At 56.3% G+C, this 57,671-nt stretch carries 41 protein-coding genes and 1 pseudogene (1 of these 42 only partly in view); 14 read left to right on the top strand and 28 right to left on the bottom strand.

The genetic code is table 11. The features are described from left to right. The 3 genes and pseudogenes from GS429_RS07515 to GS429_RS07505 all read left to right on the top strand — a co-directional run. On the top strand, positions 1-948 hold the final stretch of the coding sequence (locus tag GS429_RS07515; protein ID WP_160064187.1) for a right-handed parallel beta-helix repeat-containing protein. Its footprint begins 6,138 nt before the window's first position; the window shows 948 of its 7,086 coding nt (coding positions 6,139-7,086); its start codon lies beyond the left edge, outside the window; its stop codon occupies positions 946-948. Positions 949-1,177: 229 nt separating this feature from the next. Further along, positions 1,178-1,427: pseudogene (locus GS429_RS07510) on the top strand (redoxin domain-containing protein). Between the two features lie 257 nt (positions 1,428-1,684). Then, complete coding sequence (locus GS429_RS07505; protein ID WP_160064185.1) at positions 1,685-1,894, top strand: DUF7979 domain-containing protein; 210 nt, start codon at positions 1,685-1,687, stop codon at positions 1,892-1,894. Positions 1,895-2,096: 202 nt separating this feature from the next. Here the strand turns inward: GS429_RS07505 and GS429_RS07500 are convergent, their stop codons facing one another. From GS429_RS07500 to GS429_RS07475, 7 genes are all read right to left on the bottom strand, one after another. Continuing rightward, positions 2,097-4,109 carry an ATP-binding protein gene (locus tag GS429_RS07500; protein ID WP_160064183.1) on the bottom strand — a complete coding sequence of 671 codons (2,013 nt, stop codon included), beginning with the start codon at positions 4,107-4,109 and terminating at the stop codon, positions 2,097-2,099. A gap of 160 nt (positions 4,110-4,269) precedes the next feature. Then, entirely contained in the window at positions 4,270-4,539 is a 270-nt protein-coding gene (locus GS429_RS07495; protein ID WP_235920763.1) for a DUF2249 domain-containing protein, read from the bottom strand. Then, a complete protein-coding gene (locus tag GS429_RS22655) occupies positions 4,536-4,691 on the bottom strand; it encodes a DUF7560 family zinc ribbon protein (protein WP_425438194.1) in 156 nt (51 codons plus the stop codon). The genes GS429_RS07495 and GS429_RS22655 overlap by 4 nt, the downstream gene beginning before the upstream one ends. A gap of 245 nt (positions 4,692-4,936) precedes the next feature. Continuing rightward, positions 4,937-5,866, bottom strand: coding sequence for a TorD/DmsD family molecular chaperone (locus GS429_RS07490; RefSeq protein ID WP_160064179.1), 930 nt, complete (start codon positions 5,864-5,866; stop codon positions 4,937-4,939). 2 nt (positions 5,867-5,868) lie between these two features. Beyond that, positions 5,869-7,077, bottom strand: coding sequence for a 4Fe-4S dicluster domain-containing protein (locus tag GS429_RS07485; RefSeq protein ID WP_160064177.1), 1,209 nt, complete (start codon positions 7,075-7,077; stop codon positions 5,869-5,871). Between the two features lie 2 nt (positions 7,078-7,079). Further along, a complete protein-coding gene (locus GS429_RS07480) occupies positions 7,080-10,670 on the bottom strand; it encodes a molybdopterin-dependent oxidoreductase (protein WP_160064175.1) in 3,591 nt (1,196 codons plus the stop codon). Between the two features lie 150 nt (positions 10,671-10,820). Further along, positions 10,821-12,032, bottom strand: a complete 1,212-nt coding sequence (locus GS429_RS07475) for an Mrp/NBP35 family ATP-binding protein (protein ID WP_160064173.1) — start codon at positions 12,030-12,032, stop codon at positions 10,821-10,823. A 270-nt stretch (positions 12,033-12,302) separates the two neighbouring features. On the opposite strand from GS429_RS07475, the gene GS429_RS07470 reads away from it, so the two are divergent. Beyond that, on the top strand, positions 12,303-12,971 hold the full coding sequence (locus GS429_RS07470; RefSeq protein WP_160064171.1) for a helix-turn-helix domain-containing protein: 669 nt from the start codon (positions 12,303-12,305) through the stop codon (positions 12,969-12,971). 102 nt (positions 12,972-13,073) lie between these two features. On the opposite strand, the gene GS429_RS07465 is transcribed toward GS429_RS07470, so the two are convergent. Beyond that, positions 13,074-15,959, bottom strand: coding sequence for a UvrD-helicase domain-containing protein (locus GS429_RS07465; protein WP_160064169.1), 2,886 nt, complete (start codon positions 15,957-15,959; stop codon positions 13,074-13,076). Next, positions 15,956-18,631, bottom strand: a complete 2,676-nt coding sequence (locus GS429_RS07460; protein WP_328821287.1) for a PD-(D/E)XK nuclease family protein — start codon at positions 18,629-18,631, stop codon at positions 15,956-15,958. The genes GS429_RS07465 and GS429_RS07460 overlap by 4 nt, the downstream gene beginning before the upstream one ends. 962 nt (positions 18,632-19,593) lie before the next feature. On the opposite strand from GS429_RS07460, the gene GS429_RS07455 reads away from it, so the two are divergent. Then, on the top strand, positions 19,594-20,394 hold the full coding sequence (locus GS429_RS07455; protein WP_160064167.1) for an IclR family transcriptional regulator: 801 nt from the start codon (positions 19,594-19,596) through the stop codon (positions 20,392-20,394). A 129-nt stretch (positions 20,395-20,523) separates the two neighbouring features. On the opposite strand, the gene GS429_RS07450 is transcribed toward GS429_RS07455, so the two are convergent. Next, a complete protein-coding gene (locus tag GS429_RS07450; protein WP_160064165.1) occupies positions 20,524-20,805 on the bottom strand; it encodes a DUF8072 family protein in 282 nt (93 codons plus the stop codon). A 519-nt stretch (positions 20,806-21,324) separates the two neighbouring features. On the opposite strand from GS429_RS07450, the gene GS429_RS07445 reads away from it, so the two are divergent. Continuing rightward, a complete protein-coding gene (locus tag GS429_RS07445; RefSeq protein ID WP_160064163.1) occupies positions 21,325-21,504 on the top strand; it encodes a DUF5786 family protein in 180 nt (59 codons plus the stop codon). 61 nt (positions 21,505-21,565) lie between these two features. After that, the gene (locus GS429_RS22375) at positions 21,566-21,700 is read left to right on the top strand and encodes a hypothetical protein (RefSeq protein WP_268892275.1); all 135 of its coding nucleotides are present in this window, start codon (positions 21,566-21,568) and stop codon (positions 21,698-21,700) included. 872 nt (positions 21,701-22,572) lie between these two features. Here GS429_RS22375 and GS429_RS07440 read toward each other — a convergent pair. After that, positions 22,573-23,979, bottom strand: coding sequence for an NAD(P)-binding protein (locus tag GS429_RS07440; protein ID WP_160064161.1), 1,407 nt, complete (start codon positions 23,977-23,979; stop codon positions 22,573-22,575). A 635-nt stretch (positions 23,980-24,614) separates the two neighbouring features. Between GS429_RS07440 and GS429_RS22650 the strand changes: the two genes are divergently transcribed. Beyond that, a complete protein-coding gene (locus tag GS429_RS22650) occupies positions 24,615-24,788 on the top strand; it encodes a hypothetical protein (protein ID WP_425438193.1) in 174 nt (57 codons plus the stop codon). 242 nt (positions 24,789-25,030) lie between these two features. Here the strand turns inward: GS429_RS22650 and GS429_RS07435 are convergent, their stop codons facing one another. The 15 genes from GS429_RS07435 to GS429_RS07375 form a co-directional block, all read right to left on the bottom strand. Beyond that, positions 25,031-25,510, bottom strand: a complete 480-nt coding sequence (locus tag GS429_RS07435) for a type II toxin-antitoxin system VapC family toxin (RefSeq protein ID WP_160064159.1) — start codon at positions 25,508-25,510, stop codon at positions 25,031-25,033. A gap of 11 nt (positions 25,511-25,521) precedes the next feature. Further along, positions 25,522-25,791 (bottom strand): AbrB/MazE/SpoVT family DNA-binding domain-containing protein, encoded by a 270-nt coding sequence (locus GS429_RS07430; RefSeq protein WP_004216296.1) that lies wholly within the window; start codon positions 25,789-25,791, stop codon positions 25,522-25,524. Between the two features lie 245 nt (positions 25,792-26,036). Further along, positions 26,037-26,732: an alpha/beta fold hydrolase gene (locus tag GS429_RS07425; protein ID WP_235920762.1), complete on the bottom strand. Its 696-nt coding sequence runs from the start codon at positions 26,730-26,732 to the stop codon at positions 26,037-26,039. Next, positions 26,716-27,285: a DNA starvation/stationary phase protection protein DpsA gene (gene dpsA / locus GS429_RS07420; RefSeq protein ID WP_160064157.1), complete on the bottom strand. Its 570-nt coding sequence runs from the start codon at positions 27,283-27,285 to the stop codon at positions 26,716-26,718. Before dpsA (GS429_RS07420) ends, GS429_RS07425 begins: the two co-directional genes overlap by 17 nt. A gap of 2 nt (positions 27,286-27,287) precedes the next feature. Then, positions 27,288-27,863 (bottom strand): DNA starvation/stationary phase protection protein DpsA, encoded by a 576-nt coding sequence (dpsA, locus tag GS429_RS07415; RefSeq protein WP_160064155.1) that lies wholly within the window; start codon positions 27,861-27,863, stop codon positions 27,288-27,290. Positions 27,864-27,979: 116 nt separating this feature from the next. Then, the gene (locus tag GS429_RS21780) at positions 27,980-28,132 is read right to left on the bottom strand and encodes a hypothetical protein (RefSeq protein WP_201293978.1); all 153 of its coding nucleotides are present in this window, start codon (positions 28,130-28,132) and stop codon (positions 27,980-27,982) included. Positions 28,133-28,268: 136 nt separating this feature from the next. Beyond that, entirely contained in the window at positions 28,269-29,042 is a 774-nt protein-coding gene (locus GS429_RS07410; protein ID WP_160064153.1) for a methyltransferase domain-containing protein, read from the bottom strand. Between the two features lie 13 nt (positions 29,043-29,055). After that, positions 29,056-29,661: an OsmC family protein gene (locus GS429_RS07405; RefSeq protein ID WP_160064151.1), complete on the bottom strand. Its 606-nt coding sequence runs from the start codon at positions 29,659-29,661 to the stop codon at positions 29,056-29,058. Positions 29,662-29,819: 158 nt separating this feature from the next. Continuing rightward, positions 29,820-30,629, bottom strand: a complete 810-nt coding sequence (locus GS429_RS07400; RefSeq protein WP_160064285.1) for a transcriptional regulator FilR1 domain-containing protein — start codon at positions 30,627-30,629, stop codon at positions 29,820-29,822. 182 nt (positions 30,630-30,811) lie between these two features. Then, the gene (locus GS429_RS07395) at positions 30,812-32,965 is read right to left on the bottom strand and encodes a type B DNA-directed DNA polymerase (protein WP_160064149.1); all 2,154 of its coding nucleotides are present in this window, start codon (positions 32,963-32,965) and stop codon (positions 30,812-30,814) included. Positions 32,966-32,967: 2 nt separating this feature from the next. Next, complete coding sequence (locus GS429_RS07390) at positions 32,968-33,273, bottom strand: DUF8156 family protein (RefSeq protein ID WP_160064147.1); 306 nt, start codon at positions 33,271-33,273, stop codon at positions 32,968-32,970. A 2-nt stretch (positions 33,274-33,275) separates the two neighbouring features. Further along, positions 33,276-34,223: a hypothetical protein gene (locus GS429_RS22645; RefSeq protein WP_425438192.1), complete on the bottom strand. Its 948-nt coding sequence runs from the start codon at positions 34,221-34,223 to the stop codon at positions 33,276-33,278. Positions 34,224-34,505: 282 nt separating this feature from the next. Then, a complete protein-coding gene (locus GS429_RS07385; RefSeq protein WP_160064145.1) occupies positions 34,506-35,345 on the bottom strand; it encodes an alpha/beta fold hydrolase in 840 nt (279 codons plus the stop codon). A 111-nt stretch (positions 35,346-35,456) separates the two neighbouring features. Beyond that, on the bottom strand, positions 35,457-36,284 hold the full coding sequence (locus GS429_RS07380) for a helix-turn-helix transcriptional regulator (RefSeq protein ID WP_160064143.1): 828 nt from the start codon (positions 36,282-36,284) through the stop codon (positions 35,457-35,459). A gap of 322 nt (positions 36,285-36,606) precedes the next feature. Continuing rightward, positions 36,607-37,635 carry a Cdc6/Cdc18 family protein gene (locus GS429_RS07375; protein ID WP_160064141.1) on the bottom strand — a complete coding sequence of 343 codons (1,029 nt, stop codon included), beginning with the start codon at positions 37,633-37,635 and terminating at the stop codon, positions 36,607-36,609. A 612-nt stretch (positions 37,636-38,247) separates the two neighbouring features. Here GS429_RS07375 and GS429_RS07370 point away from each other — a divergent pair. From GS429_RS07370 to GS429_RS07355, 4 genes are all read left to right on the top strand, one after another. After that, on the top strand, positions 38,248-39,903 hold the full coding sequence (locus GS429_RS07370) for a DUF4143 domain-containing protein (protein ID WP_160064139.1): 1,656 nt from the start codon (positions 38,248-38,250) through the stop codon (positions 39,901-39,903). 257 nt (positions 39,904-40,160) lie between these two features. Beyond that, entirely contained in the window at positions 40,161-41,828 is a 1,668-nt protein-coding gene (locus GS429_RS07365) for an ATP-binding protein (protein WP_160064137.1), read from the top strand. Positions 41,829-41,894: 66 nt separating this feature from the next. Beyond that, entirely contained in the window at positions 41,895-44,243 is a 2,349-nt protein-coding gene (locus tag GS429_RS07360; RefSeq protein WP_160064135.1) for an AAA family ATPase, read from the top strand. A 427-nt stretch (positions 44,244-44,670) separates the two neighbouring features. Beyond that, the gene (locus GS429_RS07355; RefSeq protein WP_160064133.1) at positions 44,671-47,790 is read left to right on the top strand and encodes a tetratricopeptide repeat protein; all 3,120 of its coding nucleotides are present in this window, start codon (positions 44,671-44,673) and stop codon (positions 47,788-47,790) included. A gap of 53 nt (positions 47,791-47,843) precedes the next feature. Here GS429_RS07355 and GS429_RS07350 read toward each other — a convergent pair whose 3' ends face one another. Both GS429_RS07350 and GS429_RS07345 read right to left on the bottom strand, forming a co-directional pair. Continuing rightward, positions 47,844-48,518: an FkbM family methyltransferase gene (locus GS429_RS07350; protein WP_160064131.1), complete on the bottom strand. Its 675-nt coding sequence runs from the start codon at positions 48,516-48,518 to the stop codon at positions 47,844-47,846. 33 nt (positions 48,519-48,551) lie between these two features. Continuing rightward, positions 48,552-49,898, bottom strand: a complete 1,347-nt coding sequence (locus GS429_RS07345; protein ID WP_160064129.1) for an ABC transporter substrate-binding protein — start codon at positions 49,896-49,898, stop codon at positions 48,552-48,554. A 298-nt stretch (positions 49,899-50,196) separates the two neighbouring features. On the opposite strand from GS429_RS07345, the gene GS429_RS07340 reads away from it, so the two are divergent. Both GS429_RS07340 and GS429_RS07335 read left to right on the top strand, forming a co-directional pair. Next, entirely contained in the window at positions 50,197-50,940 is a 744-nt protein-coding gene (locus GS429_RS07340) for a PGF-CTERM sorting domain-containing protein (protein WP_160064127.1), read from the top strand. 166 nt (positions 50,941-51,106) lie between these two features. Beyond that, positions 51,107-57,448 carry a COG1361 family protein gene (locus tag GS429_RS07335; protein ID WP_160064125.1) on the top strand — a complete coding sequence of 2,114 codons (6,342 nt, stop codon included), beginning with the start codon at positions 51,107-51,109 and terminating at the stop codon, positions 57,446-57,448. Positions 57,449-57,671 lie beyond the last annotated feature (223 nt).

Raw genomic sequence — 57,671 nt, 5'->3', positions numbered from 1 at the left:
GACGTCGACGGGGTGCACGAGGACCTCTCCGACGAGGAACTGTTCCTCGCCGTCTCCGAGAGTACGGTCAATGCGAACCTCGACGACGGCGCCGTCGGCGTGGGATTCCTCCAGACCGAACTCCCCGGACTGCTCGAGGCCCACCTCGAGGGCGCGGAGATCAAACTCACAGTTTCGGGGGCGGACCTCCCCGACGGCGTCGGTACGGACGACCTCGCACTTCACCACTACGACGGTGGCGGTGAGTGGACCCCCGTCGAGGACGCCGAGATCACTCAGGTGGGGAACGACATCTCCGTCGTTTCGGCCGTTCCGGGCTTCTCCACGTACGGCGTTCTGGTGACCGACACGGAACCGCCAGAACTCGGCTCGGTTACGCCTGCGGACGGCGAAACGGTTTCGACGGCGTCCGAAACAATCGAGGTTGTCTTCGAGTACGATGACGCGATCTCCGGCGTGAATGCCAGCGCCGTTGCGATGGACGTAAACGGCGCGGACGTCACGGACGACGATGCCACGAACATCCACTCGACGAAGGCGACCCACGACCTCGAGATCGAGTACGACGAGGAGTATACCGTTACGGTGACGGTCGTCGACGAAGCCGGCGAAGAAGCAACCTTCGAGACGACGTTCACCGTGGTAGAGTCGACGGATTCCGATGACTCCGGTGGTTCGGGTGGCTTCCCCGGTATACCGCCGTCTGATCCAGCTGACGACGACGCCGACGAGAGCGAACCGGACGACGGAGACGACCGCGATGGTACCGATGACGAATCGGCCAGCGATACGGCTGACGACGCTGATGGAGCGGGTACTGGAGTAGACGACACCGGTGGTAGCCCGGACGACGCGGCTGGCTACGATGACACCGTTCCCGGCTTCGGCGTGATCATCGCCATCGTTGCTATCCTCCTCGCAACGGCGATCGGGCTCCGACGGCGATAGGGGCCGGAGGATACGACGGATTCGGTTTGTAACGATAGCTCAACACGACGACGGGTGCCCGTTGACGCGTTCAAGGAACGGTACCACTCGGTCGGGGCCCACATATTGCATTCCGGATCACATTTCGTCGGGATCCGGAATATGTCCCGCTCAACGTTTTTGATGCGAGAACGGCGCCTATCATGACGGTATCCAATATATGCGTATGCCCACGACCTGAGACACTGCTCTGACGTTCACGGCGACGGTCGGCACAAGCGACCACGAATCGTTCGACCTCACGGACCACCTCGGGGACGGTCCGGTCGTCCTCGCGTTCTTCGCCGGTGCGTTCACGCCGCCCTGCACGAACGAAATGGTCGCCCTACAGGACCGACTCGAGGAGTTCGAGGGGTACGGTCGCGTACCGATGGGTTGCCGACGACCCGACGAACGAACCGCCTTACGACGATCTGCTCGAGGCGGTCGAATCGGTTTGATTTTCGAACGGTACCTCTCCGTTCGCATGGAACACCACAGCGAGCAAGACGAATCGCGATAGCGGTGGGCGAGGAGAACGAGGTAGCTCACTCCATTCCTCATTGCTGAACCTATTTTCGGCGACGAGTAACACACCCTCGACAACTATCCCGGTAGACGATTGTCAATATAACGCACCTCAAAACCCGCTTCAAATTGACGGTCATGGATTATCACCACAAAAATATTGAAGACGCTGCAATTGGTATTGTATACCATGAGTAGGACCATCACACTCGAACCGGTTGAAAACGTCCCCTCGGATTCCCGAGTTTGCCACTACGACGAACTGGACGAAGACGCGAAGGAAGAGTTCCCGACCCTCACCGAAAACATCGACGTCTCCGTCGACAGTACAATCGCGAACGGACTCGAAGACTGTGACCTCGTGAAGTATACTGACTACTACGAAGTCTCCATTGGCTAATCCACGCACCGCGATTCCCACTCTCGTCGTTTCTCGGTTGCCGTTCGTCCCAAGCCGTCGATATCGTAGTGACTTGACCGACGATCGAGTTACCCTTTCTCGACGCACAGACGACGCTCGCGGAGCGGGGCTGAAACCGCTCCAGTAGCAGGTTGAATTCCCCTCGTTGGGGATTGGCTTGCTTTCGGCCAGGTTGGGGATGTCACTGGCTACCGCTCGCGGGGAGGGCAAATGAGAACGTCGCTCCCTCGTCGGGTTCGGACTCGACCCAAATCTCACTGCCGTGGCGTTCGATAATCCGCTCGCAGAGCGCAAGCCCGATGCCGGTGCCGCTGCCATCGCTATGACTGTGGCCTCGCTGGAACACCTCGAAGATCTGCTCCTGTTCTTGCGGATCGATCCCGGTCCCCTCGTCCTCGACGGAGATGATCCAGTCGCTGCCGTTTCGCTCTGCGGTTACGTGAACCGTTGGTCGGTCGTCGCTGTACTCGATGGCGTTATCGAGGAGGTTCTGAAACACCTGCCGCAATTGGTCGGGGTCGCCCTGTACACGCGGGAGCGAATCCGCTTCGATCGTTGCATCGTTCTCCGTGATCGTCATTTGTAGGTTATCACGGACATCGTCAAGAATACATTCCAGGTCCACCGGCTCTAACGGGTCGCCTTGCGTTTCGACGCGGGAGTACTGGAGAAGCCCGTCGATCATCGACCGCATTCGCTCGGCCCCATCCACTGCGAACTCGAGGAACTCCTCTCCCTCCTCGTCGAGCTCATAGCGACTATCGATGAGTTGGAGGTACGACGAGACCATCCGCAACGGCTCTTGTAGGTCGTGTGAGGCCGCATACGCGAACTGCTCTAACCGCTCGTTCGATTCTTCGAGTTCAGCGACCAGGCGTTCTAGCCGTTGCTCTCGCTCCTTCCGGTCGGTGATATCAGCAACCGTTCCATGCATCCGGATCGGGTCGCCGGAACCATCGTATTCGACCTCTCCCCGTACCTCTACCCAGGTGATGTCGTCGTCTTTGAGCCGGTACTCGGTTTTGAGCTTACCCGTGTCCGTAACAGCCCGTTCGATTTCGTTCTTCGTTTCCTCCGTCTCGTCTTCGTGGATTTGATCGTAGAAGACTTCTATCGGAGCCCCTTCCGTGATAATTACCGAATCCGTTCCGTACAGTTCCGCGAGGTATTCGTCACCAGTTACGACGTTTTCCCGGATATCCCACGTCCAAATCCCGATCGACGCGGCCTCGGTCGCCACGTCCAGTTGCGCCTGGCGTTCCCGTAACTGCTGTTCCGTTTCCGTCCGCTCGATCGCCTCCGCGAGGATGTTGGCGACGCTCTGGACGAAGTTGACGTCCTCCTCGGTGAACTCTTGCCGGTCGGTATCGTGCGTTCCCAAAATCCCCCACGGCTCGTCGAACGGTCCGATGATGGTGCTGATGCCGCTGTGGACGTCGTGGCTTCGAAGGAGGTCTGGGCCGCTAAACCGCGTCTCCGTCTCGAGGTCTTCGACGACGATGGGATGAGAAGTAGCCAGCGTATACGCCGCCTGTGAGTCCGCTTCAACGGACGAGACGGTTGCCTCTCCGGCGATCCCGTCCTTCCATCCAACACCTTGTCGAAGTAGCAGTTCCTCGTTCTCGGGATCGAGGTCGAGCACTTTGCAGTAGTCGTTGTCGAGTGCGTCGGCGACCTTTCGGACTGCCTCGTACATGAGGTCGTCGAGGTCGTCGGTCTCGAGTGCGAGCTGACCGAGATCGGCCACAGCATCTTGCTGGTTGGCTCGACGTTTGAGTTGCCGAGTTTGCGTTTTGGCCCGGCCGTCATAGATACCGACACCGAGACCTCCGACGCTACCCAGCGCCGTGAGAATCGGAATCCCGGTCAGTGGTTCGGAAATACCGCCTTCGGGCTGGAGATGAAACAAGATGAGGAGGCCCGCCATCGTCCCGAACCCGGCGAGACACCAGCCGGCGATGTCGGTGTGGAACTCGGTGTTGATATCGCTCTGTGAGAGCCAATACGCCTCGTAGATGAGGACGAATCCAGGGACCGCGATGAGCACTGTTATAATAAAAATGCTACCGGTTGGTGCGCCAATATTGAACCCGATACCCATCCGGAAAACGGAAAATACGACGTAGAGAACTCCAAGAGCCCCGATAATGCGCCTTCCTCCGAGTACAGAGACGAGACGACGCCAGTGAGCCATGCTATCACTGTGTGCGTGGACAGCATAGTAGTGTTGGAACGCAATATACGACCACACCCTCCGTGACGTTACGACCGGACGTGTTGTCGGACGTGAAAATTGCACGATCCCAGGGAAAATCCGGAATGAGATGTTCGTGGCCGCAGTCAGCACTCACGTTTCACACCCACGGGCCGGCCTCGGCGTCGAACTGGTGGTACAGCGGCTTGGGACCGTGGTCGTTCACCAGGACGAACCCGTTGCCGGCGTCCAGCCCGTTGAAGATCGCGAGCAAGCCCTGGTGGCGCCGCTGGGGTTTGAGATCCCGAACGTCGATCGTTCCGTACGCACCGTCGATCGACTCGCCGACGCCCAGCCGGAGTTCCCCGCGGTTCCGCGTCGGGATGGTCGTACACCCACTCGAGTGTGCGGTCGTGTTCGAGACGTTCATGGGGTTGGATTCGCCGGTTCGAAGTCGCTTTCCGAGACGGTTGCGCCGCAAAACACGCAGCCGGTGCTGACCAGTTCCGTCAGAACCTGTGAATCGACGACGGTTCGTTCGTGACAGTGCGGACATTCGAACTCGTACAGTTCGGGCCCCATCGTTTACTGGTCGATACGTGACCCCATCACATACCATTGGATCCACAGTACGGTGGGGAATTTGACCGACTCCCGTTCGAATCCTCTCCCTCGGGTCTGATACTGTCGGACAGCAGTCGGTCGCGAAGTCGCGGCCGTCCTCGAGGACGACGGCCGCAGTAGCGCGACCGAGCTTCGAATAGTTCTGTCCGGCAGTATGAATCGGCAACTATCGTGGAAAGGCGAGCATGTACTCGTCCTACGCCTCATCGGTCATCGAGACCGTCCTGCGCTGTTTGACTCCCCGGATTCCTTGGGTTCCCCGGACTCCCCTCGAGGTCCTCGAGACCGGTGGCGTCGGCTCCACACCCACCGCAGCTACGGCCGGCCGCTCCGAAGATACCCTCGTTCCACTCCGTTACCTCGGACGTATCCGGCACCCACTCCGGATCGAGGTCGAGTATCGCTATCTCGTCTTCGACGAGCGCCGCCAGGAGATCGGCCACCGCGGCGAAGAAGCCGTCGTCGTGGGCGCTTATCTCACCGGCGAACCGCCAGAACCATCGGCCGAGGTGGGCCTCGAGAAAGGTGCGGCGGGCATCGACAACGATCGTCACTCCTTCGTCGTCGCCTGCTCGACGCAAGCGTGCGTCACGCAGGCAGAGGTGGGCGAGAAACTCCAGTTGGTAACAGACGTGATCGCCGCGATACGGCATCTTTTCTCCGACGTCGATACCGAAAGCGTGGTAAAATCCCCTGATGTCGGCGAGCTGTCTGACGGTGGTCAGCAACGGGCCCGGCAAGTACGTCAGTTCGTACGGTGAAACGGTGTGGCCTTCCTCGACGCCGAACAGTGACGCCCACCGTTTTTTGCGTTCCGCGGTATCGGTGAGATGGTCGTCGACGGCCGTCGCTGCGTCTTCGACGGTTCGGTCGAGTGCCGCCGCGGCGTTGACGAGCGCGGTAGTGTCGTCCATCTCCAGACCGCCGTTACCGTCCGGTCGTTCCAGCCCGAGCGCCAGTAGCGAGTACAGCCGAGCACGGTGCAGTGCCGTCGCGGCATCGCCGGGCGGCAACTCCGGCGTCGGATCGGCGTCAGTGTCGCGGTCGTCACGGGCCGTCCTGTTTCCTCCGCTCGATTCGTCGTTTCGTTCGCTCGGTGGTCCACCGAGAATGCTGAAGTCGCTGTCACTCATAGTTACGTGATGTCGAGTCGATAAACCTCCTCGCCGTCGACCTCGTCGACGCGGTCGCGTTCGGTTTGCGGTTCCGTAATGGGTACCCGACCGACTTCGTCGCCCTCGTAGTAACCGACGGCTTCGCCGTCGTCGACCTCGAACGCCGTGATCGACCACTCGGTCGACCCCATCAGGTTCAACAATCCCTCGAGGGCGGGTTCCTCACCGTCGCCGATCGCCCGGTAGGTCTCGAAGGCGTCCTCGACGCCGGGGCCAAACAGTTGCTCGAGGTAGTCGACCGGCGCCGTCGTCGGCGGAATGTAGTAGACGTTGGGTTCGAGGCCGAACTGCGGATACAGCGGGAGAGCGACTTCCTTCTGATGGACGAGAAAGTCCAGCGGGTTCGTCGGCTCCGCCATCGGATCGCTGTCGTCGGCCTCTTCGGGCGTGTTGATGTAGCCGTGGAGTCGGATCTTTCCGAGACAGGTTTCGAAACACTGCGGCGCTCGTCCGTCCTCGGTCTTCGGATAGCAGCCGACGCACTTCTGGGAGATGGTCTCGGCCGGGTTGTACTGGGCCTTCTTGTACGGACAGGTTTCGTTACAGACCATCTGTGCCTGACACTCCTCGCGGTCGATGAGGACGACGCCGTCCTCGGGGCGTTTGTAGATCGCCTGGACCGGACAGCCGCCGGCACAGCCGGCGTACGTGCAGTGGTTGCAGATCCGCGGGAGGTAGAAGAACCAGATCGGGTGCGTATCCTCGTCGAAGTGGACGTCCAGATCCATCTCCTCGCCGGCGGTCTCGTCCTCGCCGAGGTTGGGGTACCGCCAGTCGTCTTCGATGTCCGGCATGAAGCCGGCAACGTCCTCGTTGATACGCTCCTCGGTCGGGTGGTTCTCCGGATCGTCCCAGTCGACGTCCTCCGTTTCGAAGATGGTGTCTCCCTCGTAGGTATCGCCGTCCCACTCCATCGTACCCATGTCTTCTAAGGTCCGTTTGTCCCACCCGATCGGATGGGCGCCGTAGGGCTTGGTCTCGACGTTGTTCCAGAACATGTGCTCCTGGCCCTCCTCGTGGGTCCATGTCGTTTTGCAGGCCAGGGTGCAGGTCTGGCACTCGATGCACTTGTTCAGGTCGAACATCGCCGCCCACTGTCGCTCGGGACGTGACTCCTCGTAGGGAAACTCGACCTCGCGATTCAGCTGCCAGTTGTGAACCTGTGGCATCGTTAGTCACCTCCGGTCTCGATAAACTCGCCGTCCAGATACTGTTCCATGGCGTCGTCCTCGTAGCCGGGACGGAGCCCCATCTCGGCGACGCGCCAGAGCCGCTCGCGCTCGTCGTCGTCCTCGTCCAGGAGCCCGCCGTCCTCGGCGTGTTCGACGCGAACGAAGGCCTCCTTCGGCGCGCCGTTCGCGCAGTGGACGTCGTCCCGGAATCCGACGTCGATATCCTGGCCTGCGTACTCCTTGCGGGCCATCGTGTCGGTCAGCAGCGTCCGCCGGAACCAGGTCCGGGTCGCACTCTGGTGGCTGCCGTAGCGGTAGTAGGAGACGTAGTCGGTCTCCTCGTTGCGCGCCTCGCCGTCGCCCTCGTCGTCCTCGAGGCCCGCTTCGTGGGCCGCAACCGTCTCGTGTGAGGCCGCGTTCAGGTTCATCCAACTCTTGACGATTCCCGGGGGCAGCGCCGGCTGGTACCGAACGCGCAACATCGCTCGCGTCACCTGGTACTGATCGTCGTCGTCCTCGTCCCAGCCGCGGTACGGTCGGTCCTCGGGGTCGGCGTCGACCCAGACGTAGTCGCCGTCCTCGAGCCCCTCCGCTCGAGCGTCCTCGGGGTTCATCTCGAGGTAGGCCTCGCCGATGTAGGGGCGGCGTTCGTCCTCGCGGTCGAAGTCGCCGTAGTTACCCCACCAGACGGCGATGTTCGGCAGGGCGTTGGCGAAGGTGTGTGCGCCGTGGCGGTACTTCGGCGTCATGTAGTTGTAGCGGAAGCCCTCGTCGCGATCGGTCAGCGGATGTGACGTCTCTCCGAGTTCGTCGGGACTCAACACCACGTTTCGAACCTGCCGGAGGTCGCCGTCCCGCTGATCGGGATCCCACCCGCGGTCTTCGGGGGTCTCTGGGTCGATTAGCGGGTGATCGCCGCCGTCGACGAGAACGTGGGGTTCGTTTGGCGTGCCGTCGACGATCTCCCGGAACACCGGCAGCGACTCGCCGGCTTCGGCGAACGGCTCCTCCTCGCGGAAGAACTCCATCCGGCCGGTCTTGGTGTACCAGGGATCGTCCTCCTGGGTCTGGCGGCTGCCCATGAACTTCGGGTACGTTCCCGTCATGATGAGCTTCGGAACCCCCTCCTCGGCCTCCTCGAGCATGTCGTCGATATCGTATCCTGCCACCGGGTTCGAGTGGTCGATGACCCGCTGGAGGTACGGCCGGGCGCGGTACTCGTCTTCGTCGATGAATTCCCAGTAGTCGGTGAACCGCTCGTCGTCCGTGCGCTCGGCGAGGGCTTCCGCCACACCGGCGTAGATCTGGGCGTCGTTGCGCGTGTTGTAGATGCGCTCATCGAGACCCGTCGTCGGCATCGTCATGACGAAGGGGTTGGTGACGCTAGCGGTGATATCGTGGAGGTGGTGTTCGGCCCAGGAGTCGGCCGGGAAGACGATGTCGGAGTATTCGCAGGTCTTGGTCCACCACCACTCGTTGGTGAAGTAGGCCTCGATCCGGCCGTTCCGGAGCATGTTCTGGATGATATCGTAGGCACCCTTCGCGTTCCCGAGGATCGAGTTCGAACCGCTCGTCCACATGAACTTCGTCGGCGTAAACATGTGTGAGTCGCCCATGTAGTACTCGCCGTCTTCGGGGTCGTACTCGCCGTCGTCGTCGAACTTCAGGGGCCGGTCGCCGTGGGAGTACCAGTGGGCTGACTGCATGTCGTAGCGAACGTTCGTCGTCGCCGGTTCGTCGGGATCGAGTTCGATGTCGAAGGGGTCCTCGCCGGACCACTGGTCGCGGCCGTTGAAGTACGCGCCGCGGTAGTTCCCCGAGTAGCTGCCGACGTTCCCCGCGAACCGGCCGACGTTCTTCGTCAGCGACGTGACGAGGAACGAGGCCCGGCCGAACAGGTCCTGATTGTTGTAGTGGTTCGGTCCCATCCCGGTCAGCAACAGCGTCGATTCGTGACTGGTTCCGATGTCTTCCGCGAGGCTCTCGACGGCGTCGGGACTGGCGCCCGTGACCTCGGCGACGCTGTCGGCGTCCCACGTCGACTCGAGGTACTCCGCGAGCAGGTCGAAGACCGTTCGTACCTCGACGGTGTCGCCCTCGACCGTCTCGACCTCGAAGGTGCCCTCGAGGCTGGCCGGCACGTCGAAGTCGTCACCGATCTCGTCGCGGGTAACGGGAACGAACTCCTCGGCGTCCTCGTCGCGAACGACGAAGTCACCCCACTCGGTGCGGAGGTCCTCCGAGAGGATGTTCTCCCAGACGTCGAGTTCGCCGTCCTCGAGGCGGTCGTCGGCGACCTCCTCGTCGTCATCGTCGTCGGTGACGACTGTCTTCTCTAGTTCCGCGGGTTCGTAGTCCTCGTCGAGGTCGCTCGCGCGCAACAACCGACCCTCGTCCATCCGGACGAGCAGCGGGAGATCCGTGTAGGACCGGACGAATTCCTCGTCGTACATATCCTCCTCGAGGAGTTGTCGGGCCACGCCGAGCAGGAGCGCGCCGTCAGTGCCGTTCCTGACCGTGACGAGTTCATCGCACTTCGTGGCGGTCGCGTTGTAGTCGGTGAAGACGCCGGTAACCTTCGCGCCCTTCATGCGAGCCTCGGTCAACCAGTGGGAGTCGGCCATCTTGGTGCAGATCCAGTTCATCCCCATGATGACGATGTTGTCGGCGTACTCGACGTTCGCGAGGTCGAAGTCGACCGTCTGTTGACCCGTCACCATCGGATGGCCCGGCGGCAGGTCCGTGTGCCACGAGTAGTTATCCAGGCCGACGGCCCCGAGCGCGTCGTCCTCGTCGACGTCGCGAACGTAGTTATCGACCAGCGCAAACTGGTTTGCAACGCGGTACATCCCCTGCAGGCGGATCATTCCGAGCAGGGGCATCCCACCGCGAACCTTCATCGTCCGAACGCCGGCGCCCTGGGTCTCCTCGACGACGCGCTCGTCGTATCCTTGCTCGAGGAGCATCTCTTGGCCCTCATCGCCACTGTAGTGGTCGGCGATTTCCAACATCGTCTCGGCGGCGAGATCGTAGGCTTCCTCGAAGGAGACCTCCTCCCAGCCGTCCTCGCCCCGCTGGGCGTACTCCTCGGGCATCGAGCCGTCGTCGTCCCGGGGGAAGCCGTCTTCGGCCCACTCGAGGAAGCCCTCGCGGACCATCGGGGCGTGGACCCGACGGTCGCCGTAGAAGCGTTCGATCATCGCGAGCCCCTTCTGACAGACGCGGGGATCCCAGCGATGAGAGGCCTGGTTGCCCTGGAGGTCCGTCGCCTCCCCGTACCCCATCGACGGCTGGAGGCGAGTGATCGTCCCGTTCGTGACCTGCGCCTCGAGGTAACAGTTGTGCGTGTCGTTCGGCGTACACGTCAGCATGAACGTGTCGTCGACGTCCCAGATATCGCGGTAGAACTCTTCCCAGTCGCGGTCGGGATACTCCGAGAAGACGTTCATCGGCCGCTCGTCGTCGTCGTCGGGTTCGTCATCCTCGAGGGCCGGACAGCCCGCGAGCCCGGCAGTTGCCGCGACTGCGCCAGCCTGAAGGACGGTACGGCGAGACGGGCCGCTCTCGCGGTCCGGGTCGGTATCAACCATCGAACCACCTCGGTTTCGGTCGCGTTCGGTGCCAGTTGGCTCGCGGTTCGTCGTTTCTGGCGTTTCTGAACGCCGATTCCGCGCGGAAGCGTCGTGTTCGAATCATGGTCCAAGTGCGTGTCGTTGTGCGTTCGCTCGAGTCCGCCATCGTTACCCCCTCCTCAGTTCGATCATCGCGCCGGTCGTCCCCAGTTGCGAGCGGTCTGCGGCGGCCAGCACGTCGCCGACGTCACGCCGGAGCACGTCGCAGACGCCGGTCGGGTCCTCGACGACGGCCCGCACGCGAGTTCCGGCCGTCACCGTTCCCAGTTCGTCGCTCAACTGCCGGACCTGGCTCTCCAGAGGCAACCCGCGCAGGTCGAGTGCATCGTCGGGCACGTCATCGAGCACCTCGTCGACGAACGCGCCGACCGTCTCGGTGAGGGCGTCGAAGGCCTCGTACTCGCGGCGACCGCCGGGATTTCGTTGGAGCGATCGATCGAACGGGAGTTCGTGGACGACCGGAACGTCGAGGTCGACCGAGCCCTCAAACAGGGTGTTCTGTGTGCCACAGCACTCGCATTCGAACCCGCTCATGTTGACCACCCCCGCGGCGGGGGTGACGCCTCGTTCGTCGAACAGTTCGATCGTCCGTCGCGTGTCGTCGACGCTCGCGTCGAACGGCGTCGTCACGAAGACGGCCCCGTCGACCGGCACGTGCTCGAGCGCCGCGCCGACCACGTCGTCGGATCCCGCGGGCATGTCGACGATCAGCACGTCGCGTTGGTCCCAGGCACCCTGGCCGAGCAAGTTTTCGACCGCGCCGTAGGCGATCGCGCCGCGACGAGCCGTCGGCGGATCGCCACCGACGACGCCGGGGCTGAGCACCTGGAGCCCCTCGTCGCCCTCGAGGGGAACCGGCTGGCCGTGTCCGTTCGTCAGGACCGGCCCCTCGACTTCCGGGAGGAGGTGCGGGACGTTCGGACCGTAGATATCCGCATCGAACAGCCCGACGTCGTACCCCCGCGCCGAGAGGGTCCGGGCGAGCGCGACGGAGACCGTCGTCTTGCCGACGCCGCCTTTCGCGCTCGCGACGGCGATCACGTGGTCGACCGCGGGTAGCTCGACGTCTTTGTCCTCGTGTCGCGCCGGGAGGACCCGAACGCGTCGGGTCTCCGGGAGGGCCAGTGCGGCGCCGCGGATCTGTTCAACGATGCGCTCGGCTAGACCGTCTCCGAGGCCGTCGATCGCGACCTCGACCGTCACCGTCCCGTCCCGCCTGTCGAACCCGCGGACGATTCCCTTCGAGACGGGATCGCTGCCGTCGGGGAGGTCGATCGCTGCGAACGGGTTCCCGGCGCGAGTGGGTGGCTTCGTCGTCATGGGCTCGGTGGGACACCGGTCGGGCGCTTTACGCGCGGTTCGGCTCGCGATCGGGTTTCATGTGGGAGCGTCATCGATCGTTACTGCGTGACACGGCGACAAACGGACAACCCCACAGGGCTGTGGGGTTTCATATGGCCACCGATCCCGCCCACGATTTGCTGAATGACCAGAAATACTGGACATAATCCCCCGAGTACTGTCTTTTGTGACCTTTCCCCTGCATACGCTTGCACCCTGTTTTGGGGATGGGGGTCGATACCAGTGAACATGACTGGTGGCGTACGCGTTGAAGTACGGATCACCGCACCGGAGACGTGTCCGGTCGCGGACGTCTCGGCGGCGACCGGCGGAACGGGCCGTTCCGTCACCTGGTCCGACGATCCGGAGACGGGTCAGACGGTCGAGGAGTTCGTTCTCGAGGCGCCGGACGAATCGGCCGACGAACGCGACCTCGAGGTACCCCTCGAGACGGTGTTTGCTGACGCGTCAAGCGAAATCTACCGGTTCGACCGGGACTGCGAGCAGGGCTGTCCCTGCGTGTCGATCGAGCGCTACGGCTATCCGATCGCGAACGTCGAAGCGAGCGAGGGATCGCTCGTCATCACCTTCCACGTCTCGGAACTCGACGAGATTCGAACCGTCCTCTCGGAGCTTCGATCGCGCTACGCCGGGATGTCGGTCGAACGGATCGTCCGTTCCGGGACGAAGGGAGCCGACTCGAGGCCCGTACACATCGATCGGAACACCCTGACCGACCGGCAGACCGAGGTGTTGCGGACGGCCCTCGAGATGGGGTACTTCGAACGACCGCGAGAGGCCACTGCGGGCGACGTCGCCGACGCGCTCGATATCAACAGGGCAACCTTTGCGGAACATCTCGCATCGGCCCAGCGGAAACTGCTTCCGACGATCGTTGGCGACTCTCCGCTCGGCTGAAGTCCGAGCCGTTGTTGCCCGCTGCAAAACTCGCTCCCGGGGACGATCGTGGACGTCCCTCGCTGCTTGATTCTGACGGACGCGTCATCAGCCCGCTGATCGTCATGGTCTCAATCCGTTCTCGGTGGCCAACTCCGCTAGCTCTGCTTCCGATAACGGGTCGATCTCAACGCGAGTGTCCTCGGCCGTATAGAAGAGCGATGCAGTCACCGTGCGATCGCTGAACCACTCGTCGAGGACGTGGTAGTAGACGCTGAGCTGGATTCGGTACTCGGACTCGGCGTGGCGACTGAGGTCCGTTTTGAAGTCGACGATCTCCGCGGTGTCGTCAGTTACGTGAACCAGATCGATCACCCCTGATAGCGTGACCCGTTTCCCGTCGGCCTCGAGCGGAAGATAGGCGCGTTCCTCGACTCGCAGCTCCCCCGGAAGTCCATCGAGGAACGCCTTCACGTGCCGTTCGTCGTCAGTATCGGGTGTGGCGTCCGTTCGAAGCACATAGTCTTCGGCGAACTCGTGAACCCGAGATCCGAACTCCGTCCCTCGTCCGTCGGAGACGGCCTCGTAGATGCCGTCGTCCATGAGCGAGTGCGGCGAGTAGCCTTCGGGTCCCGGTGACGCTGGCAGATCGATACTGAACTGTGTCTGCGTCCGTTCGTCGAGGTCTACTGACGAAACGTTCGGCTCGAGTGTCGCAATTTCGACCGGTAACTCCTCGAGGAAGGTGTTGGGTTCCTCGCCGGCTGCCAACAGCAGGTGATCTTCGGCGCGAGTCATCGCGACGTAGAGGAGCCGTCGTTCCTCGTCGTATTCGGTCGGCTGACAGCGCCGCAGCACGTCGGCACGCCAGTTGTCGTAGACGTGTGGGTCGCCGTGGGCGTCGTCGTAACGCTTCCGTTGACGGAGGCCGGTCGTTTCGGAGTAGGTGACGGTGCCGCCGGAGCCGCCCGACGGCGGGAACGCTCCGCTGTTCATGTTCCCGAGAATCACGATCGGATGCTCGAGACCCTTCACTGAGTGAATCGTCTGGACGGTGACCGAATCGGTGCCTGCGGCGGCCTGAACCTCCTGCGTGTAGCCGCTTTCGACGCCCCGTTCGATGATTCGAATCAGGTCGCCGCGTGTCATCGTGGTCGAGCTGTGCAGCGACTGGATCGTCGTGAGAAGGACGTCGGCCGTCGCTCCGTCGTAGCCGTAGCGATCGAACACGCGCCGCGTGACGGCCGCGTGCGTCTCGAAGGCCTCGAGTTCGGACCGGAATCCCTCCATCGCGTCGGGATAGCGCCCGTGTTCGAGGACGTAATCGATCTCGTCGAGCACGTAGCCGGCACGCTCTAAGACGACCGCCCATCCCCGCTTCGCTGCCGATCCGCCCTCGAGAATGCGCAGCCAGGCCAGCAGGAGTTTGGCTTGGTCGGTACGGAAGAGCTCGATCCCGCCTTCGTAGGCCATCGGAAAATCGGACGATTCGGCCGTCGAGAGCAACTCGCGGCCGAAATCTCGGGTCCGCGTGAGGACGGCGATATCACCGTACGTCGGCAACCGTAGTTCACCATCATCTTCGACGGCGTACTCGTCGTTGCCGACGATTTCCTGAATTTTCGTGAGGATCGCCTCGTGTTCGTCGGGATGCTGAAACGCCTCAATTTGTGAGTGATCCCGTTCGGTGTTCGAGAACAAGGAGACAACTTGCTCGAGAACCGATTCTCGATCCACCGACTCCCGACTGCTCCCCGGTGCGACGAGCGCGTTCTCGGAGAAGTCCAGAATCGACTGCGTCGAGCGGTAGTTCTGCTCGAGTTCGATCCGCGTGACGGGCTCGAGCGGAAACGAGACGCGATCGGCGTCGTCGTTCAACTCCGCGGCGAAACGCTCGAGTCGCGATTCGAACGCGGTGATGTTCTCGACGGCGGCGTACTGGAACGAGTAGATGCTCTGTTTCCAGTCGCCGACGACGCAGACGTTGTTCGTCCCCGAGAGGAGTAAGGCGAGTTTGAACTGAATCTCGCTCGAGTCCTGGAACTCGTCGATCATCGCGTACTCGAACGCAAGCGACTCGCGGAGGTCGTCGTCTTCACAGCACAGCACGAACGCGAACAGCTGGAGGAAGGAGAAGTTGAGGTAGTTCCGTCCGAGGGCAAACTCGAGGTAGTCGAAGTAGACGTCGTGGACGAACTCGATGAGCCGGTCGCGATCCTCGGTGAAGACGCGTTCGGCGACGTCCTCTGGAACGGATTTCGACCCGTACTCACCGCGTAACTCGTCGCGGTCGGGAGCGTCCGGGAGGTAACACTTGTCCTTCCCGTATCGACCGAGAGCCGATCGGAGCGTCGACTGCTTGCTGCCGCCGTTTCGCGGTCGATTTACCTCGTCGAACGCGTCTTTGAACGCGTCGAACTCCCCTTCGAGGGCGTCTCTGGAGTCGCGATACCAGCCATCAGCCGTCGGAAAAACGCCTTTCGCGGCGAGGGTGTTGATGAGATCAAGCAGTTCCGTCGGCTCTGAGAGACACCGGAGTTGATCGGCGTACTCGTCGTGTTCGTCGCTGAATCGGTCGATGAATTCGCGGAAGTACTCCTGCTCGATCGGTTTGTTCTCGAGGATCTGTGTCGACCCGGTAATCGCATCGTCGATTCCGAGATACGACGGTGCGTGAAAGCCGTGCTGATCGAGAATCTCGTTACACAGGCTGTGAAAGGTTTGAATGGGCGCGTCGTTTAGCGCCCGCATGTCGTAGTCGCAGTTGGCGACGATCCTGTCTTTCATTTCGGTCGCCGCGTTTCGGGTGAACGTGATCAGCAGGATATCGTCGGGTTCGACGTCGTCCTGGGCGACGATGTTCGCGTATCGGTGCGTGACCGTGAACGTCTTCCCGGTCCCCGCGCCGGCGTCGACGAGGTAGAGTCCGTCCGTGCTCTCAATGAGTTCTTGCTGGCCCGCGTTGGGCGTCGGTGCTGCAGGGGCCGACTCCTCGGATGGCGACGTCATCGTTGCACCTCCGAGTCCGCCGGATCGGCTGCTAGCGCTTCGTCGGTCTGCGCGTCCGGGGAGTCGTCTCGAGTCGGCCGGGATTCGGTCAGTAGCATATCGCGGTTGTCCACGTAGCGGTAGTTCGGTTCGCCGGCGCGCCCGTCGATCGGGAAGCGGTCCTCGCCGCGGCGATAGCGGTTCAACTCCTCGAGTTGCTCGTCGACGAAGCGTTCGAATTCGTCGAGGTCGTCGACGAAGTAGCCCGCTTTGCGGTAGCCACAGAGGTGCCTGAACGCTTGCATGCAGCCGTTTCTGACGTACTTGTAGTCGCCGACGTCGTCGACGAGGCGATCGACCAGCGCCTCGCCGAACGGCGAGTCGGCCATTTCGTCCGCGTCTCGCGTTCTGGGGACGTCGTAGGCGTCGAACGTCGCCAGATACGTCTCGTAGTCGCTTTTCGAGAACGTCTTATTACAGTCGTTCGCCGCGTCTTCACGGAGTTCGTCGTAGACCGTCCGGGACTGTACGAACTCGTCGAACGGGACCGGACGGTAGGTTATCGTCGTCAGGCAATCCTCGAGCGTTGCCTCGCCGGCAACGACATCGTCGAGCGTTTCGAGGAAGTGGAAGAACGTGAACTCGAGGGACTCGTCGGGCCGTTGCCGACGCCAGTAGGTGAGATACAGGAGCGCCTGGAAGTTCGGTCTGTCGCTCGGGTCGTCGATCGAGGCGTGTTTCGTCACCTGCGACGCGGAGGTTCTGCTCCCACTCTTGAAATCGACGAGTCGCGTCGGCGACTGGACGAGGTCGATCTTTCCCTTGAGTCGGAGGTCGTCGTCTTCGAACCACCGCTCGGTCGCCGGCGAGTCGACGTCGCGATCGAAGGACGCTGCGAAGAAATTCGTTCCCCGGCCGCTGGCCGGCGTCAGGAACGTCGTCTCGGTCGGCGCGTTCTCCTCGAGGTAGTCACAGATCGTCTCGAGGCCGATCCGATACCGCGTCCGCTGGGTCTCGAGGTCGATACGCCGGTGGAACGCACGCGTCTCTTCGATCATGAGGTCGACGGCCTCCTCGAGACGGCCGTTGTCGACGAACTCGGGGTGGTTGACGACGAACTCGGCGAAGTCGTGAAAGAGGTTGCCGTCGGCGAAGTAGTGCTTGTCCGGCGACTCGACCAGTCGCCCGAAGAAGTAGTCTCGCGGCGAGTTTGCGTATGCGTTCAGACCCGACTGGCTGACCGTCTCGACGTGATCGGGGTCGACGGCCGCATCCAGTGGCTCTCGTTCGAAGCCGTCACCGGCCGTTCGCCTCGTCCGTGCGTGGCGGATCGACTCGAGATCGCCGAACCGCTCGAACTCGCTCTCCAGTAATTCGTCGAAGTATAGACACGGCGTGATAGGGACGCTGCCGGCCGTATCCTGCACGAGATACTGTTGTTCGACGCCGCTCTGGAGGAGCGACTGGAAGCTGTCGACGTTTCGCTCGTACTCCTCCTCGCGGTCGACCCACGGGCGGTTTGGCGAGTCGTGGGTCCAGTCCTCGTCGAGCCCCAGATAGAAGACGACCGGCCGATCGACGAACGACGCTGATTTTGCGTCCGCCAGCAACACTCCCTCGTTGTCGCGATCGATCGGCACCTCATAGGTCTCGAGGTAGAAGGCCAGTCGATCGATCGCGTCCGTCGTGATCGCCTCCTCGAGTATCCCCAGTTCCTCGAGTTCGTCGCGGAACGGATCAAGCGTTCGCCCTGCTCGATCTTCGTACGCGTTCAGCGTCTCTCCGAAGGTTAGCGCGTCCGTCCGATCGATGAACTCACAGAGCCACTCGATTTCGGGATCGTCCACGTCGAGGAGTCGTTTCTCGTCGTGTTCGACCGGCACCGTTGCACCGAGACACGACAGCAGCGGCTTCACGGAGTACACGCGGGTATCGGACCCCGCCGTCGTACAGCGAAGCAACTGGACGAACGCGCGGTGATCGCGGTCGTCCATGAAGCCGGGACCACCGTAGTACGGAACCGCCGCCGTCTCGAGGGCCGACTCGACGAGCGGAGAATATTCGCTGCTCGAATCGAGCACGATGCCGATATCGTCCGCGTTCTCCTGCGAAACGGTGTCGAGAATCGCGTCGACGATCGCTGCTGGCGACTCGAAGATTCGAAACGCCGGGAGATCGAACGCGTCCTCGGTGAACCGGTCGATTGAATCGTACTCCGCCGGAAGAATCGACCGCTCGAGGTTCGTCAATTGAGACTCGCCGACGACCGCGACCGATTCGTCCGTATCGGCGTCGATCTCGTACGCTGCGAGCAGTCGCGAAGACGTCTGCAACGAACCGACGATATCGACGACGGTTCTGGCCGCCGGCGTGTCGAACGCCTCGTACTCGAGAATCGCGTCGGCGCTACCCCGGTACTCCCAACACTGGAGCACGTTGCCGACGGTGTAGGCGATCTCCTTCCAGCCGAGATCGGTCTCGTCGATCACCTCGAGAAACGCCGTTCGGTCCTCCGCGGTCTCCCGGCGGCGCGTCGCGAGGCGCCGAGGCGTGATAGCGAACGGCCCGAAATGGGCTCGCTCGAGGCGGCGATTGAGCGCATCTGCAAGCGGTGAGTCGGGAACGATCACGAGGTCGTAGTCGGCAACCTCGTGATACAGTCGATCGATCGGTTTCGACTGTTTGAGTGACACGATGTCTACCGGTTGCGGTACCGGACAATAAGTCTGTATGTCGATATTGTCGAGTGCTCTGTCATCTCCGGTGTCGTCTGATCGCACTCGAAAGGTGAATTGGGCAATTTACCTTACCGATCCGCGGTGCTATGGTACCAACTGGAGCTGTTTACACACCGATCGCAGTCGCTCACGGGTCGGTCGCTCCCCGTCTGCTCACGGCGGCGTGCTGCCGTTCACACGGTTCGCGGGATCGGTGATCCCGCGCTATTCGCGTCTCTGCTTCTCGCGTCCTCAACCGCACTCCCGTCGTGCGATCGGGTGTGCACTGACTTTGCCGCTGCCGATCCAAAACGAACGAATGTCTCCACAGCAAGTCAGTGGGTGTTGACGTCGTGATTCACGATATCCCAACGCAGACATCCTCGACTTCAGGGGTAGAGATGGCAGTGGTCTGTAGGGAATCCCCAGCCCACAATTGAGGACAGTACGTTCGGGTTTTACTATCAATAATAGTATCTATTGCTATAGTACTCAAATAGTAGATATGATGGTTTTCCATTGAGACTCAGTATCCGAATCATCGCAATACATTCCCAGGTCCGAATTTGAAGTGCTAAGATCCTCCTCTAGGCAGGATTTGGATCTACTCGAGACTTTTCCTGGAAATCGCTCTATACATTCAATCTACTTCTTCTCAATTTGGTTTACATGCCATATCGGGCTAGAATCGTCTTTTCTAGTTCGTATCTCTATGAGTCCGCTAACTGAATGTAATTTACCATTCATATCAGAATCAAGTCTATGAACAAATAATGGTATAAATATCCGATCGGCTGTAGATTTCGTCAGTTATTGGCCAAGGTGAATGCGGTGAGTTAGGCAAATCTAACGTCGTATAGCGATTCACTACGGCCCCTTTCTATATAATAATCCGGTCCAGCCGAATCTTTATATCGATTCGATCTCTACAGAGAACTATGACCAAACAAACAGCGAAAACTACGGAACGATCATTCCTCGTGATCAATACGGTTCAGAGCTTAGGCGGTGCAACACTCGAGGAATTAACCGGTGAACTAGAGATTGCAAGAAGTACGATTCACCTGCACCTCCAGACCCTTCTCGAGGAAGGGTATCTCACCAAGGAAGGTGCCGTATATCACGTCGGCTTACGATTTCTCAATCACGGCGAGTACGCGCGCTCACGCAAGAAAGCGTACACGCTGGCGAAGCAGACCGTGACTGACCTGTCCGACCAGATCGACGAAGAGGTCGAATTCGTCGTTGAAAGCGACAATCGCGGTATTCTCGTCCACGAATCCTTCCATCCCGACAGCCATTTCCCGTCCAAGGAACGACATATTTCAACTGCGCCGAGTTCAGCCGGAATCTACTATTATCTCCATAGCGTCGCAACCGGTAAAGCGATTCTCGCCGAATCGCCCGACGAACGCGTCGAAGCAGTACTGGACGACTGGGGACTCCCCAAACAGACAGCACGAACCGTTACGGACCGAGAGGACTTCTTCCGAGAACTCGAGCAGATTCGAGACCGAGGCATCGCGTTCGCAGACGAAGAGTACGTCGACGGCCTGAGAGAAGTCGGTCGGTGCGTCCACGGACCCGATGGGAGCGTTCTCGGTGCGATTGCTATCATCGGTCCGAAGTACCGATTCACGGACGAACGGTACACGTCCGAACTGCCGGAGATCCTAACGGAATACGTCCACGACCTCGAGAACGAGATCGACGACTCGTACTTGGACGATTATCGCTGACCGTTCGGACCCCCACAAGTTCCAGCGTCCGTTCCGCACGTTGTATCACTATATCCTGTCGACCGGTGGAACCCGACTGCTATCCCATAGTCCGATGCCGGCTCTCAAAATTCGCCGGTCACTGCGAAGTCACGATTCCGCTCTGTTAACTTCGGTAACCGTTCCCGTCATCGTCCATTCCGATTCGTCTGGGCCCTTTCGTCCGACCAGAATCGATTCGGTATCGGCACTCGAGACGAATCGATAGTCCGCGTCATCGGCTTCGCAAATGCCCTCCGCCTGAAATTCCCGCTGGAAGAACTCAGCACCGGAGATACGAAAGACAGCTACTGTTCCGTCGTCGAGCGTCAGCTCGACGGGTCCAGGACTGAACTGGTGTATTCGCTTCGCGATCGGGTTGAGGTCTGCCATACTACTGTACTGGCGGCCACACCCTATAAGTCGTGTTGATCCGCGCCAGATCACACCGATGACATAGTCCAGTACGTCTGTCGCCACGAGCAACATGACGTGAGTAATCGTCCGCGTGAATCTGGTACTGTCCGTCGATCATTTTCCAATCAGGCACATGGCCCGAGTGAGCCGATCTCCGCAATTGCGTGTCGATTTCTGTTCGGGATACTACTATATGTTCGAAATGGATGTACTATTATAAGCAACGCTTGTTCGAGAACCGTTTCTCCCGTTCCGACTGAACACCCTATCCTGTATATTTTAGTATCCGATTGTAGAATAAATCGCCCGAAACCGTTCTTTTACATCGATACGCATGTAAAGTCCTGATGGCGGAGTTGAACGTGGAGTAGTCGAAATCCAGCTATAGTGGACTATTAAATAGATGTCTGTCAGAACGACGCTACATCGTCTGTATCGCTATTGTATGGCTGAGCGATACCTTGATTACGACTCCTCACCTATACTCGATTTCATATGGGTATAGAAACCGATGACCAGCATGCCGACGAGCGTCGCGAACGAGCGATCTCCGAGTTTCAGTTGGATTCGGACGATCAACCGAACGAGTATCGAGGGGAAATAACGTTCGACGAGGACAGTTCGACTGACGAACTCCTCGAGAATCTCCAGAAAATTAAGTCGAACAAACCGTGACTCAGTCGGAGAACAAATCCAGATCAAACAATTTATCTCGGCCTAATGGATACTACTGAATATGGCGCTTGACGAGATCCTCAACGGCGACCAGATCACCGGCCGGCAAGCCGCGATGATCTTTTTTGCTTGGTTAATGTTAGTAATAGCAGCTGGATTCATTATGCTATTATACACGAGTGCTACCATCGGATGAGAAACGCTTACAGAACGCTCACAGCTTACCTTTCCAAAACGGGCCGTGGGACGAGATCCTCGAGGTGTTCGGTCCCCATTGGGTAGTGAGCCGATAGTTCAGCCAGAGGTCCAACTCCAAACCCAGTGAGGGAAGTGAGACGTTGCGTTTTCTGGGCGATCCGAGCTCGAAAACGCACGCATCTGTGATACACACTCTCTCTCAGTTTGGCTTGGAGTTTGTGAAGCGCAAAGAAACATCATAGCTGTTTATGAATCTTATATTTGGTTTTCCCTTACTGAAGTCTCGCTTTCGAATAGTATTCGAATCACCGACATGATTGGTGCAAAGTGGGTTCAATTAGCTAGTCGAAGCTGGATTCACAAGGTATATTTCCAGCCCGATCTCTGTCGAAGTTCGAATCACGTCGCAGTTGAGAAGACGGTGATTCGGCTCGTCAAGGAACAGTATTGGCTGTACGCTGCTGTCGATTCGGAGTTAAACGACCACTCCGGACAACGCTTGAGACGACTCTAAACTAGGTTAACTCTGATGTGTTCTTCATGGAGTCACGCGAGAAACACGACGTCAAGACGCCGTATTTCTCGTCGGTGGAGATGAGCCGTCTAAATCATACTTGTCGACAACATGGTCACAATTTCAGATGTGAGCGACATGGAGTTGGAGCTGTGCTAAACATGCATTTTTTGAAATAGGACACACAACTCCTATTTTCCCAAACTATTTCGGTAACGTGTGGGTAGCAACTGCTGACCAGTGGTTTAAATCGTTCGTCGTTGCACGGAATCAGCCTACCCGAACACGATGGTGAGCGGGGTAGTATTCCGTTGACATCCTCCCGCGTTGGGACAGGCAGATCATCGAAAAATCGTTCAGGGGGTCGAGGACCTGGCGAGTTCGCGGAGCCGTTCGAGGTTGGCAATCGCCGGTTCGCGGTGCTCATTGATCCGCTCGAGTGCGTCCTGCATGCGCGGATCATCGAGGTGATCATCGATACCCTGAACGAAGCCGATCTGGCAGTGTTGGAGCCAGTTCTCGATGTCGGGTTCCTCTCGCCACGCGGCGCGAGCCCGTTGGGTGTTAAGGGTATATTGGATCATGTTCTCCGCGTCGCCGGTAAGTGGAGTGGGCGGGCACAGCCGGTTTTTCTCCGCGTCGTCGTTGCGGGTCGCCTCGACGTAGGCGGTGATAGCGGCACTGAACGGAATGGGGATGAGAATATACTGCACGGTGATCCGGTCGGGTTCGAAGATCGGCCGCACTGAGGGGGTCTTGAGTCCGCGGGCGGTGCAGTCGACGTGCACACGCTGTGGGTCGGTGGGCACGGTCCCGTTGTCGAGCACGATGCGGTCGGCCTCGAGACGCTGGACGTATCCTTTGCGGATGACGTTGCGGATTTGGCGCAGGTCGTCGCGTTCGTCCTGGCTGAGAATCGCCCCGCGCCAGGTTTCGGGTTCGATCTCGGGGTCGAGCGGGACGACCACCCCGTTGGCTGCAAGCCGTTGGAAAAAGTCGGGAACGTCTTCGGCCTCCGCGGCGGCTTCCAACCTCAGCGAAGACCACTCCAGTAATGATGGCAATAGCTCCAAAGTTTGCAGATTGCGCCTGGGAAGCGTCCATGGGTCGCGTGGTCGAATCCACCGGATCTCTGCCGGTGGAACGCCCTGGTTGAGCAACCAGCCGCAGGTGTCCATGGATGTCTTCCCCGACCCGATGACAGTGAACCCGTCGGCTGGATCGGTAAGCTCGAGGAGCTCGTTGGGGGTGACCAGCCGCACGTCCGGGTCCACGTCGAACGGTGGCGTATGAGTTGCGGGAATGGACGATTCCACGTAGGTGGCGTCCACGACCCGGTGCCGGACCTGCACCTTGGTCGTCTCGCCGGTCAGCCGCGACTCGAACCGATGGTAGCCAGCATCGGGACCGACGTAGTTGGACATCCCGAAAAAGCGGACCCGTCCTGAGGCGAGCAGCTCCTCGTCGAGTACGCGGCGGTAGTAGCCGCAGATCTCCGCACCGTTGGCCCGCTCGTAGAACCCAGCGTTGGAACCGACTTCGTCGATCGTGTCATCGCCCAGCCGCCGCGAGTTGACCCCGTAGACCGCAGACGGCTGGTGCAGCCGCACGAACGGATAGGCGTCGTTCCAGTGGCCACCCGGATTCGCTCTTTGGTCCACCATCACGACATCGGCGTCGGACTCGTCGATCAACGTGTCCGTAAACGCCATCCCCGACGCCCCGGCACCCACTACCAGGTAGTCCGTCTCAAGCGCCGTCATATCGAACCACCGGCGTCGTCAGACGCTCAGCGCGATTGCTCCCGGAAGAATCCCGGTTGATCTGTTTGTCTTCGGTTTCTAACTGATTACTAGCGTCTGTCATCTGATGGGAGACTATGCGAAACAACCACATATAGTCACTCCGTGACTAATCTGCACGGGCTGAGCAGGAACTGCCACGTACGGGTCGTTCGGGTAGTGAAGAATACACGCCCTGAATCCAAGCCGCCAAATATCCTATTAGAATCTGGTAGAGCGTGACATCCTCCCACGACTAACGTCGTGGATTTTCTCGCCTAATTTCTATAAGTGGCCAGGATGGGTGTGCCAGCCACCTGTGCCTCCCGGCTCCCAGCGAGCTTCGAGGAACATGGTTGTGGAGGCATCGTCCAACTCGACCACGATGGGGTCGTCGACTTCGGGATAGGACCACTCTTGTTTGTATCACTTTCTGCGAAACGAACTACGAGAAACGGGTACAGATAGCTATTCACTGTTCTTTCAGCAGTCGTTGATTGCGTTGCAACAGCTGACACCGGATCATCGTCTGCACGGACGTCAGAGACTGCAGAAATTGCAGAAGATAGCTATCTACCTTTTCGCATAGTAGCGGTTCTCGTTGGGACGGTGAAAAGATGCAAACATCAGAAGTACGGCAAGTCATGTGTCCGAAGTGTGGAAAAATCAGCAACGTGCCAGTCCCTGAAGCGGAGGTGGATCTGAAAACCAGCCCGTACAGACGTGCGTTCGGCGACTACACGAAAATCGAATGCTTGGACGGGCATATCTTCTGGGTCTACTACTGCTAACTGGATGCGTTTGCTATCAGCAGTTCAGCTTGCAGACACAGATATCTGACTCGACACAGACCAGTCAAAAAGACGGTCTTTTGCTGCATCTTTCCTCTCTATTCAGCAGGCCGATCTTGGCAGCGACTCGGGAGTTCGGTCAAGATCTGCTGAATACACAGCGCGAATGTTGCACGGGCTGAGGAGGGGTCAACGCCAAGATCGAACGGTCAGTATAGACCGCATATGCATCACAGACCATACTATCCATCAATTAGGGTTAATTTCTCACGTGTCTCAGTTGGAATTGGATTGACGTATTTCACATCTTCGTCGTCACAAAGACCGTCGAAATCGCCGTCAGTTGTAATCAAGTAATCGGCGTCATATGCTCGAGCAAGCGCGACGATGAACGAATCGTACACGTCGTGGTTTTTCTCAGCGCTGATCTCGTACGCCTCAAGCAGCGTTGTCTCGGTAGCACTGACGATTCGTGCAGGGCTACGAACAAGTGATTGGATAGCATTCCGAGCATCAACTGCGTCTACTCCAAAATTGCTCGTCATCAGATACTGCGCTCGCAACGGATAATAATCAAACACGAGCAAGACGTTTGGTCCATCAATTGCGTTTTGGACCCATGGATACACATCGTCATGTGCAGGATGATCATCGGTGAGCGCGATTGCTAGTACGTTCACGTCAGTAAGAACTGTCACTTCAGTAGGGAGAGAATCAGTCATCAGATAGTCGCTCACTGGTCCATCGGACCGAAGAGGGTTTCTCCGGCATCAGTTGGTGTCGTGTTCTCCCAGTTCTTCTGACCGGCTGTTGCTGTCTCTAATTTCGAGCTTGGTTTGGGGTTGACTTCAAGGACCGACCCGACGAGGGTTGCAGGAATCTCATCGTTTGATTCGATTCCTAATCGGTCCCGAACCTCTTTTGGGAGTGTTACCCGCCCTCTATCGTCCACTGTGAGTGTGAGTTCTTCCCCGTTGTTCGCTTCAAATGCGGACTTTCCCATTTTGAATCACCTGATTCCCACTACTGTGTTGACATACAAAACTCTTGCGCCACTCGAAATGTTGATCAGTTCGCATCTGTAGTGAGCAGATGGTACACATCTTACGGCGTGAAACAAACGGGGTCGTTGTACTGCATCCATCCTCTGGATTCAGCAGTTCATTCTTTGCAGTAATTCGGTAGTTCAATCAAGCTCTGCTGCATACACAGCGCGTATCGGTTACAATGAGTTGGCGAATTGACTCACTACCCGATTGAATCGCTCGGACTATTCGAGGAGTGGACAGTGCCCACTGTCTTCGAGGAGTTCAAAACGACTATCTGGAACGAGTTCCGTGACGTGACGAACAGACGCGACGGTTCCTCGTTTCTCGTCCGCGCCGGCACACACCAACATCGAAACGTCGATTTCGGGAAGCACCGGTAATCGTGCGTGAGCGCGTCGAAGAGGATTGCACTTTTGATCGGCGCGGGCGTCCGCGAGAGTTCGTCGAACTGCATAGTTCTCATCTCGGCACTGGGTGGGTCCTTGAAGACTTGCTCCGTACCCCGTTCGATGAGACTCGTCTGGTCCTGCTGGACTAGTTCGAGCGTGGCTTTGAGTCCCTCCAGATCGGTGATGCCGTAGTCGTAGTCGTCCCACTGAAAGCGGGTGGCTTCCATATCGACATCCACCAGTCCTCGAAGCCTGCCAGTTCCGAATTGATCGACGTAGTCCCAGGAAACAAGCGCACCCATCGACCATCCGATCAAGACGACGTCGTCGAGTTCGTGCTGGTCGGGAAAAGCGTGCAAATCACGGGCATACTGCGCCACTGTGTGTCCCAGTTCAGTCACGAGAACGAATCTCTCGTGCGCTCTCTCGGGGAGCGACGCGTTCTGAGGACGCCTTGAACGGTGGGATTCGCTCCCCGAAAAAGAGGGACTAGTCGCCCGGTCCACGCCAGACCAGTGTATCGTCGGCAAGATACTTCTCGATCGTGTGCGCATCCGCTTCGATCGTCGTGAGGTGCTCGCGAAGAAGTTCACCAGTGGTCTCGTCGCCTAATTGGTCCACTAACTCGACGTGGTCGCGCATCTGAACTGCGAGCGTCGCGTACCCATCGAGATCACGTTCCAGGGATGATCGCACGTCGTAGTGGTGTGAATCTTCGATCTCAATTGGAGCGTGCTGACGAACACCCATCGGACCACAGACCGGCACACCGCCGAGTGCATGCACGCGAATCGCCAGGGCATCAGTCATTCCAGTGAGCCGATCGGCGGCGCCTTCGAGGAAATCACCGACGTCGTTCGATTCTGCTCCTTCGACGAGCCAGTAGTGTTTCCGTACCTGATTGAAGAGGATGTAGAGCCCCGAGAGTTCGGCATTCAGCGCTTCCACGATCCGTTTCGCCGTTTCCCGCTCGAGTCGGAGTTCGTTCCCCCTGACAGTATCCCACTGTTGGCGAAGGTGGTCCGGATCAGGCTTCCGTAGATGTGGTGTACTCCCCATGGTTACTCGAGTGCGTCCTCCCGAACGAGCGTGTCGTCTTCGAGAAACCGTTCGATCTCGTGGGCGTCGTTTTCGAGGACGTTCAGGTGGTTACGAAGACGCTCTGCCGTTCCCGTATCACCCAGGTCTTCGATGAGCCCAACGTGTTCACGTACGCTTGCGACTACCGTCGCGTATCCTTCGAGGTCCCCTTCCAGTGAGGCTCGCAGGTCGTAGAGGTCCTCGGCTTCGAGGTGGACCTCGGCATGGTCCTGAATCGTCGGCGGCGTGTTCGGTGGAATGCCACCGAGTTCGACGATGCGTACGGCGAGATCGTCATTGATGGTGCGTACGCGCTTATACGCGTCGGCGAGAAAGTCCGCAACCTCGTCGAACTCGGCCCCCTCCGCCGTCCAGTAGTGCTTGCGGAGGAGATAAAACAGATTGAACGTGCCGGCGTGATCGACACTGAGTGCGTCGATGATGACCTCGGCGTCGTCGCGGTCGATGCGGAGTTCGTTTTCACTGACGGTGCCCCATTCTTGACGGCGTTCACCAGTGTCGGGCTGGCGAACGAGGCCGATCTGTCTCTTAGTCATTGGTGCTTTGGTGAGTCGCTTCTTCGAGGATACTCGTGTGCGGGTCTGGGAACGCGAGGCGTTTCTAGCGTTCGAATCTGACCGGTTAGATTTTCAGTCGAGCTAAATGCCTCTCCTTAGTGCTTCTCGTGAACGTCCTCGCGGAGATCGTCCACATCGCCAAATTCCTCGTCGTATGCGGCATAGGTGCTGTGATGCAGGGCAACGTGCTGGGTGACGCCGTCTGCTGACCGGAACGGTTCGTTACTGGTGGTACAGCTGTACGCCATCGTATCTCAATCCTCCCCTCCCGTTCGTAAAAATGGGGCGCATGAATTGTTGTGACTAGAAAGAATTGTTTGCGATCCAACAAGCGGGAAATATGTTGTCCGTCGGTTCGGTGTTGTCAGTCGGTGTCTCACGGTCTCAGCCGGTTTTCTGAGCACCTACTGAGATGCTCTTCACGCCGTATTTCTGACACGCATTCGCAGCCTGATCAGAGATAAAGTCGTACTCGGCGTTCTCTCGGACCTCCGCGAGGCCGAACCCGGCGGTTTCGATGAGCGACGTGTAGCTATCGACCTGTTCGGCTCCACCGATACAGGCTGCCCAGAGATCCGCGTCGTTCTTGATGCCCTCGGGCAGCTGCCGTTCGCTGATGATGTCCGAGAGGGCGAGCCGCCCGCCCGACCGCAACACTCTGTGTGCCTCCTCGAACACCCGGTCTTTCGCTGCCGAGAGATTGATCACGCCGTTCGAGATCACGGCGTCGAACGACTCGTCCTCAAACGGCAGGTCCTCGATGTATCCCTGTCGGAAGCTGACGTTGTGGAAGCCGTTGGCCGCGGCGAGGTCCGTAGCTTTCTTGACCTGCTCGCTCGTCATGTCTACACCCGTGACGGACCCGGTCTCGGTGACGTTCATCGCGGCGTAGAAGGCGTCCATCCCGGAGCCGCTGCCGAGATCGAGGACGTCTTCGCGCGGTTCGAGCTCCGCCATCTCGAAGTAGTAGCCGACGCCTGCGAACGAGTCGATCGCTTCGTCGGGAACGTAGCTGAGAGTGTCCGGATCGTATCCGAGCCGTTCGGCGAGTTCGCGGCCCGTCTCGAAGTGAAACTCCGCGTCGGCGGACTCCGCGACGTCGCGGTACATCGATTTGACTTCGTGTTCGAGTTTCTCCGTGTCGAGTGATTTGCTCATTGTTGATCACCTGTTAGTCGCCGCCTGCCACCTTGGCGGGCGTGTTGATGGTCATATCGACGTCCTGGCTGAGCGAGACGAACGTGTAAACGGGCGCACGCCGCGCCCATTCGTCGATCAGATCCTCGTCGACGTCGGCGCCATCGATCTCGACTTCGGCGGTGAGGTTTTCGAAAACCGAGTCGGCCTCCTTCAGTTCCTCGAGGTTGAAGAGCACCGCTGGATCGAAATCGGTCCGGACGCGCGTCTGGAGGTGGTCGATATCCACGCCGTTGGCGGCGGCGTTGATGGTGATTCCGACGTTGATGCAAGCGGCCAGCGCCGACAGCGCCGCTTCTATCGGCTCGAGCCGATCGATCCCGCCTACCCACCCGCCAGCGTCCAACACTTCCTTCCAGGCGCCGTAGGGAATCGTGTATTCGCGCGTTCCACGAGCGATCGTTTCGCCCCCGAGCTCGTAGCTATCGACTTTCGCCAGGCTGTGTGCAGCCGTCCCTTCGTAGGTCGCAGATGCTCGGAGGCCAAGCTCGACTGCGTCGGGGTGTTCGGATGCGTGTTCAGCGAACTCCTCGAGCGTTTCGAGGTCTACTCCGTGGGCTACTTGACTTTCGTTTGACATGGTTTATTGTCCCCCTGCGAGCGAGACTACGAAGGGAAAACTGTTGTAGCTATTTCGTGCCGTTCCGGCAGGTGCAGCCAGTTTTGCAGTCGTTGAAGAAACGTCAACGGTTGCGATTTGGCGTGGCGTGAGCCCGCCACGCACACGTCGGTAAATCGTCATCCGATGAGCTGTTGATATTCGAGCGGTCGAGCCTCGGCTCTGTATGTCGTGTACACCGATTCTGCCCACTCGTCTGCCGCCGGCGTGTCGGTGTCGATCAACACCTCAACTCCTGCGCTGTCGGGGTCGTAATCGTTCACAGCGATTCGGTCGTCGAAGAAGCTGAGCCCGTAGGGAGGCACATCGTCGTGGACGAGCGGATTCAGATTGCCGCTTTCGAGGATGTCCGAGCAGAGTTCGGGGTACGTCGAAAGAACGTATCTGGCGGCGTTCGGCGGATTAATGATTTCAGCCTGCATTCCGCCGAGGACCTGCTGACGGAATTCCTCCCGGCAGGGCTCGAGCAAGGCGATGTCGACTCCAAGAAACCGAAATCGATCGGCATCCTGGAGCAACGACCTGAATCGTCCAATCGGACGGTACGGCGCGTCGTGGTCGGCGACGGTCACCGTCATCTCCGAGCTCATCTCGATCGTGAACTCGATCACATCGTCCGGAAGCCAGTGCCACACGTCACGCAACTTCCGTTCGGCTTCGACTCGTTCGAGCAGGTCCTCCATCCCGGAGGCGATACCCTCTCCCAGAGTCGTTGCCACGAACTGGTATCCTTCTTTCCGGATCCAGTTTCGGTCTCCGAATTCGGTTAGCGTCCGGCGGATGGTAGACGACGACACCCCGGTCAACTCGCAGAGTTCGGAGCGACTCCGGGGACGGTCTGTCAACGCGACAAGCGTCGGGACGCGATGTTCGGACCGGGTTAAATACGCGACGTCTCCAATCGGTGAGTCTTGCCTATAGTGGTCCATGTTAACACCCATCAATTAGAGTACACCAACAACTGTGAAAACGATTGCCCCCTGCTCACGTCACAGTTGTTGACATCCTCCTCCGCCTGAAGGTGGAAGAATTTCGGCCGAAGTTGGGAGATTACACATCGATGTCGGGGAGGGAGTAAGCTGCCTCCGCTTTGAAATACACAATTGTCACGTCATCCAGTGAAACTCGTCAGATCCGTTTCTCGAGTCTCGCCAAGTTCTCGTTGAATGTCTGTCTCTTCCCACCCCAGCGGTGAAAGTACACTCTCGACGGCTCGGACGAGTTCCGTTTCGTAGTACGACGGATCATACGACTTGCTCTCTTCGTGAGCCAATGCAACCCGCTCCCTCGAATCCTTCTCGTCGTCGACGACCACGTATTCAACGTCCTGTCCTGGATGGACGGCAAGACCCTGATCACGGGCACGTTTCAGCGCCGCCACGTTCTGTGTGTTTTGCGTGTACCCTTCGAGCGGTTTGGAGACGCGATTTCTCTCGACTAGTTGTTCTACCGCGATATCTCCCGAACGAAGGTTCTCGATTGCAGTCTCGAGATGGCTGAGCACGGCCGCTGGTGATCGGGTTGCATCGAGGCGTTCGAGACATGTCCGTTGGACGTCCTCGATGAATGTCGGCGTCGATCGCTGCCGCGCTTCGATGCCTCTGATCTTGAATTCATCTTCGCCATCGACCTTCCCGAAGTACTTCGTCAACGCACCGGCGGTACCCTCGCGTTGCGGGACGAACGCGACCCAGTCGTAGCGGGCTTCGTGTTCGAGTCGGATATCTACGGCCGCCGAAATCTCACTCGAGAGCGTCTCGAGATCGGTCCGATCGCCTTCGTCACCGTTCGGGTCTGGGGTCACCCAGATCGAATCAACGATGCCGTGAACGACTCGCCATCCGCCGGCTTCCAGACGTTGCTTGGCCGTCAGCAGAATTTCTCGAGCGAACGCGTTGATCGCCTCGTGGCATTCAATTCGACCGAACTTCGCGTTGCTGAACCCCTGGTACCCAAAGCAGGCAACGAGGATCCACTTTAGCGCCGCCGATCGTCCCTCGAGTTCTGTGAGTCGGTTTTCATCGGGATCGTCACACTGCTGTTCGCGGCCGATGGCGGCTTTGATCTCATCGCGGGCGTCGATTATCGGCTCGAGGACGTCGACGAGATAGCCGCGCTCGTCACAGATCGAGTAACCGAGTCCAGGGACATCGTCGCGGTCACGATGACACTCACATCGGATAACGTCCGGAGAAACGTTTCGCGTACAGATGATGTTCGGATACAGACTCGAGAAATCGAGTTCGTGAACGTCCTCGTGAAATCCAACTTCCGGTGCGAAAATGAATCCCCCGCGGTCGGCGTCGTGGAGTGTTCCCATTGATTTATAGAATTCATGTCGCCAGGAGTTCCAGGGCACGAGGACGCCGCGGTCGTGAGCCTCACAAATCTGGATCGCCGTGAGAACGTTTCCGATCGATGCCCAGGCGAGTTCTTGAACGGGTTTCTTCGAGCGCGAGACGAGATCGAGGACGCCATCAAGATTTGTCTCGTCGTAGAAGAACGTGTTCGACTCGTCGATAATCGCTCTTCCAGGGACGTTATATCGAGCGGGAGAATGGCCGACCCGGCCGTAACTCGAGTACGTCGACTGACTTGCGAGTTGCTGGTAGTCGATATCGGGCCACCGACTCAGGGAAAAGTCGTCGACACCGGCAGTCGCGGCCATCCCGTACAGCGTCGGAATGATCTCGCTCGTCGAGCAGACCAGGATATCCGGATCGCGTCTCTCGAGCGCGGTTTGAACCGCGGTCAGGATATCCGCTGGTTGACCGCTGACCGTCTCCCCAGCGACGGACAGTTCAGCGTATGTCTCATCGCCTGCTTCCGTCAGCGGTACGCCGAGACGGAGTCTCGATAGGTCTGCCGTCGGTATCGGATCGATTCCCCTCTCCAAGCAGTACCGGAATTCTCGAGAGAAGTCAACGTTGAAGAAGGCGAGGTCGCCAATCGGATATTCGGACAGCTGTCGAGTCCGGTTAGCAAGCGCAGTAACTCGATCGATGTGGACAACGTCGACAGCCAGGACAGGTCCCTCAGCACGTCGAAAGCCGGGTCGTCGGGAACGAATCTCGGTTGAGACGACGTCAGGATGTCGATCGTAGACTGCCCGGAGTTTCGAAAGATCGAGATCTCTTTCAGGCGAGCGAGGTGCAACGTAGAAACGCGGTGTGTACTCATCACACTCGGTCACGACGGCACCGTCTGGCGTTGGTTCCCACTCGAGGACGCGGCCATCATCGAGGAAATCGATCGTGAAGGGCATGGCTATTCGTCTCTCTCACGCAAATCGGCCTCTCGGCCGTCTCTTTCGTCGAGCGCAGCCTCGAGTTCCTCGAGGCGTTCTTCGTGTGCATCCAGACGAGCCTCTTGCTCGAGATCCACGCTGAGCAGCGCCGGTAGTAGTGGATTTTGGTGGTTCAGGAGTCCGCCGGCATCAGCATGCTCGCGAGCGTACTCGAACAACTGGTCGAAGCGAGGCTGATCACGACGCCGAAGCACTCGCCGGAACTCCGTCCACCGCTCCTCGATAGCTCGGAGCGCGTCCCGGTACGTCGGGTTGGTTCGGCCCATCGCTATCGCCCTCCTGTACCAGCCGCAGTCCACGCATCGAGCAGTGGATTCACACTGAGCGTTGTCGTCTCACCGCCGGCAGTTACGCCAGCCCCGACGCCTCCAGCGCTCTCCGCTGAAGCCGACGGAGTTACCGGCTCTATACCGAGTTGCTTTGCTCGAGCACTGAGCAGCTGTTGCCAATACGCGAACGTGGTCTGATAGTACGTGCCGTCGCCAACCGGGTATACGAGCGTCTCGAACTCATCGCCCACGAACCGCGGTCCCATTCGAGTTTGCTCACACCTCAGATGACGGTCAGCAGCGGTCTCGATCGAAGCCGTAAATTCGTCGTTCCTACTGCGGGTGACGAGTACGGGGATATCGTACCCTTCGGCATAGGTCGCCAATCGCGCGAGTGTTCGGGCCTGGAGAGTCTCCGCCTGTGTTCCTCGGAGTGTCTCATCGCTCCGATACTGCACGTCGACCGCTGGAACCACGAGAAGTGAGGGCGTATGGGAGGAGGCCTCGTCGCGATTTGCTCTCCGTTGACGTGATGCGTTCGAATCGGTTGTCGACTGCTGGATTGACCGATTCATCGCCTTCGGGAGAGCACAGATTGCGCCGTAGTGTTGATACGCAGTGAAACCGCGAGCGACGTTGATCCGATCAAGTAACCGCTGACTGGGTGCGATCCGAGCGAGTGCAGTCGTCGTAGCGTGACCATTTCCATCAACCCAAAAGGCAGCCCCATCGTGTAGGAGTAGATGATCGAGGACGAGCGACTGCAAAATTGGAACCCCGCGGTTGCCGTCGATGTCCAGGAGCGTAATGCCGTCCTCGAGGGAAGGTAGTAGGAGATCATCGCTTGCCGGGTCAGCTCGCTTGACAAGGTCACGATTGCGATCGGCACCTCGAGTCTGTCGATCGGCCACAAACCGATTCGATGTTGACGTGTCGTTTCTAGGCATACTCGACTAGACACTCGCTCTTTCAATAAGCCGAAGCGTGTCGCTTCCGCATTTCCGGGAATACTACTAAACGGGGAAATTCACTGCTCTACACCCGTTGTCCGAATTTCGGCTGTCGTTTCCGGGAAGGGTTCCTGAATCAGTGAACAGTCAGTACAGGCGAACACGTTACCGGAGCAGTTTCCGATCTCTCGGATAGGCGTCAAAAACGGCCTGCTGAGTATAGAAGATATAGTCAGCAAAAACGGACCCTGTGGAAGATCGGAGACGGTTGCTGAACCGTCAGTTCGATTCACGCACAAACCCGAGTACTTCGCTCGTGAACCAGTCCGGTGCGCTGGCGACTGCTCCGTGGCCGTATCCGTCGATGCTGACGACCCGGGCGTTCGGGAGCGCGTCGGCGACCGCGTTCGTTGCGTCGAGAAGCCACTCAGCGGTCTCGCTGGCGGCCAACAGCAGCGTTGGGACGGTCAACTGTGCGAAGCGGTCCGGGTCGAACTGGTAGTCGGCTTCGGCTTCAGCCTCTATCTTGGGGATCACGGTTTCGATGAAGGTCTCCACGTACTCCGGCCAAATGGGATGGTTGCGCAATTGCTCGACTTCCTCCAGGGTGACCCCAGCGGGCCCTTCCAGGAAGGTCGACAGCGCCCGATCGCGGTTCCCCTCATCCAACATGGCGACCATCGTTTCGAAGCCCTCCCGGGCGCGAGCGTCTTCGAACCCCGGAACGGGGGGTTCATGCAGGGTCAGTGTACGGACGTTGTCGGTTCGCAGGGCGGCCTCCAGCGAGAAGAATGCGCCGCCGGACTCCCCCACCAGATGCACGGGCTCGTCGACCGAGTCGACGACCGCGACGATGTCCTCGAACTCCTGTTCCAGTTCGAACTCGCCGAGGTACTCGCTCTCGCCGTGGCCGCGACAGTCCATCGCGTAGACCGTGTGGTGTTCCGCGAGGGATTCTCGAACGCCGGAGACGTCCCAGAACCTGTGGTCGACATCCGCGCCGTGGACGAGCACGAGCGGTGGTCCGCTCCCGGTCCGTTTGTAGGCAATCTCGGTCCCATCCGGAGACGTGACAGTTTCCATTTCGTTTCGCGTGTCGGATTCTGTAAATTCGGTCATGGGTTAGCCACCTTCCTGCACGTAGGATGGCGAGATGTGCGATAATGAGACTATTTAGTGAAATATTGCACGGCGTGCAACCGAAACACATAGACGGATCGGTCTGGCCTTCTATGGCGATGTAAATTGCTCCGGTACCGGTGTGGCCAACACTTCCTCGTCGACTGGCTGAGCCTCGCTGCGGTACTCCTGAAAGATAGATTTCGCCCACTCTCTGGCGTCGGGTGCAGCAGTATCGAACCATGCACGGAAGGCCCTAGTTTCTGGATCGTGACAGCAAATCGCGACACGGTCATCAAAGATATCGATGCCACACCGTCGCATGTCGGGGAGGTCATCGTGAACAAGGATGTTGCAATGTTCCAGGTTGGCCGTTTGCTGGAATAGTTCTGGATTCCAGTTGATGATCGCTGACAGGCACGTTGCGGGGTAGATAAATTCCATTTCCATCCCGTCGAGAGCCTCTCGAGTGAACACCTCGTACGCAGCTCCTTTGAATATTGTCGCCCCAAATCCGCGGAGTGAGTCGTTCTCTTCGTACAGTTGGATGACCCGTTCGAGGGGTTCGTACGGGTAGCCAGTAGGCGGATAGGCGATAACGGCATCTGCAAACAACTCCGGTGAGAACCCTTCCATTTCCCGCGGAAGCCACTGCCAGACATCCCGGAGCTTTCCTTCGATTTCCATCGCGTCGCACATCTCCGCGAACTGATCGGCGACGAATTCACCGAGCGGTGTCAGTTCATACGTCGGCCCGTTTCGTATGATCCATCGCCGCTCTTCGAAGTCACTGAGTACACGTCCGATGGTTGAGGAATGGGCTCCAGTCCTCGACTCTAGGTCGCGTCGATCATGGCCAGCCTCTGCGAGTGCCTCAAGAACTCCAACGCGGTGTTTCGAACTGGCGATAAATTCGATTTCCTCGATGGGTGATTTCATGCTAGTCGTTAACACAGGTCCAGTATTACATCTTCTGGAGCAGATTGAGGTGTAATATCACAGTGTGCTTGACAGATGCCGGAACTATCGATGAAAACTCCGGTACCAATACCTTCTAGAGTGACCGATCACAACGGACCTGACTGGGCCAATATCCAGTGCAACATTCGCGCCCTATCCGATACCGTGTCGTACCACATTCGTGTTCTGTATTCAGCAGAAGCTGAACATATCATTCAGATCTTCCCAGAAATGCTTTCTGAATATAGAGAATAATCACCCTATATTGATGGAATACAGAATTATTTGAGTTGACACTCCTTCACTGAATAGATGAGGCTGCCGTTGAGTCGACAAGCGAGTACTGTCGATCACGACTTGTTCCTTCTGCCTCGAGGAGGTTGTACTGGGCCATCTTCGAGAGATATGATCGAACAGTTCGCTTCGTCCGGGGATCATCGACTTCATCGACATAGTGTTCGTGAATCTCACTTGGCCCAAGGGGGCCGTGGTCCCGGACGACATTGTAGACGGCCTGTTGATGAGGAGTGAGCGAATCGAGGCTTCGTTGCCTGATCTGTGCACGGGCATCCGTCGCCGCGTCAAGAAGCACATCGTCGGTGATTCGCTCGTGGTTTTCCCGGTCGGCTTTGCTCGCAGCGGAACGAAGAACACCGATTGCGAGCCGAGCATCACCAGCTGCTGCATCTGCGATCCGATAGAGTTGCTCCTCCGTGACGACGTCCTGTTCGAGTCCCCACTTTGTTCGAGTTTGCAGAATATCATAGAGTTGCTCGTTGTGGTACTTGTCCATCCGGACGTGCTCGCTCGAGCGGAGGCGACTCACGAGTCGGTCGTCAACACGATTGAACAGGTCCTCCTCCTTGTTCGCAATACAGATGACCGCGAACTGGGGGAGACTGTGGAGATCGTAGAGAACACTGGGATCCTCGAGTTGATCGGCCTCGTCGAGAATAATCACCGTTCGAGGCCCGTTGTACTGTTGGAGCCGTTCGATAAGTTCGTCGTGAGGTGTTGACTGTCGGTGAATGTCGATCGTTGTTCCGAGATCGTCGAGGATCTGATAGAGCGTTCGAAATCGAGTGTAGTTCCGCCAGCAGTTGACGTAGGTCGCTTCAACCTCGAGGACTTCCTCGCGAAGGCGTTCGGTGACGAATTTCGAGATACAGGTCTTTCCAATTCCGCTCGGACCGGTCACGATAGCAGTGTCAGCGGGTTCGCCGTTCGTAATGGGTTCGAGAACGCTGGAGAGATGGTTGACTTCGGCGTCACGATGCTCGACTTCTCGAGGGACAAACCCAGCGCGTAGAACTCGAGCATCACGGATCATACGTTAGTGACTGTCTGCTTTTTCGCCAACTTACAAAAGCGTGACTGGGTGGTTTCCGGAAACGCTCCTTTTAAACTTCTCGAACAAGAAAAATAGGAAGCTACCGCGTTTCTCCGGGTACTGGCGCGATCTGAGCTCGATTTTCCGGAAATGGCTATTTCCATTGGAGGTACGGTCTAGTTTCGCGCCTCCTCTGCTGTCATTCGACCATTGAGCGCCTGATTCGGTTGATTAGCTATACCCCCTCCACCGTTTCCGAAGCTTTCAGCGATAGCGAGACAATCCGTCAAAAAATCGGCTTCAGTAGTCGGAGATACCCGACCGAAGCAGGTTGTTATAAATTCTGTGAGGGAATCATCCTGTGAGTCTGAGAGGAAATTACGATTTCAGAGATCGCGACTTCCAAAATCGAGAGTTCTATTTATAACCAAGGTGAGCGCCTCGAGGCTGGATTCAGAGGGTGAACTACGCCGAAGGAGTCATCAAAGCCTCCTGTGTCACCTAACCTACAACTGAATTAACTCCAATAAAGCGTGTCTATAATATCGTCTTTTCTCTAAGACAGCGATTATAGACACAGAGTTTATTTGTTTTCGGTTTGAAGAAGAACCAATGTCAGCAGAGTTAGCCAGCTCATTTAGCGATACACTGGATTTCATTAGCGAAGCAGAGGCGCAAAACCCGTGGTGGCGGTCAACTGCCGATACCGGTCTCCCGACGATAGACAAAGAGGAACGATCCGACCTCTACAATCTCGTGAAGTCATTTCACAGCACCAAGTTAGTTGACGACGCAAACGAGAAAACCGCCGTCTCTCGTACGATCACTGGTCCGTATGGGATCGGAAAGACGACCCTGTTACAGAAATTCATCAACGTCGCTCTGGCGTCGACCGATGCGCAACTCACGGATCGGATCGGCGAAACGAACGGCGATTACGAACTCGAGAACGCGCTCGCGAAAGAACAGATCCTGTATCTCCCCCTTGAAGACAGTCAGTATCAACTGCTGCCGGAAGAGTCGCGCATTCAGAAGTTTGTAGAGGTCATCGAGTGGTATCAGCAAACGCAGGTAACGCAGGGTGCCCATCTCATAATCGTCGACGATATCGACGTCCTCGCATCTGACGATCCAGACGCCTGGAAAGAGCCACTTCTGGACGTCATGTATGATAATACGTATCTTATCGTTTCGGCGGATTCCGAAAAGCACGCTATCCTCGAGGGAGACCACGAGCATTTTCGGTTGATGCCGGAGAAGTTTGCAGATTGGGTCGAACGGACTGAAGAGGGAGAGACCCGTGCGTTCGTGAAAACGCGGCACAAAGGCGGTGGATCAGATGGAGAGCCGCTGCAAGCTGCCCGAAAGCGGTTAAAAGATGGGACGGGAGACGGCTTCGAGCAGAGTCTCGCTGCCTTCGACGAGATCTACTTCGACAAGGACATTGCCGAGTTGAAACCGAACCTGAAGGAGGGCGTGAACACGTATCTGTATCACGGTGGACTACCCGTTACGGACAGTCAGCACGACGGCGCTCAACAAGGTCGTACGAATCTGCAGTTGTTAGTCTACAAGTCACTGGCGGAGCAACATTCCCTGCGAAATCCGGAGAATCTGTTCAAGCTCTGTGCTGCCGCCGCGCTTCCCGATGATGAGCCGATCAATTATACTGCGTTAGCCAGAAGCACCGGGATCGATCGTCGAACGCTCGATGATTATTTCGACTATCTCGAACAGGCGATCGTCCTCTCGCGTTCGCACGATTATTCGCTGCAATCACACCGAGAGGGACGGCTGTATCTCCGCGATCCACATCATATGGCGATTTTCTCTCAACGGCAACTTCGTGGATCCGATGCAGACTGGAATCGTGAATTCGAGAGTGCAGTCGCTCAGCAGGTGTGTTTCGATCACCTCAAACGTCTCACTCATCTCTCCGAAAACTACGATTCCAACGTTGAGTACGCGGAAACCTCGAGCGGCCTCGTCGACTTTGTCATCCGATCAGATACGGAACCGCTGCTCGTTCCGATCTCACTGGCGTATCAGGGCGTGAAAACGCCGGCCGAAGCCGCAGCGGCCGTCGAAGCGTTTGATCCGACTGACGCACAGCCAGCCCACGATGAAGGAGAATTCCAGTCTCCATACCGAATCGTTTTGACTGATATTGTTCCACGAGATTGCCAGACCGCCGAAACGCTCCAAGTCGAAAAGGACGGGTATACAATCTACTATGTCCCGCTCTGGTTGCTGCTACTAGCGATTTGATTTCGAGTAGCTGACCGACCAGGTATTGGTTTTGTGTCTGCAGACCAACTGTTCGATAGGGATGGCACCGAGCGAGCGCTGGGAACTGATCGATTCATCTTCACCTACCCACGTAGCGGTTCTGAATTCTCGGTACAGAATATATTAGAAAGGCGTATCTGCAAACCCGACTTCCCCTAGTATTATGTAGGTGCATCCACATAGTAGCTACTGCGACGAACCGCTCGCAAACCACACCGCAGCCATCGCCCAAATCCATGTCTGAATACTTCACCCCCAAGCCCGCCACGGTTGACAGCGACCCCGCTGACGTTGACCTCGACCTGACGTTCGATGCGACCCCGGAAACGACGCTGGAGGACATCGTCGGACTCGCCGATTCGAAAGCCTTCGCGCGGAACATTATCGAACCGCTCGCGGTCGATGCTGGGATCACGACCTCCAACCTGCTCGTTCACGGGCCGAGCGGAAACGGGAAGACGCTCTTCGTCGATGCCATCTGTGGCGAACTTGCCGCAGACGGATTTTCCATCGGCTGGTTACAACACTTCCAGAACACCCCTGGAGACGCCACTGAGATCGTGGGCCAAGCCGTTCGCGACGCCATCGCGGCCGCCCCGAGTGTTCTCGTTCTCGACCAGTTCAACCAGTGGCACCGTGACGACCTGCTCAACACGCTCCGCGCCGAATTCGCACGCATCGAGCAAACCGATGCGCGAGTCCTCGTCATCGCGACTACGGCATTTGACTCGTTCAGTTCGTCATCGATCCCGTTCGAGGCTGCGATCGAAGTCGACGAACCCGACACGGACCGGGCGTGTGCGCTCCTCGAGACCTACCTCGAGGAGTTCGCTGCGAAAAGCGATGTCGGGGTCACCGTCGACACGACGGACGAAACCCTCCAAGAGGCTGTCGAGGGCTTGTCCGCCCTCGAACTCCGAACGGGAACCAAACAGGCCTTCCAGCGGGTGGCTGTCGGTGTCGAACAGACAGTACAGACGGACACGCTCATCGAGAGCCTGTCCGTCACGGCCGACTCGAAACCGCGTTCCCGATTCGGGCCGCAGTCGGCAGATGCAACGGACGACCGATTCGTCGAGGAGACGGACGTGAACTTCGACGATATCGGTGGCCTCGAGGAGGTGAAAGCCGAGCTCCAAGCCGCGATCGAGTACCCCAAACAGTTCCCACAAACCTACGACGAGTGTGGCCTTGCCGCCGCCGGTGTCCTCCTCTACGGACCGCCAGGTAACGGGAAGACCATGCTCGCAAAAGCGGTCGCCAATGAGTACGACCGGACGTTCATCACCGTCGAAGGACCCGAACTCCAGGACTCCCTCGTCGGCAGTACGGAAAAGAACATCAGAAAGGTCTTCGAGTCCGCCCGGGAGAACGCCCCCAGCGTGGTCTTTTTCGACGAAATCGATGCGCTCGCCCCCAGCCGCAACGACGTTCACGCCTCCTACGAGGTCGATTTCATCAACACCCTCCTGGCCGAACTGGACGGGTTCAAAGATATCGACGACGTGCTCGTCGTTGGGGCGACCAATCGCCCGCACGCGCTTGACGATGCCCTCCTGCGGACCGGGCGACTCGAACGCCACATCCGCGTCCCAGTGCCCGACAGTGAGACAGCGAACGCGGTTATCGAGTCTCACGCCGGCGACTACCCGTTTGCCGACGACGTCTCCGCGGACTGGATTGCCGCTCAGTTCGACAGCGACGTTCCCGCAGCCACCATGACTGGCGTCTGCGACCACGCCCTCCGCTGGTACGCCATGCGCCGTGTCGCCGACGCCGGTGGCAGCGACGACGAGCTCGAAATCCGACGGGACGATATCAGGGCCGCACTCGAGGACTACCCGACCGACGTGGATGACTCAGCGGCCAGTAGCGACGACTCCGGCCGCGGCGGGTTCTACTGATCGCTCACTGCAGTTGGCGGCGTACTGTCTCTGAACGACGGCGACGGAATTCGAGCCCATCCACCCATGCAAGCCACCCTCACCAAACTCTCCCCCGAACTGAACGCCGAAGGCATCGCCGCTGTCAGTGACGACATCTACACCGACCTCGAGTGTTCCGTCGGCGATGCCGTTTCCGTCAGCGTCGGTGACCGAGACCTCCTCCTGCGCTTGACACGGACCGACGGAGAGAACGAAGGGATCGTCGCACTCGGGCGGCCCGACCGAAACGCGTTGAGTCTCGCACCTGGTGCAACGGTCTACATCACGCCCGTTCCCGCAACGCCTGCCAGCCGTGTTACCGTCCGGATCCCGCCGTCACTGTCCGATACGTCCGCTGCCTACCAAGAGCTCCGCGAGGCACTACTCGGCCGTCCGGTCTACGCCTCCAAAAACGTCTTAGTCGGCATCGACGCCATTGACAGAAACACTGGGGTCGCCAACGTCGTCGGCACGTTTCCGGGATCGGTCGTTACCATTACAGCTGAGACGACTCTCGAGTTCGTCGCCCACAACGACGGTCCCGGAGCCCCGTACTCGACAGACCGTGACGACCACGAAGTCGTCTACGAGTACCAGCCCGATACTGGTGGCGACCGGTACTCGAGTGAGACTACTGACGAGGACGATGAACCGGCCAGCGGCGATGACTCGAGGAGCTACGCCGGTACGAACGAGTTCCGCCTCACCGACGACGAAATCGCCGACGTCACCTACGACGACATCGGCGGCCTCGACGACATCATCGAGCAGTTCCGGGAAGTCACCGAACTTCCGTTCGCGTTCCCCGAACTCAAATCGTTCCTCGGCGACGACCAATCGACGGGCATCCTCCTTCGCGGTCCGCCCGGCACCGGCAAAACGCTGCTGGCGAAGACACTCGCCAACGAAACCGACGCCGCCTTCTACCGTATCGACGGCCCGGAGGTGATGAGCAAGTGGTACGGCGAAGCCGAACGCCGGCTCCGTGACCTGTTCGACGCCGCTCGCGCAAACGCGCCGAGTATCATCTACTTCGACGAACTCGATAGCCTCGGGCAAGTCCGGACCGCGTCGCCGACGGACACGACCGAACGACGGGTCGTCGGCCAGCTCCTCTCGGTCATGGACGGACTCGAGGAGAACGACGACGTTATCGTCATCGGATCGACGAACAACGCCGAACAGATCGACCCCGCGCTACGCCGGCCGGGTCGCCTCGGGGCCACGATCGAGGTCGGCCCGCCCTCGGCGGAGGGTCGCGAAGAGATATTCGGTGTTCACACCCGCGACGTCCCGCTGGCGGACGACGTCGACCTCGAGGCGATCGCTGCCCGCACACACGGCTACACCGGAGCGGATATCGAAGCCGTCGTCGACGCGGCTCAGCAACAGGCGTTCAGCCGCCACCTCGACGACGCCAACCTGGATGTCACCTACCTCCTCGATACGGAGTGGTCGGGGAGGGATCGTGAACAGATCATCGATTGGTTCGACCGCTGTGAGGTGACCGCCGGGGATATCGAGACAGCACTCGAGACCGTCGAGCCAAGCGGCCTCGTTGACCATCGCGTGACCGTCCCGGAAACGAACTGGGACGATATCGGCGGGCTCGAAGACGTCAAACACCAGCTCTACGAAGCAGCGGTGCTCCCAACTGAGTACGCCGACTCGTTCGACGCGATGGATATCTCACCGCGAGCGGGCGTCCTCCTCGCTGGCCCGCCCGGTACGGGCAAGACGATGCTCGCGAACGCTGTCGCCACCGAAGCCGAGGCTAACTTCATGCTCGTCAACGGGCCGGAATTGCTCGGTGGCGCCGTCGGCAGTGCGGAGGCGGAAGTCCGAGAGGTGTTCGAAACAGCCCGTGAAACGGGACCGACAGTGTTGTTTTTCGACGAGTTCGACAGCCTCGTCCCGGAACGTGGGACGACTGGTCCCGTCGGCGAACGCGTCGTCAGTCAGTTCCTGACCGAGCTCGATGGGGTGACCGACCGCGGTGATGTCACCGTCATCGCGGCGACGAACCGCCCCGACCGGATCGACGACGCGGTCCTCCGTGACGGGCGCCTCGGTGACCCGGTAACTGTTGGTCTCCCCGATCTCACCGCCCGCTGGAAGATCCTCGAGATCCACACCGAAGAGAAGCCACTCGCCGGCGACGTCGCACTTGATACCATCGCGAAAGAGACAGACGGTGTCTCAGGGAGTACGTTGGCGGCGATCTGTGACTGCGCGGCCACAATCGCGCTCGAAGAAGCGATCAACACCGACTCCCTCGAGGCTGAGAGTGCCGTTCCGACCACGATAGAGATGCGCCATTTCGAAGAGGCAGTGATGGAACTGACTGGTGAGAGCGACTCGAGTAGTACCGGCGGATTCGCATCGGCAGACTGAGTCGGTTCGGTCCGACACGGTACGGTCAGTTCGGTACCTCCTCGATTGTTGGTTGACCGCTAGGCGCTTGATCGGCAGATTACGAGTATAGAATTGACATCATACGTAGTCATCAATACCGCTCACTTCGACGTATTGCGAAGGGTCGTAGATGTATCCCATTGGCTGTGCAATCGACGTTTCAATCTACGTGTACTGTTCACTATCGCAGGAGACGGACACTCATTTGAGATTCGTAGAGGGGCGGGAAAATGTCCTCATCTCCGACCCGTTCTATTTCCAATTTTTTCGACGAAATTCCTGCCGAGACGTTTCCGTCAATATCATCACTGAACCCCTCAATATAAACCCGCTTCCATGAGAACAAGGTTTCCAGTGCTACCGTACGCGGGGTAACATTCAATATTTGATAGTGTCTTGGCCGCGCATGGTCGAGGATCAAGTTGTTTCACTAGTTACTAATCTAACTGCTGCAGGTGTTACCACAGCAACTTCTGTATCGGCTGGCCGTGTTCAAAACATCCTTCGGCGTCAGCGGTACTCGGAGGAAGTGGAAGCGGTTGCAACCGAATTCACTCAGGCACTCGAATCAGCGATCAAAGACGAGAACGCGCGTCGGGATACGAAAGAACTCAACGGAGTTGTTGATAACTGGTCAGACGTAGCAGTACGGCTCGCTAAAGGCTCCGATTCTACACACGAGCTATCGCCTCGAGAGAAAGACCAAGTAAGCCTTCTTTTTGAAGATGAGGAAACGGCTGTACGCCGAATCGCGGACGCAATTGCTGCAACAGAAGGCTATGATTTGGAACAGACGCCACAGTTGCGGCAGGCGCTTGAAGCAGCACTCACTCGAGCGTACCGGCAGGCTATCGCGGATTTTGAGCAGCGGATTGCGGGCACAGATTTAGCGGACGTATTCGAGACAGAGACTGGACTTGTGCTTTCGGAGAAGTTAGATGATCTCCGGAATCAGTTAGCAGAGTTGGGAGCTACGATTGAAAGTCTACTATCACAACCGGCTCGTGAAGAAGGGTTCCAACAGTTAACACCAAGTGGATTCGCTTACGGTCCCGATCCTCGTCCTGAACGGTGCTGGCGTATCGGATTTACGTTGGCAGATGTTCATGCCGGCCTGCCAGCCGAGCGTCTTGGAAAGAACGGGACTAAACCAGCGAGCCAGGAGTTGTTTGAAGCTCTCCAAAGTGGAGAGGACCACTTCGTCGTTGGTGGACCGGGTTCTGGAAAGAGTACGCTCTGTAAGCAAGTAGCCATTCGCTGGTACGAGTCACAATCAACAGGCCCAGTTCTGTATCGGGAAAGTGGGTCCGGGGGAGGAACGCAGTTCGAAAGCGTTGAGGCGTTGAAGCAGGCGATCTTAGCCTCAGATGAACACACGTTGGTCGTCGTTGAAGACGCAGTACAGCCGGGCGCAAGTGCGGTGTTCGAGGTGGTGGAAAAATTATCCGGGTACGAGCAGGTAAGCTTCCTGTTCGATGATTTACGAACAGCAGTAGAGGACTTCGACGGGACTGGACCAGTTGAATCAAGCGTCCGACCGCGCCAGTCTAACCTCGTTGAGTCATTGCACCGATACCACTTGCCTCGCCTCTCAAAAACAGATATCGAACGAGTAATTGCGGGATTTGAGGCTGCGACTGGCCGAACAGTTGACCACGATGCAGACTCCCTACGGAACGAGATACGATCACGGTCAAATGCCGAGATCGGTGACATGATGCTACTTAGCTTCCTGTTACCCGTTACTGGCGGAGATGGTGATACAGGACTTGAACGGAATGTTCGTAACCGATATGAAACGTTGGATCCGGACTCCGAAACTGCCATCAGAGATTTGTCTCGGTTTGATCCCGAGTTAGTAGCTGATGTTGGAGTTATGTTGACACTGCTAAACGCAAGTGGGATCGGCATCAAACCCGAACTCGTCCACGCGCTTGGATATGAGTACGGCCACGATTGGGAAACGCACGACGAGATTGCAGAGATACGTGCTGCGTTAGAAGGATGGTTTCTCTACGCAGTCGAAACTGACGACACCGACGGGATTATTCGTACTACGCACCGACTGTGGTCGACACTCTACCTTAGAAGACTCGCTTTCGACCATGAGGTGAATCAACGTGATAGTCGCCGACGTGAACGGTCCGATAGGCGTTTCGCCCGTTGCCTCACATCGTTATTTGCACTCTTTGATGACGCTGAACACCGAGAGGAACTTAGCCTAGAGTTTCCTGATTCAGAACTCATCAATCGCATAAACGATCAGCCAGACGTGGTTGTCACCGAGTTCCTCAACATGATTTTCGAAATGGGGGAAAACTGGCCGGCACTGGCATCACTTTTCGGAGTGACACGAACCGCAATCTACGACTTCCCGGACATGTGCCCAGATGAGAGTCGCTGTCGCGCGTTGGAACTGCGCGGACATACACACCGATTGCGAGGGAATTACGAGAAAAGCAGGTACGAGTATGAACGCACGCTTGAACTCGCTACTGAGCATGGAAACAAACACGCGGTTGCACGAAGCTACAATCACCTTGGTTTAGTTGCCGAAGCTAGCGGTGACACTGAAACTGCGCGAGACCGGTTCCAAGAGAGTTTGGAATGTTTCCGTGAACTTGGCGATCGGAGAGGTGAAGCGATGTGTTTCAGCAATCTCGGGTTAGTTGCACGGAAAGAAGGAGACTTGACGACAGCTCAAGAGTATCTTGAGCGGAGTTTACGTCTCTTCCGAGATGTTGCTGGCGGCCATATCGAGGCAGTTTGTCTTGGAAATCTGGGGATTATCGCGCAGAATAGCGGTGATCTCCCGTTAGCACGCAAGTATCTTCGGCGGAGTTTCGAAATTACGCGCAACATGAATGACCGACGAGGAAAGGCACAGGCACTCATTGGACTGGGACTGGTCTCTCGTAATGAAGGAAATCACGAAACTGCATCTGAGTTTATTGATCGGAGTATTAAAATCGAACGTGAACTCGGATACCGGGAGGGATGGGCGAAAGCACTCGGCGTTAAAGCACTAATTGCAAGGGACCAGGAGGACTTCAATACCGCTCGAGAGAGCTACGAACGCAGTCTTGACATTTTCCAGGAAATCTCAGATGAATATGGCGAGGCAACGATCCTTGGGGGACTTGCTATAATGGTACGTGCTCAGGGGGAGTATCAAAAAGCGCAGGAAAAGCTTGAGCGGAGTCAAAACATTTTCTCGAAATTTGAGGACGAGCATGCTGCTGCAGAGTCTGCTGGGTTACTCGGTGCAGTTCAGGTAGCCAACGGGAATGAGGAATCAGGGCGGCACAAACTCAACGACGCATACGCAGAATTAGCTGCTATTGGCGCGCCACTAACCATGATACGTGTCTTCCGTCATCATATAGAAGCAGAACTTGAGAGGGAGAACATCGATCATATCCAGAGACTCTATGACGAAGCAAAGGCCTGTGCGACAGAAGCGGAGTCCGATCTCGGATACGAATGGGAACTGATCAAATCTCACTATCAGTCAGTCGCGCAGTGAGTTACGAACTGGGATAATCACTCACTTTATTTGAACGAGTGGCAGACAACGGATTATTTTGTTGCAAGAATGTGTTCCTGCTTGCGGTTGTCGTACGTCTCGCGATCTGCAAGAACTGTCACGTCAAAGTTATGTGCCTGCAAATACGGAATCGTATTCGTATCCTCGCCATCAATGTGATGCAATTCACACAGCACTGCCGAGACTCCTTCCATCAAATCGTCACCAAACCCTTGTAGAACGCGGTGTTCAGCACCTTCAACATCGATTTTGACAACATCCGGTGGAGACACTCCGAGTTCGTTTACTGCAGTTTGCGCCGTATGAGCATCCAGTTCGAAGGTGGTCGGATCATCAGGAGTAATTGGTGTTGAGAGAAGCGAGTTCGTTGTGTGTCCCTCCTCTGAATCTACGTACGTAACCATCCCAGCGGTGTCTGCTAACGGATATGGAACAATTGAAACGTTCTCGAAATCACTTACGTTCCTCTGTAGGAGATTGGTCCGAGTGTATACTGACGGTTCGAAGGAGTATACGTCTACATTAGCGGAAAGTTGGGCACAGAGTATGCTGTACAGTCCCGCATGAGCGCCAACATCCCAGAAAACACCTGACGACGGGATTATGTTATCGAGCTGTCTGAGTATGGTCATCTCACTTTCCTTATCAAAGGGGAGTACCCACTTCCCATCTAGCAACTTCTCAACCTCGTCTTCGGTAAATGACATGGTTTGTATTCGTATTATGAGTCGAGTGGCGGGTCAGTTCACTTCCATATCGATCTTAGACTGGGCGTCCGAGAGCGCCTGAGACGGTGTTTTCTCCTGACACAACGCAGCGTTGCATTCGGTGAAGACTATTTCAGAAAACCTAGGGTACTGCGTAATTGATGGGCGACTTTGCGATTGTTCCAGAGCTTGTTCGAACACATCTAGTGTTTCAAACTCTTCACGAACATCTTCGTCGTCATACACTGATTTCCGGACGGGAAGCCGACTGTGATCCAGAGCGAGGCGTCGTTGAACCTCCTCTGACGCCATCCATTCGAGAAACTCTTGTGCAGCAGCCTTTTGATCGGATTCGGGGTTAATAAATAGATTCCAACCACCAAGACAGGCGTTATTCGCGTCAGGATGTTCCTCGTGAACTGGTAACGGAGCAACGCTGAAATCATCACTCACTGGTGTCCCATCATCGAGTCTAGAGACGGCGTACGGCCAATTTCGCATGAAAAGAGTGTTCCCAGTTTGGAAGGTTTTCCGGTTTTTGTCAGTCGAACTGTGTGTGACTGACTCCGGTGTGACATCATAAACGTGTATAAGATTAACAGCATGTCGCAGTGCGTCGACACCTGCCTTAGTGTCTACTACAATATCATCTCCATCAACGAGATCACCGTTGCGTCCCCAGAGCCAGTTCAACCACATAATTGTGAGCCCCTCATTCTGGCCGCCCTGCCAAATGAAACCGTGCTCAATCTCATCATCACGGTCCAGGATATCTTGTGCAATATCAACGAGTTCTGAATCGGTTTTTGGAGGAGCGCTGTACCCGTATTCTTCGAGTTTGTCTTCTCGATAGTAGAGTACATTAGCATCAGTATGAATCGGCATAGCCCGCAGTTCGCCGTCTACTGTAACAGTATCCACTTGCACCTTGATCATGTCGTCGGTGTAATTCTCCCGGTCGTCAACAGGTTCTGCCCACTCATTCTCTGAAAAATAGGTTGGCCAAATAACATCCATATGCCCCACATCGAATTGAGTTTCGTCGTGATCAAAGAGAGTCGTGTAGGTTTTGCGTGTCCCAGTGGCATGTGCTGGCGTCTGTTCGTCAGTCACTGTAATGCCGCTCTCATCTTCAAAGAGTGGAATCTGTGCTTTCGCGTCCGATTCGAAGTATCCCGGGTAGAGATAGCGGAGCACTCGATTAGGCGCATCAACCGTATCCGAAGTCATCCACCAATTTGACTCGAGATCAGATGCATTAATATCACTCTCTTGATCACGTTGTTGGTCATTGCTAGAAGTCTCGTCCCTAGTAGAATCTCCTGCAGAAGTTTCCTTCATATAAGCACGAAACGATTTTGCCAACCCTAGCTGACTCATACACGATAAAATGTAATGAGTCCTTAAAGACATTCCGACCAGAATGACATCAACTTTCACTCCTAGTCGACGGCTTGATCGATTGAATAGCAGCGCGGTAATACTTAACGAGTGATCGTGAGTAGGATTGCTGATGACGGACTCATAACTGTGATCAACCGCACACAGATGGCTACCTCGACTTTCAAACTATCTCACCAACCAAATATCAAGCATGCTATGGGTAAGCAATTTCAACGCTGTATGGCGATTCGTCACGGCCAGAGATTTTATATACACGAAATATTATATATATGGTATGACGAAAAACTCCGACTCCGAAACTACTCCTTGGATGAGAAGAAAGGTATTGCAAACTACAGCAGCTGGGTTACTTACAGGAACGGCTATCAGCGTTGGTTCGACACCAATCTCAGCTGAGGAAGACGAGACCGACGCAGATGATGAGACTGAGACTGACGACAAGGAGGAAGACGAAGCCAGCGAAGAGGAAGAAGAAGCGACGACGTGTGATGGATCGCCCAGTATGAGTCGGACGAGCGTGACCACACCAAATAGTCGGATCACGACCGAGGATCCAGCCGTGGTCGAGGCCAATTTCCGACCGGATCAGATGATCTCGGATGACTGTACGATCATTGTTGATCTCGAATTTAGCTTTACTGACGCAGGCTTCCAGTGGGGTGGCGGTGCAGAATGGGATCAAGCGACTTCAGATCTCGTGGTTGGTACATTCGAGGTTCGGCCCGGAGAGGTCCGCGACATCCGAGCCGAACTCCACACGCAGGGTGCTGAAGCCGGTGACAGTGTAACTGTTGTCGCAGACTACGAGCTTTGGTTTGAGGGCAATCCTGAAGAATCTGTTCAGCAGAGCGGCATCAGACATACCATCGAAGTCGAGGAACCGAACCCCGCTCCAGAAGAATCAGAGGATGATGACGAGAGCACAGTTGATGGCGTCCCTGGTTTTGGAGTTCCAGGAGCACTAGCTGGTCTTAGCGGAGCTGGTTACATTTTGAAACGTCGACTTACTGGTGATTAATTGTAGCGATGTGTAACTGGAGATGTCATTGCCCAGTTTCCGCTGACCATAGCTGCGCAGTCGTTTAAGAACCGGTCAAACTATGTCCAAAATACAAAATCCCCCCATAATAATCATATATATTATCGCTCTCCTTATTGCTAGCGTCGCAATAGGAGGTGTAGTATTGGCTGAGCCTAATAATAGCTCGATTGAAGATGGCACTGATAATATTAACACATCTGATACAAATTCCCAGAGTGCCTCTGTGAGTACTCTGTCTGCCAATGGTTCAGGCACGATGGGCCCAGTACTACGTGGGGAAGTGACGGATTTGGGTGGCCTTGACAGTACAAATGTCTGGTTCGAGTACCGCAAATCTGGAACCACTGAATGGCAGCGAATATTAAACAGACCTGCTATTTCTGCCGATGGTAGCTTTTGGGATGGACCATATGGTGCATCCCATGATGATGATTATGCACATATAAACGAACACATCAGGGAAGGCGAGGCAGTTAGCTTTACATACTATGAAGCTGGCTCAGGTGCAGACTTTCAGCCATATCTTCGTGATGAAAAATACGTTGCTGATGGCAGAATAGATGAAATTTGGAGTGGAAATCATAAAGACGTACTACCGGCGAACGAAGAAGTAACTGTACAGGTCGAATATGTTGGCGAGGAGGTGCGAATCTACGTCAATGATTCCTTAGAATGGACAGCGACGGATATCCATCAAGAGAGTATCTACTTTTCAAGCTATGAGTATGCCGGTTCAAGTGGAGAAAGTAGCCTCCGATTGCTTGATGAGCGAAAAACAACATATTCTCCAGATATTTTTAAGAACGAGATTGAGACTGGTATTGATTTAGAGGCCGGTACTGAGTACGAGATTCGAGCAGTAGCGGACAATTCATCTGGAGATCCGGTCATCTTTGAGACAGGCGATCCAGTTGAAATGGTCGGAGCAACGGATTTGAATACGACGGGCCCGACTCTACACGGGAATATTGAGTTAGGAGCACTTGACGAAGCGACGGTACGATTTGAGTATCGAGAGTCAGGCGACTCTGAATGGTCGAAAACAGGATGGAAGTCTGTCTCTGGCTCGGGCGAGTTCGCGTTTGCTCAACCGTTGGCATCAAACACGACCTACGAGATCAGAGCAGCAACCGAAGAGCTGACCGGTGAAATAGTACCCATTGAAACAGAAGAAACGGTCAAAACGCTCAACCCAACAAACGCAGATACGATGGGACCAGTATTGCAAGGAGAAGTGACCGATTTGGGTGGCCTTGACAGTACGAATGTCTGGTTTGAATATCGCAAATCTGGAACTATCGGATGGCAGCGGATATTAAACGGACCTGCTATTTCTGCCGATGGTAGTTTTTGGGGTGAACCATATGGTGCATCCCATGATGATGATTTTGTTCATATAAACGAGCAAATCAGAGAAGGTGAATCAGTGAGTTTTACGTACTATGAAGCGGGTTCAGGTGCAGACTTTCAGCCACACCTTCGTGATAAAAAACACGTTGCTGATGGCGGAATCGATGGTATTTGGGGTGGTGATGAGAAAGACGTGCTATCGTCGAACGAAGAAGTGGTTGTACAGGTTGAACACGTTGGCGATGAGGTACGGATCTACGTCGGTGACTCCTTAGAATGGACAGCGACGGATATCCATCAAGAGAGTATCTATTTCTCGAGCTACGAGTGGTCTGGTTCAAGTGAGGAAAGTAGCCTCCGACTGCTTGATGAACGAAAAACAGTAGATTCCCCAGACACGTTTGAGAACCAGATTGAGACAGGTGTCGATTTAGAGGCTGGTACTGAGTACGATGTTCGTGCAGTAGCAGACGGGGCTCCCGACAATCCAATTACCATTGAGATAGGCAATCCGGTTGGGACAGTCGGAGCAACGGGGTTGAATACTGCGGGCCCAACCCTGAATGGAGATGTTGAGATAGGGTCACTGGAAGAGGCGACAGCATGGTTCGAATATCGAGAGTCAGGTGACTCCAGTTGGGAACAAACAGAACAGAAAACGATCACCGAATCAGGTGAATATAGTTTTGTTCAACCGTTAGCATCAAACACGACCTATGAGATCAGAGCAGCAACCAAAGAACTGACTGGTGAAATAGTACCCATTGAAACAGGAGAGACCGTCAAAACGCTCAATCCAACAAACGCGGATACACTGGGACCAACATTACACGGGGAAGTGGCTGATTTGGGTGGCCTCGACAGTGCGAACGTCTGGTTTGAGTACCGTCAATCTGGAACTACCGAATGGCAGCGAATATTAAACGGTCCTGCTATTTCTGCCGATGGTAGCTTTTGGGATGGACCATATGGTGCATCTCACGATAATGATTATGTACATATAAACGAAGAAATCAGAGAAGGTGAGGCAGTGAGCTTTGAATATTATGAGGCTGGTTCAGGTGCAGACTTTCAGCCATACCTTCGTGATGAAAAATATATTGCTGATAACGGAATTAATGAAATTTGGAGTGGTGATGACAAAGACGTGCTATCGCCGAACGAAGAAGTGGTTGTACAGGTTGAACACGTTGGCGATAAGGTACGAATCTACGTCGGTGATTCTTTAGAATGGACAGCGACGAATATCCATCAAGAGAGTATCTATTTCTCGAGCTATGAATGGTCTGGTTCGAGTGGAGAGAGTAGCCTTCGGCTGCTTGATGAACAAAAAATAGTAGATTCTCCAGACACGTTTGAGAACCAGATTGAGACAGGTGTCGATTTAGAGGCTGGTACCGAGTACGATATTCGGGCAGTAACGGACAATGCACCTGGAGAACCGGTCACATTCGAGACAGGCGATCCAGTTGAGACGGTCGGAGCAACGGGGTTGAATACGACGGGTCCGACTCTGCAGGGGTATATCGAGTTAGGAGCACTCGACGAAGCGGCGGTACAATTTGAGTACCGAGAGTCGGACGACTCTGAATGGTCGAAAACAGGATGGAAGCCGGTCTCTAATTCAGGTGGGTTCGCGTTTGCTCAACCGTTGGCATCAAACACGACCTACGAAATCAGAGCAGCAACCGAAGAGCTGACTGGTGAAATAGTACCCATTGAAACAGGAGAGACGGTCAAAACACTCAATCCAACAAACGCGAATACACTGGGACCAGTATTACACGGGGAAGTGACTGATTTGGGTGGCCTCGACAGTACGAATGTCTGGTTTGAATATCGCAAATCGGGCACTCTAGGATGGGAGCCACTCTCATATCACAAAAACATATCAGAGATGTCTGCGGACGGTGATTTCTGGAGTTCGCCTAGCGGATGGGCTCATGATGGGGATTACGTCCACGCGAACGATCGGATCGAAGAGGGAGAGTCAGCGAGGTATGTCTATTATGAAGCAGGCTCAGGTGCAAATTTCCGCCCACATCTCCGGAGCGAAGAGTACGTTGCTGATGGCAGTATCGACTCCATCTGGACAGGGGATCATAAGAACGTTATGAGCGATAAGGAAACGGTAACTCTCCGAGTCGAACATACTGGAGATCAGGTTCAAATCTATATTGACGATGCTCTGGAGTGGACAGCAACTGGGATTGAAGAGGAGTGGGTCCACTTTTCAAGTTATGAGTTCCGCGGTTCGTCTGGAGAAAGTAGTTTACGTATGCTCGGTGAGTTCCAATCAGTAGATACGCCGGATACGTTCAACACGAAGATCGAGACAGGCGTTGATTTAGATGCTGGTACCGAATATGAGGTTCGTGCAGTGGCAGACGGTGCTCCTGATGATCCAATAACCTTTGAAACAGGCAATCCAGTTGAGACAGTCGGAGCAACGAGGTTGAATACGACAGGTCCAACTCTGAATGGAGATATTGAGCTAGGATCGCTGGAAGAGGCGACAGCATGGTTCGAATATCGAGAGTCAGGTGACTCCAGTTGGAAACAAACAGAACGGAAAACAGTCACCGAGTCAGGTGAATATAGTTTTGCTCAACCGTTGGCATCAAACACGACCTACGAAATTAGAGCAGCAGCCAATGAATTGACTGGTGAGATAGTAACCATTGAAACAGGAGAGACGGTCAAAACGCTTGATGCAACAAACACAAACACGATGGGGCCAGTGTTACACGGGGAAGTAACTGATCTGGGTGGCCTTAACAGTGCGAACGTCTGGTTTGAATATCGTCAAGCAGGCAATCTAGATTGGGAGCCACTCGCATATCACAAAAACACATCAGAGATATCTGCCGATGGTGATTTCTGGAGTTCGCCTAATGGGTGGGCTCATGATGGGGACTACGCCCACCTAAACGATCGAATCGAAGAGGGAGAGACAGCGCGGTATGCATATTTTGAAGCTGGCTCAGGTGCAAATTTTCGACCACATCTTCGGAGCGAAGAGTACGTTGCTGACGGCAGTATCGACTCCACCTGGAGCGGGTCTCATAAGAACATTATGAACGATGAAGAGACGGTGATTCTCCGGGTCGAACATGATGGAGATCAAGTCCAAATCTATGTTGATGATACGTTGGAGTGGACAGCGAAAGGAATTGAAGAGGAGTGGGTCTATTTTTCAAGTTATGAGTACTCCGGTTCGTCTGGAGAAAGTAGTTTGCGAATGCTCGGCGAGTTGCAATCTGTAGATACCCCAGGTACATTCAACACCGAGATTGAGACTGGTGTTGATTTGGATGCTGGCACCGAGTTTGAGGTTCGTGCAGTAGCAGACGGTGCTCCTGATGATCCAATAACCATTGAGACAGGCAACCCGGTTGAGACAGTCGGAGCAACTATGTTGAACACGTCATCTTCCGCTCTAACTGGGAACGTTAGTCTTGGCAATCTCGACGAAACAACAGTCTCGTTCCAGTACCGTGAAACTGGTAACTCTGAGTGGACAGAGACTAGTAAGAAGGCAGTCACCGAGTCTGGCGAATTCACGCATACTCAGGATTTGAAATTTGATACTGAATATGAGTTCAGAGCGAGAGCTGGAAACGTAATTAGTGAAACGTTGGAACATGAGACGGTTATCGATGATCAATTCTTTGAAGCCGAGATTACAAACACATCAGAAAATGTTCGTGTTGGGGAAAATATATCTGTAGAATACCGTATTGAGAATATTGGTAGTTCAACGGGCTCTCAAAATATCTCATTCGAAGTTGATGGGACAGAAAAAGATGTTGAGAAGAATATTGGACTGGGTGAGAATGAAATTTATGAGAGTTCGTTCAGTTACCAAACGAACACCGACGACACACCAGAAGTTGAAACAACAGTTGCTACCAATAACGACACCGTCTCGGAGTTGATCTCCGTATATGAACCAGATGAAGCCTTCTTTAGCCTCAGTAATATCGACTCAAATGAGCCGGTCGAACCTAATGATACTCTAGATGTGTCTGTTACAATTAGTAATGATGGGGAACTAACTGAGTCACAGGTAATCTCTCTGGAGACTGAGGAGAACAATGAATTAGTGGACTCTCGCTTTATAACACTAGATGGTGGTGAAAGTGAGACGATAACCCTTCAATGGGAAAATGTGATTGAGGGTGCCCAATCCAAAACTATGATCGTTAGTAGTAATGACGACTCTGAAATTATTGAAATCTCAATCGATAATGGTGGCAGTGGCTCACAGCCATCACCGTTACCCTTACCACCGGGGGAGTCATCACCGCCCAGTGAGGGTGACAGCCAGGCTGATACGCCTGAATTCCAATTAGAACGGATATCACCAGAAAGTCGAACGGTGATACTGCAAGCTGGCGACAAAGAAAATTTCAGAGCAAAAATCAATGGAGAAACATCGCCTACACCCATTCAATCGGTCTTCGTTAATGGGGACCTCGTTAATGAGTCTGAACTAGACTCATCAAATATACGGTATACACATACGTTTGACGACCATGGGGAACATACCGTTGAATATCAATTAGAATCAGAAGAACACTCAGACACCACTGTATGGGATGTTACTGCGCATTCATATAGATCAATGCCAATATATAGTGACCAATCTTCATCTGAACAACTTGAGATTGCCGGATCAACAGAATTGTTGACCTTTTCGTTTCGCAATCCAGATGTTAATGATCAAGTGATATCTGTCGAGATCATCGCCGAACTCCCTGATGGTCTTTCGATATCCAGTACAAAGGATGTTTCTGAAGGGGATGCAGCAATTCAGGCGAGAGTTGGCACTGTGGCTCCCGGGCAAACAGAGTCTATGCGTCTTAGCGTACAGGTACACGATGAGTCTTTGCGAGGCGAGGAATTGGAAATTCCATATGAAATTCGTCACTATCCGGAAGGCAATCCAGATAAGAGTTTAACAAAATCCGAAACATCAATGCAAGTTACTGTTGGAGATGCCCAAGAGATAACAGATGACTCGGCAGCAGATGACGGGACAACAGATGACTCAACTCCTGGATTTAGTATCCTCGTTACACTTCCTGTCCTCTATAGTGTAATTCGTGTTATGATATATCGACAAGAATAATAATCAGTTTGTATCCAACGATATTTTTATCTATTATTATTCTACCCATAGATGGGGCAGTAAGCTGCGTCTTTGATGATGTCCAGATACGTTCCATCCGATCCAGTACACAGTCGCTGTTCGGGGATAAACGCGTACGTCACCATCACGACGATCAAGTGGTGACGCAGACCGATCTAACTCCGTCCCTGATACATATCTGACCCAGCAACCCCCTGAATTC

This window comes from Natronorubrum halalkaliphilum (assembly GCF_009834785.1).
GTDB classification, from domain to species: domain Archaea; phylum Halobacteriota; class Halobacteria; order Halobacteriales; family Natrialbaceae; genus Natronorubrum; species Natronorubrum halalkaliphilum.
This window is presented reverse-complemented; position numbering and strand designations above follow the sequence as displayed.

Bases quoted from the DNA above. Each gene is read 5' to 3' on its own strand.
- dpsA (WP_160064155.1), bottom strand. From the start codon at position 27,863: ATGACTAAGAGACAGATCGGCCTCGTTCGCCAGCCCGACACTGGTGAA.
- GS429_RS07485 (WP_160064177.1), bottom strand. From the start codon at position 7,077: ATGCCACAGGTTCACAACTGGCAGCTGAATCGCGAGGTCGAGTTTCCC.
- GS429_RS07355 (WP_160064133.1), top strand. From the start codon at position 44,671: ATGGTCGAGGATCAAGTTGTTTCACTAGTTACTAATCTAACTGCTGCA.
- GS429_RS07340 (WP_160064127.1), top strand. From the start codon at position 50,197: ATGACGAAAAACTCCGACTCCGAAACTACTCCTTGGATGAGAAGAAAG.
- GS429_RS07500 (WP_160064183.1), bottom strand. From the start codon at position 4,109: ATGGCTCACTGGCGTCGTCTCGTCTCTGTACTCGGAGGAAGGCGCATT.
- GS429_RS07385 (WP_160064145.1), bottom strand. From the start codon at position 35,345: ATGACCGAATTTACAGAATCCGACACGCGAAACGAAATGGAAACTGTC.
- GS429_RS07400 (WP_160064285.1), bottom strand. From the start codon at position 30,629: ATGGACCACTATAGGCAAGACTCACCGATTGGAGACGTCGCGTATTTA.
- GS429_RS07490 (WP_160064179.1), bottom strand. From the start codon at position 5,866: ATGAGTGACAGCGACTTCAGCATTCTCGGTGGACCACCGAGCGAACGA.
- GS429_RS07450 (WP_160064165.1), bottom strand. From the start codon at position 20,805: ATGGCAGACCTCAACCCGATCGCGAAGCGAATACACCAGTTCAGTCCT.
- GS429_RS07405 (WP_160064151.1), bottom strand. From the start codon at position 29,661: ATGTCAAACGAAAGTCAAGTAGCCCACGGAGTAGACCTCGAAACGCTC.
- GS429_RS07360 (WP_160064135.1), top strand. From the start codon at position 41,895: ATGCAAGCCACCCTCACCAAACTCTCCCCCGAACTGAACGCCGAAGGC.
- GS429_RS07380 (WP_160064143.1), bottom strand. From the start codon at position 36,284: ATGAAATCACCCATCGAGGAAATCGAATTTATCGCCAGTTCGAAACAC.
- GS429_RS21780 (WP_201293978.1), bottom strand. From the start codon at position 28,132: ATGGCGTACAGCTGTACCACCAGTAACGAACCGTTCCGGTCAGCAGAC.
- GS429_RS07475 (WP_160064173.1), bottom strand. From the start codon at position 12,032: ATGACGACGAAGCCACCCACTCGCGCCGGGAACCCGTTCGCAGCGATC.
- GS429_RS07440 (WP_160064161.1), bottom strand. From the start codon at position 23,979: ATGACGGCGCTTGAGACGGACTACCTGGTAGTGGGTGCCGGGGCGTCG.
- GS429_RS07495 (WP_235920763.1), bottom strand. From the start codon at position 4,539: ATGAACGTCTCGAACACGACCGCACACTCGAGTGGGTGTACGACCATC.
- GS429_RS07390 (WP_160064147.1), bottom strand. From the start codon at position 33,273: ATGGGCCGAACCAACCCGACGTACCGGGACGCGCTCCGAGCTATCGAG.
- GS429_RS07345 (WP_160064129.1), bottom strand. From the start codon at position 49,898: ATGAGTCAGCTAGGGTTGGCAAAATCGTTTCGTGCTTATATGAAGGAA.
- GS429_RS07470 (WP_160064171.1), top strand. From the start codon at position 12,303: ATGACTGGTGGCGTACGCGTTGAAGTACGGATCACCGCACCGGAGACG.
- GS429_RS07350 (WP_160064131.1), bottom strand. From the start codon at position 48,518: ATGTCATTTACCGAAGACGAGGTTGAGAAGTTGCTAGATGGGAAGTGG.
- GS429_RS07435 (WP_160064159.1), bottom strand. From the start codon at position 25,510: ATGACTGATTCTCTCCCTACTGAAGTGACAGTTCTTACTGACGTGAAC.
- GS429_RS07410 (WP_160064153.1), bottom strand. From the start codon at position 29,042: ATGAGCAAATCACTCGACACGGAGAAACTCGAACACGAAGTCAAATCG.
- GS429_RS07465 (WP_160064169.1), bottom strand. From the start codon at position 15,959: ATGACGTCGCCATCCGAGGAGTCGGCCCCTGCAGCACCGACGCCCAAC.
- GS429_RS07370 (WP_160064139.1), top strand. From the start codon at position 38,248: ATGTCAGCAGAGTTAGCCAGCTCATTTAGCGATACACTGGATTTCATT.
- GS429_RS22655 (WP_425438194.1), bottom strand. From the start codon at position 4,691: ATGGGGCCCGAACTGTACGAGTTCGAATGTCCGCACTGTCACGAACGA.
- GS429_RS22650 (WP_425438193.1), top strand. From the start codon at position 24,615: ATGCAAACATCAGAAGTACGGCAAGTCATGTGTCCGAAGTGTGGAAAA.
- GS429_RS07455 (WP_160064167.1), top strand. From the start codon at position 19,594: ATGACCAAACAAACAGCGAAAACTACGGAACGATCATTCCTCGTGATC.
- GS429_RS07480 (WP_160064175.1), bottom strand. From the start codon at position 10,670: ATGGTTGATACCGACCCGGACCGCGAGAGCGGCCCGTCTCGCCGTACC.
- GS429_RS07395 (WP_160064149.1), bottom strand. From the start codon at position 32,965: ATGCCCTTCACGATCGATTTCCTCGATGATGGCCGCGTCCTCGAGTGG.
- GS429_RS22645 (WP_425438192.1), bottom strand. From the start codon at position 34,223: ATGCCTAGAAACGACACGTCAACATCGAATCGGTTTGTGGCCGATCGA.
- GS429_RS22375 (WP_268892275.1), top strand. From the start codon at position 21,566: ATGGCGCTTGACGAGATCCTCAACGGCGACCAGATCACCGGCCGGCAA.
- GS429_RS07505 (WP_160064185.1), top strand. From the start codon at position 1,685: ATGAGTAGGACCATCACACTCGAACCGGTTGAAAACGTCCCCTCGGAT.
- dpsA (WP_160064157.1), bottom strand. From the start codon at position 27,285: ATGGGGAGTACACCACATCTACGGAAGCCTGATCCGGACCACCTTCGC.
- GS429_RS07375 (WP_160064141.1), bottom strand. From the start codon at position 37,635: ATGATCCGTGATGCTCGAGTTCTACGCGCTGGGTTTGTCCCTCGAGAA.
- GS429_RS07430 (WP_004216296.1), bottom strand. From the start codon at position 25,791: ATGGGAAAGTCCGCATTTGAAGCGAACAACGGGGAAGAACTCACACTC.
- GS429_RS07365 (WP_160064137.1), top strand. From the start codon at position 40,161: ATGTCTGAATACTTCACCCCCAAGCCCGCCACGGTTGACAGCGACCCC.
- GS429_RS07445 (WP_160064163.1), top strand. From the start codon at position 21,325: ATGGGTATAGAAACCGATGACCAGCATGCCGACGAGCGTCGCGAACGA.